Genomic DNA, 52,429 nt, shown 5'->3' with positions numbered 1-52,429 from the left:
TACAAACGCCCAGAACTTAAACAAAAGCAAAGCAGCCCGAGACTCCCCGGGCTGCTTATTTCTATTGAGCGTGGCTTTTCTCGGACGCTATTTTCCCGAGCGCTACTGCACCCGAGCGCTACTACTGAGCGCTACTTCTCTTTAGCGCTTAAGTACCGCAGTGCCACCCGCGTCGACTGCTCAGCAGCCCCACGCAACACCGGGTCCACGTCTGTGTAAATCTCATCGACCAACTGGTCCACCGAAGCATCCTCCCCCAGCTTCTTGCGGGCCTCACGGATCTGGTCAAGGCGGTGGTGGCGTCGATCAAGGTATTTCTCGGCAAACGGCTCCAAATCCGGGTGATCCGGCCCATGCGCGGGCAACAACGGAACACCAGCGCCACGCTTCTTCAGCATCTCCAACGTCGTCAAGTATTGACCCAAGTCACCATCGGTCTCGGAGATCATGGTCGTGTGCTTGCCGGCGATGGTATCGCCCGTCAAAATCGCCTCAGGCTTCGTATCGCCCGAACCATCGTCGGCCCGAGCAGCGTCGGCACTCGGGTAAAGGAAGAAACACACCGAGTCCGCAGTGTGGCCAGGGGTGGCAACAACTTTCACGGCCGGAGTGACGCCCTCGACGGTGATGACCTCACCGTCCTCGAGCGGATCCCCCATCTTGCAGAAACGCTTATCGACAGACCGGACAGGCGCCCCCGTAATCTGCGATAACCGGTTAGCCCCATCAGCATGATCGGGATGCCGGTGAGTCAAAAGAATCATCGCGATTTCCGACGCATGATGGTTAAGAACATTCAGGTGGCCTTCATCCTGAGGGCCCGGATCCACAACGATCGACCGCGGATCACCATCAGCTCTAATGACCCAACTATTGGTGCCCTCTAGCGAGCCATAGCTGGGATTGGGACATAAAACAACGCCCGCGTTGGGGGTAACGGGACGCAACTGGCTATACGCAGGATGCTCCATGCATGTCAGTGTACGTCCTCGCGCGGTCTGTCAAAATCTCATCGGGCCAGAGACGACCGAAAAAGTGCCGAAACGGGGGCAATTCCAAGCATGACTTAGCACACGTTCGGCAAAACCCCGGAGTACGAGCCGCTTTCTTCCGGCTTTCGTCGCGGAGTTATTCCGCGCCGGTGTTACGTCGCGCGATAACTTCGACTTCGACGGGCGCGTCCAAGGGCAGGTCCGAAACCCCCACCGCGGAGCGCGCGTGGGCCGTGCCGAAAACGTCGCCGAAAAGATCCGACGCACCATTAATCACCCCAGGTTGGCCACCGAATCCGGGTGCCGACGCCACAAAGCCCGTGACTTTCACGATCGACACCGAATCAATGTCAACGAGGGAATTGATGGCAGCCAAAGCGTTAAGTGCCGCCTGGCGGGCGTAGCCGGCCGCGTCCTCCGCGGACACGCCAGCGCCAACTTTGCCCGTCGCCGGGAGTTCACCGTTCCTGAAGGGGAGTTGGCCCGATACGTAAATCATGTCCCCCGAGATCACGGCCGGTGCGTAGGAGGCGACCGGTGCAGCCACCTCCGGGAGTTCGATCCCGAGGTCAGCGAGGTTCTTGCGGGGGCTCTGAGTGGACTGTCCGCTGGTCGTCATAAAACTAGTCTTCCTTCGGGCGCTTCATGTAGGCAATGTGCTGCTCGCCTGTGGGGCCGGGCATAACTGCCACCAGCTCCCAACCGTCGGCCCCCCATGTGTCCAAAATCTGCTTCGTCGCGTGCGTCAACAGCGGAACTGTTGAATATTCCCAGGTTGTCATGAACCTAGCCTAACAAGAATCAGCAGCACCGGGCTCATTCAGCTGTGCTGGGCTTAATCACCATCGCCGGCTCAATCAACCGTGCGGACGGGATGGCCTGTTACGACCGGCCGGCATACCCCGCGTAAAAGTCCGCCCAGCTTTCCACTTCGGGGTGCTCCCGCAACAATGCCCGACGCTGCCGCTCGGTCATGCCACCCCACACGCCGAACTCCACGCGGTTATCCAAGGCGTCGGCACGGCACTGCAAAACGACGGGGCAATGTCTGCAAATCGCTGCGGCCTGTCGCTGCTTCGACCCCTTGACAAACAACTCCTCAGGATCAATGTCACGGCACTTGGCGTGAGTGATCCACTGGCCACGCTCCGTGAACGACGACGGATCAGTAAGCGAATCCACCTTCTGCTGGATTCGTCCGTCCTTGGTTGTGGCCAACGATGTATCAGCCGGTCGGGTCAGCGATGCAGTCATTGTGCACTCCTCTCCGTGGTCACGTTTGCATGGTCGCGAAGCTGTGAGCGTCACCCTGGTATGTCGAGATACCGTGTTTTTGTGGATATTCACCCTGCTTAGCTGACTGTAAGTCTATTCACACGCCAAACAAACTGTCGACTACATCACATTTCGGGGGTAGTCGCACTAACTACTTAACGGAAGAGTAAGTTTTTATCCATCTGCGTTTTCCCAGAGCAGGTGCCCATAATCGGTGAGACTCACTTCACAAGGCCAATCACTGGGTAGGGTGTAAGCGTGAACCGACGATCTGATGCTCCGGCACCTAGCCTGATCCTTTGCGGCGCCATCTTCCTCGCCACCGTGCTGGTGGCGCTCAGCGCGCTGCCCGTCGCCCTGGCAGCCGGAGCCACGATCAACCGTGGCCACAACGCCATGGACTCCAATTACCACGACATCGCCAGCGCCAAGTTTCCGCAGGTCTCCTCCATGACCGACCGGGACGGCAACCCCCTGGCCACGTTCTACACGCAGCGCAGAGAAGAAGTCGCGTCGGATCAGATCTCGGAACCGATGAAGAAAGCGATCGTCGCCATCGAAGACCGACGGTTCTACGACCATCATGGCGTTGACCTGCGCGGAACAGCACGAGCAGTCGTCGCGAACATTACTCATGGCGGGGTCGCCCAGGGTGCGTCCACCCTGGACCAGCAATACGTCAAGAACTACCTCATGCTGGTCAAGGCCAAGACCGACGACGAACGCACTGCCGCCAACGAGGACACCGTCGCGCGCAAACTCCGCGAGATGAAACTCGCGTCCGAGCTGGATAAAAACCTCTCCAAGGACGAGATTCTGACCAGGTATTTGAACCTCGTGGAATTCGGCAACGGCGCGTACGGCGTGCAAACTGCCGCGCAGACGTATTTCCACGTCGACGCCAAAGACCTCACCGTGCCACAGGCCGCGCTGCTGGCGGGGATGGTTCAATCCACGTCGGCCTATAACCCTTTCACGCACCCCGACGCCGCGCTGCAGCGCCGCAACACGGTCATTAACGCCATGACCAGCACGGGGGCGCTGTCCACTGCCGACGCCGACGCGGCGAAGAACACGCCGTTGGGTGTCATCGATAAGCCCGAAGCCCCCACCAACGGATGTATCGGGGCCGACGAGGCCGGCTTCTTCTGCGATTATGCGCTGCGGTACCTGGACTCGCACGGAATCTCGAAGGATGACTTCATTTCGGGTGGATACACGCTGACCACCACGCTCGACCCGAAAGCGTTGAATTCCGTCAACACCTCGCTCGAACAATATGCCCCCGCCACTACCCCCGGGGTTGCCGGAGCGATGAACCTGATCAAACCCGACGGCCACGAAGTGCTCGCGATGGGGGCCTCACGGCACTACGGGCTCGACGCCAGCAATGCACAATCCGTCCTGCCACTAGCATCGCACCCTGTCGGGAACGGAGCTGGTTCCATCTTCAAAGTGTTCGCTGCAGCCGCGGGGCTGGAAAAGGGGATGGGGATCGACACGGTGATGGACGTGCCATCGCGAATCGAGGTCTCCGACATGGGCCACGGTGGCGCGCCGGGTTGCCCCACCGACAAATACTGCGTGGAGAATGTCGGCGCGTATCCGTCGAAAATGACGCTCAAGCAGGCGCTTGCCGAGTCACCGAACACGCCGTTTATTGAGCTTGAAAAGCGACTGGGCGTGGGCACTGTTGTTGATACAGCTGTCAAGATGGGGCTACGCAGCTTGGCTGACAAACCCGGGAATAACGACGGCGACAACGGCGGCAACGACGACAACAAGGACGAGAAATCCCAGGCCGACACGATTAAAGAGACCAACCAGGGGTCGTTCGTGCTCGGCCCCGTCGCCGTCGATCCCCTCGAACTGAGCAACGTGGCGGCAACCATCGCAAACGGCGGAACGTGGTGCGAGCCCAACCCCATCCTGAAGGTGACCGATCACGACGGCAAAGATGTCCCCGTCACGCCGCCGAAGTGCGAACAAGCCATCCCCACCGACGTTGCGAACGCACTGGCCAACGGCCTATCCGATGACGTCAGCACCGGCACGGCCCACGAAGCCGCCGAGCTGACCGGGTGGGACGGCACCCTGGCCTCAAAGACTGGTACCACGGAGACCAACCAATCGGCCGCATTCATGGGGCTCACCAGCGGACTTGCCGGAGCCGTGTACATTTTCAACGACGGCAGCACCAGCTCACCGCTCTGCACCGGCCCCCTGCGTCAATGCCCCGATGGCAACCTCTTCGGCGGCAAGGAGCCCGCTGATATCTACCTCAGCGCGGCCAAACCTCTTATCGACGCCTACGGCGGGCACACACTTCCGCCCATGAACCCCTCCTACCAGGCAGGAACCAACCCCGAGGCGGTCGGCTACTCACGCGCGGTGCTCCCCCAACCCACTAACTCGGGCTCGACGGGAGGCACCGGCGGAGGTGCCACCGGTGGTGGTGGCAGTACCGGCGGCGGGGGCGGAGTGCCTGCTCCAGCGCCCGCGCCCGCACTGCCCGACATCCCCGGCATGATTAACGACTTCCTGCACACCTATGTCCCACCCCAGCTGCAGGGATTCCTCCCGTAGCGACGAGGCCGGCGCGTGGAGAAGTGGCCGACGCGTGGAACGGTGGCCCGGCGGGCACCGGCCGTAGCGCGCTACCCCTGAAGCCGCGAGCGAACAGCCGTCGATAAGCGTTTACCGTCGGCAGTGCCCTTGGCCTCTGCGGTGGCAGCCTTCATGATCTGGCCCATAGCCTTCATGGAAACCTCCCCACCGTCGGCTTCATGCTGCTTGATTACCCGATCTACCAGCGCATTCAGTTCCTCATCCGAGAGCTGCTTCGGCTGGTAGCGCTCCAGAACGGCAATCTCGGCGCGCTCAGAGTCCGCGAGTTCATCGCGACCCGCCTTCGCGTACACATCAGCGGACTCATGCCGCTTCTTAATTTCACGAGCAATTACGCGGAGAATGTCCTGGTCCGACGCCTCATGCGCCTTCCCCGACGTTTCCTCCTCCTGAATGGCGGCCAACAACATGCGCAATGTGCTGGTCGTTTCCTTGTCGCGGTTCTTCATCGACTGCTTGAGATCCTCGCGGATCGTTGCTTTCATACCCATGCCCTTGAGGATAGCGCCCGCCCGGACACTGACCAGCCGAATCGGAAAAGCGTCCCGCCACCTTTACCATGGGCGTGTGAGTATTTTTCCCCGGTCCATTGGCAAGAAAATTGCGGCCACCGCGGGTGCTGCGGGAGCTGCAGGGGCCGCTGCTGCGCTGCTCGGTGCCAGCCGGTTCCTCCTCGCCGTCACAACCATCCCCATGCTGGACAAGGGCACTTTTCGGGGACGTCGTAACGAATTCCGCATTCTGCACATCTCGGACCTCCACATGCTGCCCCACCAGCAGCTCAAGCAGCTGTGGGTCAGTGAGCTCGCCGAACTAGAGCCGGACCTCGTTGTCAACACCGGAGATAACCTGGGCGATCCGAAAGCCGTGCCGGCCGTCGTTCAAACTCTTTCTCCTCTCTTGACGACGCCGGGTCTGTTCTGTTTTGGCACCAACGATTATTGGGCACCGACGGCCCCCAACCCGCTGCGCTACCTCACGGGGAAGAAGCAGAAGCACAGCGACCAGAGCATGCCGTGGAAGAATCTGCGCGCGGTGTTCAAGGAGCACGGATGGGAAGATTGCACACATCAGCGGCATGATTTCGCCGTCGACGGGTTCCGGCTTGCGGTTGCCGGGGTCGACGACCCGCACGGCGATTTGGATGACTATTCGCTGATCGCTGGGGAGCCGAATAAGGACGCGGACCTGTCCATCGGGTTGACGCATTCGCCCGAGCCGCGGGTGCTGGACGCGTTCGCCAAGGACGGGTACCAGCTGATCCTGGCTGGTCACACGCATGGTGGGCAGTTGTGCCTGCCGGGTGGGAAGCCCATCGTGACGAACTCCGGGATCGACCGCGAACATGCGTCCGGCGTTTCCGAGTGGAAGGACTCCATCCTCAACGTTTCGCCCGGCCTGGGAACGTCCAAGTTTGCGCCGGTGCGGACATTCTGTCCCCCGACGGCACAGCTGCTGCGCATCGTCGAAAAGGGTGGTGGTGGAGCCGACGACCTCCCCGAGCCCACTGTCGACGAGATTGAAGTGGGAGACGGCTTCATCGAGCGAGAAATTGTGGTGAAGGGACTGTAGGCAGCGCGGCTGCGTAGTGATTTGGCAGTACGAAAGAGCGTGCGCTAGCCTTAGTCGAGTTGCACCGGGGTATGGCGCAGCTTGGTAGCGCGCTTCGTTCGGGACGAAGAGGCCGTGGGTTCAAATCCCGCTACCCCGACAAATAAATGACCTCCGCCACTTTCGTTAAGAAAGCAGCGGAGGTTTTGCTGTATGCACTGGGAGTTCTGGCCGGGGGTTGCCGCGTGCGCGTGTTACCGCGTCAACTACTCAGCAGCGTCCTTGGTCAGCATGACGTCATAGTTTCGCACGACGGAATTCATCGAACCGTGCGGTGGCCTCTTCGCCTCTTCTTCCTTGCTGGATTCGCGCTCGCGCCATCCGTGGTCTTCACGGAACTTGCGGGAATTGCGCCATCCCAGGAAGGCCTCCTGGTCGCGCCACCGAGTGATCACGATCCAACGATCGTCGGCAGGTTCAGTCGGCTTGCACAGCTCGAAACCTTCGAACCCATCGAACGTGTCCAAGGACTGCATGTTCTGCGAAAAGCGGGAAACAACTTCATCCGCGCGATCTGACGTAATGGTCAGCTGGTTGGTAACTACGATGCTCATGGACTCATATTAAGCATTGGCTGGCTTATAAATAAAGCGACAGAACGTCGCAAGCCAATATATCCAGCCTAACTTACCCCTTAAATAACAGGTGAGACTGTCGCAAAAACGACGCAGGTAGAGAAAGCGCTGTTCAGATGGGTGAAATTCGCGGGCGCTTAGGCAGTCAACAAACCGAGGCACCCCCATGGCTGTCGTCGATGACGAGGCAGAGATAGACCACCGAGCACAACAAGGTCACATCCCAGAAGATGGCATCCCAGCAACGGGAGAAGAACCGAAGCTACGAATAAAACTCAATCAGTACGTCGACCGGTGACGTTTTCCACCTACGGTTTGGTTAGTCCGATTTCTTTTTCCATAGGTAATAACCCTGGACACACACCACGAATACAAGCGAGAAAACCGCAATAATTTCTCCCACCGTTTCGTGCCCTGTTCTCATCGAGATGATGATAGCTAGAAAAAGCAGGCCCGTGACGTATCCAATCTTGTTCATTGCCACCCTAGCGAAGGATAGGAAATAGGTAGACGAAAACGATTGTAAACGTTAAATAACTCCGTTTACGTTAACTAGATGTGAATAATCGGAAAGCCACATAAACAACGAGCGATATAACAATCACGAGAGCACGAGCAAATAAGCGAAATGCGACCGGAGGCCCTCGTCGGGAATTCTCGACACCCGTCTACATGCCAATCCACGTTTTCTCCACAAACCTCCCCGCCGTCGCCAAGTTTGAGTAACTTAGATCACATGAATACTCGCACTGCAGCCCTCCTCGTCAAACGCGTTCTTCGCTCGCCACGCCTCTTCGCCGCCGCCATGAGCGCGTACCCACCTCTTCTTGCTGCAGGAGTGAGAATCCGGGGCATCCCCGACGATTGGTCGTCGGCACACCTCGTACTCAAGGTCAACCGGCTCAACAGCAATGCGCACGGGGCAGCATTCGGCGGATCGCTGTTCTCCATGACCGATGCCATGTTCGGCATGCTCGTTATGCAGCGCCTCGGGCGGGAGTACGAAGCCTGGACGCGCACCGGTACGTTCCAATACATCAACCCCGGCCGCAATAACGCCCACGCCACGGTCCGGGTCACGGACGCGATGGTCGAGCAGATCAAACACGAAATCGCATCTGAGGGCTTCTGCAACATCCCGTACACCACGGTCATTACTAACGACGACGGCTCTACGGTCGGCATTGGCCAGCAAGAACTCCACTGTCGGCTGCGCAAGAGTAAAGAAGCGCAACGCTCCCACCGCGAGCAGGAGCGTGGAGGTTCCTCCCCTCGTGTGGTCAACCGTCGCATTGAGCCCCACGAAGCTCGCGGAATCACACTTCTTTCATTAGCGACGGCGGTCGCGTGGCGTGCTTTCGGCCCGGCGTCATCCTCCGCCAAGCACGATGACACCACGGCATCAAACAACGCCGCCACCCTAACCACTCTCCTCAGCGCAGCCCGACGAATCCCCGACCCGGAGGACCGCGCGCGGTTCGTCGTCAAGAAAGTACTAGAGGAAAACGCACTCACGCGTCAGGACATACAAGAGATGGGAATTCCATCCCGGCTCATTCCCAACGAATAGAACCGCGGCTACTCTGACCACGCGACCACGCCCCAACACCGTTAACCGCTCTGCACCTGCGTCGTTACACTGGAAACTATGAGTAGCGCACATTATCCGAACGTGTACCGAGCTGCAGATGACCGCTACGAACCCGAGGCACACTCCCCCATGCCTTACAACCGCTGCGGGGATAGCGGCCTGAAACTTCCCGCGATCACACTGGGATTGTGGCACAACTTTGGTGGGGATCGCCCGCTGGAAACGCAACGCGCAATCCTCCGTCGTGCGTTCGACCGCGGCATCACCCACTTCGACCTGGCCAACAACTACGGGCCGCCACTCGGATCCGCGGAATCCAACTTCGGCCGCATTTTTGCCCAGGATTTCCGCCCGTATCGCGAAGAAATGGTGATTAGCTCCAAAGCCGGCTGGTATATGAATAGCAGCCCATGCGGCTTCGGGGGCAGCAGAAAGTACCTGGTAGGAACCCTGGATGCGTCATTGAAGCGGATGGGCCTGGACTATGTGGACATCTTCTACCACCACCGTCCCGACCCTGACACGCCGCTGGAAGAGACGATGAGCACGCTCGACCACATCGCACGGTCGGGACGCGCGCTCTACGTCGGCATCAGCTCATACTCGCCCGAACTCACGCGGCAAGCACAGAGCATCGCCCGCGACCTGGGCACACCACTCACCATCATGCAGCCGAGTTACTCCATTTTTAACCGGTGGATCGAAGGCCCCGACGGCCCCACCGACCCATCCGTATCCCCCGCCGCGAAGACATCGCTGCTGAAAACATGCGCGGAGAACGGCATGGGAGTTATTGCGTTCTCTGTACTGGCTCAAGGCCTGCTGACCAGCAAATACCTCAACGGTATCCCGGAGAATTCACGCCTGGGCAACCACAAGATGAACTCCACATTCCTTAACGACGACACTCTAGAAGGCATCCGCGCCCTCAACGCCATCGCCGAAGAACGTGGCCAATCGCTGGCACAAATGGCAATCGCCTGGGCACTTCGACGGCCAGAGGTGACGTCGGCACTGATCGGGGCCAGCTCGGTGGAGCAACTCGACGACAGCCTCGGCGCGCTGGACAACCTGTCATTTACCGACGAGGAGCTGCGCACGATTGACCGCTACGCGGTTGACCGAAATATCAACCAGTGGCAAGTAACGACGGACTCCCGTGACTAACTCCGAGCACGACACTAAGGGCGGCGACGGGAACGGCGACGTGAGTGGCCGCGATACAAGTAACGACGCGGCCCCGGTGGCGAGCGGCCGCCCCCTCACCCGGCGCGAACGCATCATCAGGTGGGCAACCGGGTATCACAGTCTCGAATGGTGGAACGAAGCCAAAGAACGCCCCTCGATGTCGATGGTTCCGCTGACCATTACAGCCGTGATGGTGGGGTTCGGCACCGGCATCATTGCGTCCTACTTCCGCGTATGCCTCGAGCACGCGGAAGCGTGGCGGACCACGGTTTTCGGGTGGTCACAAGGCCACGGGATCATCGGCGTGATCGTCGCCATTGTTGCTCCCGCGGTTTTGGCCATAGTCGGAGCTGCGATGGTTCGCCACCTGGAACCGGTGGCGGAGGGGTCGGGAATTCCCCGCGTCGAGGCCATCGTGAAGGGCAACGCCAACCCCACCCACATGCGCCTGTTGCCCATCAAGTTCGTCGGCGGGCTGATGTCCATCGGTGGCGGTTTGGCGCTGGGTCGCGAAGGCCCGTCGGTGCACCTGGGTGCGTCGGTGGCGACGATCCTGGGGCGGACGTACCGCAATAACCGCGCCGACCTGCGCTTATTGATCGCCGCCGGTGCAGCCGCCGGACTCACGACCGCGTTTTCCGCGCCACTGGCCGGTGCCGTGTTCGTGCTTGAAGAGCTGGTCAAGCGCTTCGAGGCGAGAATGACGGTGGCGGTTCTCTCGGCTTCCGGGGCGGCGTATTCCATGGCGCATGTGATCGTCGGGGATGACCACGTGTTCCCGCTACCCGAACCTGCCCCGCCGACGCTGGATAACGGCCCGTTTTTCCTGGTCGTGGGCCTGGTCGCTGGGTTCGCTGGGCTGCTGTACAACCGCACGCTCATGCGGACCCTGGCGGTGGTCGACGCGTCAACGTTCCCTGTGGAACTCCGCGCAGGCATGATCGGCGCGGCCATCGGTGTTGTCGATTATCTCGGTCCCAATCTGGTGGGTGGCGGAGACTCGTTGACGATGGATGCTCTGATGGGGCGGGGCACCGTCATGGTTCTCCTCGGCCTGCTGATCTTGCGTTTCATCATGGCGATCGGTTCGTATGTCGCGCTCACGCCGGGCGGTTTGTTCGCCCCCATGCTTGTGTTGGGCGCTGAGCTCGGGCTGATCGTTGGGCTTGTGTGCCACGCGCTGTTCCCGCAGGTCGCGCCGGATCCGTCGGCAATGGCCATCGTCGGGATGGCAGCACTATTTGCCGCGAGTGTAGGCGCGCCGGTGACCGGGCTCGTTCTGACCACCGAGATGACGGGTGCCGTTGTGCTCCTCCCGCCGCTTTTGGGTGCGTGTGCAGCCGCGATGTTCATTGCCGTGGTGTTTAAGTGCCGTCCTATTTACGACGCTTTGGGTCTGCGGTCGGCACGGAACGTTGCGAAGAACGCCGCCGCCATTGAGGAGCGGACGCAACGGGCGATGAAAGCGGAACATGAGCAGTAGCGGGCGAGTGGCTCGCTACTGATTAGCCCGACCTACTACTTACGCCGCACCATGATGCAACCGCTCGTGCCCGCTGTGGTCCTTCGCTTCCAATTGGAATGTGGTGTGCTTGATGGCCACCGGGAAGTGCTGCGCTGTGCAATCTTCCAGAGTGTGAAGAATCCGGTGGTGATCGGCCGCGGAAAGGCCACTATCCACCGCCACGTGCGCGGTCAACGCCACCACACCAGTACTGATCGTGTTGATGTGGAGGTCGTGACAATCCTTCACCCCATCGACACCGCAAATATGTTCGCGCACGTCATCGAGGTCGATTTCGTCGGGGGTGGCCTCCATCAGGATTCGGATCGCCGTGCGGAGAAGAGTGAACGCGCGCGGAACCATCAGCGCAACGATAAACAGGGACGCGATCGAGTCAGCGCGCACCCACCCCGTCGCTAATCCGATAATCGCGGCAAGAATGACAGCCAGTGAGCCCAAAGCGTCATTAACCACCTCAAGGAATGCGGCGCGCATATTGAGCGAACTTTCGCGCCCACCTGCCAAAATGATAATCGACGCGGCGTTGGCGACCAGGCCGATCGTTCCGATGATGAGCATGGGCAGGGGCTCCACGTCGGGCTGGTTAATGAGGTGGGATATGCCCTCTACCGCGACAACTCCGCAGATAATAATCAGCATGCCCGCCTGCAGTGCGGCGGCAAGCACCTCCGCCCGCGACCATCCCCAGGTGAAGCGGTTATTGCGCGGCCGCTGCGACAAATGCACGGCAATTAGGGCGATGACCAGGCCCGACGAGTCAACCAGCATGTGGCCGGCATCGGCGGCTAGGGCCAGCGACCCGGAGATCCACGCACCAATAAGCTCTGCGATCAGGATGGTTGCGGTGACCGCGAGGGCGGCAATCAGACGGCCCCGCGACGAGGCCCCATGATCGTGGGAGTGACCATGAGAGTGGCCGTGCCCGTGCTCGTGTTCGTGCGCCTCCACGTGGTCGTGTCCGTGGGACATGTTGTGAGCCATGATCGTCTCCAAAAAGTATTCGGGCACCAGAAGAGGTATTCAAGCAATAGTGAGCGTCATGACATGGCAGCCGTCATCGGCCATAGTGCTCGCCACCGCGGCCGTATCCACCGCGCGAGTTTGTTTTCAATAGCGCCGTCGTCGTTTTCAATAATTCTGACACTAACACCCACTCACCTGATACGACAAGGCTTTTTCCTAAACTAATCTCAGCTCACACCCCCACATCATCACCATACCGATGTCACGGTATTTTCATTAAGCAACCGCAACCACCCACTCACACACCAACCCACCCCGACATTCCCCACTACAAGGCCAATTCCGGCAGCGTGGAATTCTGACCTGCAACTGATACCCTGGGAAACTGTTTATTGTCTGTTTATGTCCACTTAAACCCACAGGTGTTGATGCTTCGTGGAGCTTGTCGCGATCCCCTTGTTCGTGGTGCTCGCCCTCATCCTGGTTCCCCTGTTTGTTCGGTTACTTGATCGCAACGCAGGGTGGCCCCTAGCCCTTATTTTCATCGCGTCCGCCATCCCGCTCCTCCGGAAGTTGCCCGACATTATCGACGGCAATCCCTGGACCTGGAAGGTCACATGGATTAAGGACTTCCTACCTAACGGCGCCGACGTGGCCTTCTCACTCCGCGCCGACGCCCTATCCACCTTCTTCGCCCTGCTCGCGTTGGGCATCGGTGCAGCCGTGTTCATCTATTCGACACGGTATTTACACGGTGGCCGCGGGTCCATGAGCTTCTACCTGCTCATGACAGCTTTCATGGCCGCCGTCGTCACCCTTGTTCTTGCCGACGACGTCATCCTGATGTTCATCTCGTGGGAGCTTGTTTCACTGGCGTCGTTCTTCCTGATCGCGCGGTCTGGCCCCGACGGCGAGCTGGGATCAATGCGCACGATCATTCTGACGTTCTTTGGTGGGCTTACGCTGCTGACCAGTTTGGGTATTAGCGCTGGTGTGACGGGTACGACCAGCCTGTCGGGGATTATTCATTCGCCGGAGTGGGCTCATCACCCCGCGTTGCTCTCCGTCATCGCCGTGTTGATTGCGACGTCGGCGTGCACGAAGTCGGCGCAGTTCCCCTTCCACTTCTGGCTCCCCGAGGCGATGGCGGCAGATACTCCGGTGTCCGCCTTCCTCCACGCGGCAGCCGTCGTGAAAGCGGGAATTTACCTGCTCTTGCGTTTCTCCGCGCTCTTCCATGACGACGCGTGGTGGCGCTGTCTGCTCATCATCGTCGGCATGTTCACCGCGATTATGGCGGCGCTGTTTGCTCTGCAGAAGAACGATCTGAAGAAGCTGACCGCGTACTCGACGGTGTCTCAGCTGGGCTGGATTGTGTGCACCATTGGTATTGGTACTCCGCTGGCCATGGCCGCCGCGGTGGTGCACACGCTGGCGCACGCGTTGTTCAAGTCCAGCTTATTCATGCTGATCGGCGTGGTGGACCACCAAAACGGGACGCGCGATATTCGCCGGTTGGGACCGATCTGGCGAGTCATGCCGTGGACATTCAGCATGGCACTCATCGCCGCGACGTCCATGGCCGCGGTGCCGCCGCTGTTCGGCTTCATCTCCAAAGAAGGCATGTTGGACGCCATGATGGAAGGCGAACTAGCCACCCCGGCCACCGCCTTCCTGCTCATCTGCGCTGCTGTGGGCGCGATCCTGACCTTCGCCTACTCCTACCGCTACATTTTCGGCGGTTTCGTCGACGGAACACGCGACGTCAGCGACGTCCACGAGGCACCGCTGTCCTTGTGGCTCCCCGCGGCGATCCCCGGTTTCCTGTCCCTGCCGCTCGGTTTTGTCCCCGGCTTCATGAATTCCTTCGTGGACGCCGCAGCGGATTCCGCACTGAGCACGCACCACGCGACCCACACTCACCTCGCCCTGTTCCACGGCATCAACGTGCCGCTGATGATCAGCGTCGTGGTCATCGTCGTCGGTGTCACTTGTGTCGTGTTCCGCAAGGCCATTGCGCGGGTTCTCGTCGGCAAGGAACTGTCCCCCTTTACTGGAGCGCACGTGCTCCAAGGTGTCATTACCGGTGGTTCCCGCTGGGGCAAGCTGGGCGGTTCCATGGCGGATTCGGTTTCGCCGACGCGCCACCTGGCCCTCCCGTTCTTGGCGGTCATTACTCTCGCGGGTTCCGTGGCTATCGGGGCGCTGTTTAACGGTGGCGCCATCGATGGCGTCGATATGGGCTCCCGGGTGGGTGGAATTGACCGCCCGCTGGATTACGTTGCCCTGGTCACGGTCATTATTGGCGTGGCCATCGCGGTCATGGCACGACGTCGTTTGTCGGCTGTGATTGCGGTCAGTGCTGCCGGTGTCGGTGTTACTTTGCAGATTCTGACTCTGGGCAGCCCCGATGTGGCGCTCACCCAGATTTTGGTTGAGTTGCTGACGACCGTGGTCCTCATGCTGGTCATCCGGCTGCAACCGCGCGACTTCACGGAGCGGTCCGCACGTCGTGATCGCTGGGCTGGAACGATCGCAGTTCTTATGGGATTGACGACGACGGTCGGCGTGATCGCGCTGGTCGGCTACCACGGAAAACCGTTGATTTCGCAGTGGTACCTCACCAATGGGCCGACGATTTCGCACGGTAATAACGTCGTGAACACCATCCTTGTGGAGTTCCGTGCTTTCGATACCATGGGCGAGCTTTCCGTGCTCGGCATGTGCGGTGTGGCGATCGCCGCGGTGGTCCTCTCCGTGCCGCGTGTGCGCGATGACATCCGCGGATCCTTGGCCGCCATCCCACGCCCGGAGTTGAACTCGTTACCGATGAGGTGGATGGCGAAGCTTCTTATCCCCGTCCTGATCCTGATCAGCGCGGCGGTATTCTGGCGCGGCCACAACCACCCCGGCGGCGGGTTCATCGCAGCCCTGATCGGCGGCGGTGCGCTGATGTTCTACTACCTGTCGCGTCCGGCAGATAAGGCGCCGACCAACAACCGGCTCCCCTACATCCTGGTGGGATCGGGTATTTCCTTGGCGGTCCTGGCAGGTCTGGCTGGTTACCTCGGCCACGGCTCCGGTGAGGAAGGCGGGCACGGTTCCCGCGGTTCCTTCCTCCAGCCGCTCAATGCCCACGTTGGTGGCAAGCTCTTGACGACGGCCCAAATTTTCGACGCTGGCGTTTACCTGGCCGTTCTCGGTTTGGTGGCCATTGCGCTCCTGCAGTTGGGCGGGTCCATCCGGCCCGGCGCGGAAGCACCGTTAGGGCCTGTGCGTGCGCATGGTGGCTTCTCCCCCGTCGGCTCTAATGAGCCTGATTATGCGCCGTCGACCGCGGGTACCGACCGCGACACCGTGTCTGAATCGACATCCGATAGTGGCGGCGATACATCCGGCCGGAAACCCGTCGACACCGTGGAGGTGGAAGAATGATTATCGCAATAACGATTGGTGTGCTGACCGCCGGCGGTGTGTTCCTGGTTCTGCAACGAGGAATGGTCCGGCTGATCCTCGGGATGACGCTCATTGGCCACGCCACCAACTTGACTCTGCTGGCTGCCGGCATTGGAGCGTGGCGGTCGGAGCCCATTATGAGTGGCACGAACCCGCAGGACGCAGCCGATCCCCTGCCGCAGGCTTTCGTGCTGACGGCGATTGTTATTTCGATGGCCACCACCGCGTTCATGCTGGCCTTGGCCGCGTTGGGCCGCTCCGATGACACGCTGAGCGACCCGGTCAAGGAATTCCCCGATTTGTTCGCGGCGTTTAAGGACTCGGTGTGGAGCACGGAGGAAAAGTCCGTGCCCGCTAAGAAGAAGGTGGCACAGGACCAGGCGAAAGGCTCGCAGGACGAGGAGCAAGATGCTCCTACCGACGACGCCTATGTTTTGCCTGATCACGTCACCCATGAGGTGACAGCGCTGCAGACGATGGGCCGTAGTGCGCGTCGGATTTCCACGGACTCGAACCAGTATCAGCGACGCCAACAGCGCGAGGAGGGCATCGAATAGATGGCAACGTCAACTATCGCGGCGCTGCTGCCGCTTTTCCTTGCCGGGCCTCTGGCGGCCGCGGCTCTTGCCGCCATGTTGCCGTGGAAAATAGCACGCATCGCCTTGGCTTTCGTGGTGCCGGTCGTCGGTTTTTCCGCGGGCCTGAGCCTCATGATCTACCACTGGAATCACCCCGCGATCGCCGAGAATGTGGGCGGTTACGCTGCGGGGATCGCGATTCCGTTCGCGTCGGATTCGTTCTCGTCGCTCATGATCACGATGACCTCGATTGTGTGCCTGGTCTCCGTGTGGTTTGCGACGGCTGTCGGAGAGATGAACGCGCGCTTCTACCCCGCCCTGGTGTGCATGCTGATGGGCGGCGTGTATGGCGCGATGAGCACGGCGGATCTGTTCAACCTGTTCGTGTGCATTGAGGTCATGCTTCTGCCGTCGTACGCGTTGCTTGCTATGACGGGTACGTTGCAGCGTCTCCGTTCTGGCCGCTTATTTGTGCTGGTGAACTTGATTACATCGGCTGTGCTGGTCATTGGTGTCACGCTGACCTACGCGACGGCGGGGACGTCGAACTTGCCGGCCCTGGCCAGTGCGGCTCGGGGCAACGGGCCCGTGGTGGTGACGGGCGGTCTGATTCTTTTGGCGCTGGCTATTAAAGCTGGCCTGTTCCCCGTACATACCTGGTTGCCTCGCACCTATCCGAACACGTCACCGGCTGTTATGGCATTGTTCTCTGGTCTGCACACCAAGGTGGCGTTCTATGCGATCTTCCGCATTTATGCTGTCATGTTTGGCCTGGATGACCGCTGGTCGTGGCTCATTCTGGTGATTTGCGTGGCGGCCATGCTTGTTGGTTCGTGGGCTGGCTTGGGTGAGCGGACGATGCGTTCGGTTCTGGCCTACCAGATGGTCAACGGTATGCCATTTATGCTCGTTGGCCTGGCATTTGTCGGACACGATCCCCGACGGATGCTGGCCGCGGGCGTGTTCTACGCGGTTCACCACATGACGGTGATTGCGTCGCTGGCCCTCTCCATCGGCTCGATCGAGGAGACGTACGGAACTGGCCGTTTGCAGCGCCTGTCCGGCTTGATGCGTCGTGACCCGTTGGTTGCGGCCGTGTTCGTCGCCGGCGCTTTGTCGATCGTCGGTTTGCCGCCGTTCTCCGGCGTGATCGGTAAATTGGGTGTTGTGATGGCTGTGGCCAGCGACTACTCGGTGAAGTCGTGGATTGTGTTGGCGGCCATCGTCATCGCCGGCATGGGCGCGCTGCTCTCTATGCTCCGGCTGTGGCGCGAGGTGTTCTGGGGCAAACCCATGAACCCGCAGTACGTTGACCGCCAACTGGCTGTCCCGGTGCGGTTCATTTTGCCGTCCGCGGTGATGGCCCTCATGTCAGCCGGGCTGCTGGTGGGCGCTGGACCCGCCATTTCGGCGACGAACCACGCGGCGGATTCGCTGCTCAACGTCAAGGCCTACCAGAGCGCCGTTCTTGGCGACGACGCGGTGGGCGTCGCGAACACCGGTGGCGCTGGCCTGACCGGTGATTCCCATGATCCGGCCGAGGTTCCCGAGGACAAGATTGTTCATCACGATGATGAGGGCGAGCACGCGGCCGGAGACGACCACGCCACTGACCACAACGCGGCGGGCACTGGCCACCACGCCGATTCACATCAGCGTCAAGCGTCGGCGATGATTGCAGGTACCACAGGAGGGCAAGAATGAAAACAGTTCGTCTAACTCTGCATGCCCTGCGGTACGGTGCGTGGCTGATTGAGCAGGTGTTATTGGCAACGTGGTCCATCATTGTGGATGCCAACAAGCGCCGGTCGGAGATCGATCCGATCATCGTGGCGTACCCGTTGCGTGTGCAAACAGACCGCGAGGTCGGCCTCTTTACGACGTCGATCACCATGACGCCGGGGACGTTATCGCTGGGGCTCCTCGAGGTGGGCGATGCCCTGCCTCAGGACGTGTCCGATTACCCCGGACCGCATGAGCCGATGCCGGCCGAAGATGCTCCTGATGGACGGATTCTCCTGGTTCATGCTGCGTTTGGTAGCGATCCGGAGTCCATCATGCAGGAGCTGGCAGAGATGGAACAGCGGCTTGCCCCGCAGGTGTGCCAGCGCACGCACCCGCGGTGCGCTAATGGTTACACCAGTAAGTTGTATTACTCGGATGATGCGCCCAACGGTGGCCCCGGGCCGAAGTCCTTCACTAAGCCCGGCGGGCCGAGCATTCCCCCTGGTTATGCCGGTGGGGATACGGATGCTACCGGGTTCTCTGTTGAGTCCATTGTTCCGGAGTCCGCCGAGCCGTCGCGTCGGAACGCTTCACAGGAGGAGAGCTAACTATGACATTCGTCTTAATTCTTGTGAGCGCGGTCATCATTGCCTCCTTGTTAGCGGCATTATTGCTGATGGCACGGTGTGATGACTTGTCCCGCACAGTGTTGTCCGACGTTATTTTCTTCGGCGCGGTCGGACTGTTCCTGGTGTACTCACTGGGGAACCGAACAACCATCACCTACGAGGTCGCCGTCTTCGCCGGGGTGCTGAGCGTCCTGAGCTCAGTTGCCAACTCGCGCATCATGGTGGGAGGCCAACGATGATCGTCAACATCATTATTTCCGTACTGATCGTGATCGCCGCCATCGCCTTCATCGACGAGGTCATCGAAATGTGGCGGGCGCCCGATGCCCTCACCCGCGTCAACCTCACCGGCCCCATCACAGGCGTCGGAGTCCCCCTGCTCATCATTGCGAACATGATTCGTTCTATTGCCGACGGCAACGAATGGTACGTCGTGCTAGTGAAGTCCGTGATCGCAATCGTCGCGTGCCTGATGGTCGCGTCGGTGGGATCGTTCGTGATGGGACGTTCCGTCCACGCCGAACAAATCCGGCGCGGACAGAGCGCGACCATGGGCAAAGGCGCAGGCTACACGGGCAAAGCCACAACGACGACGGGAACTCCTCTGGACGGCCAGGCCGGCGGAGACAAAGACTAAGCGGGGGTTGAGCATCGAAATCGGGGGGCATACGTCTTAGTCAAAGCCAAACAGCACTTTTCCCAATTGCAAACGTCAAACACCTAGTTCTAGCCCTTAAGGTCGGACCTAAGGAAACTGAGCTCACCGCGTAGACTTAATTGACTGACTTATCAACGATTGAACCCAGGTTAACGGAAAGAAGTGTTGACACTGCTAGTAGGCCAGACATTGAGGTAGAGCGGTGTCCCCTCTTCAGTCGACCCTAAACACGGCACAAAGATTTCCCCTCAACGCACGTATTTCATTCCTGCACCCTATCGATTCTAGAAGCAGTGAAACGGGCACCACACAGGGTGAAAACCATCCCAGCCATCAACAAAAACGCCGCAGCGGTGAAACTCAAGTCGGTTGAATCACTAAATGCGATAGCGATGACCGCAGGACCCATTATTTGCCCTAAGCTGTACCACGTCGTCAATGAAGCGGCTGCAACTGGACTCCCTGTTTTGATCCCCGCTTCGATAGTGAGCATGGTCGCCCCCATGAAAGTAGCACCAAACAAAGCCGCTGCGATAAACAAGAGAGTTGGCCCAGAGCTGAAGACAGCCACTACAGCACCAGCAACCTGTAGTGTGTAACATCCCGCAAGAGCTTTGAAGTTTCCCAACCGGTTCGCTACAAAAGACCAAAACAACGGAGATGGGGCAGTAGCAACGCCCGCCAACAACCACGTCGAAGCAGCAGCTGTTTGCCCAAAAACTGGCTGTGCCAAGACGACAAGGTACGTGCCGATGATGATATAACCCGCACCTTGGAAAAGGTATCCAGCCGATAACCACCATAATGGTCTAACCAAAGACTTCTGTCGTCGGTCATTTTGTCGATGAATTGAAGGAGAACCTGAGCTAGCTTCGTGTATTGGCCAATTCCATGCGACTAGCGAAAGTACTGCGCTAACTCCTGCGCAGATAAGCCAGAGTGCTTGCCATGACATAGCACTCCCACCCACGAGCACAATGCCACCGGAAAAGAGGATCCCCAGCCCAACTCCGGCATAAACTATTCCACCATCATGAGCCCTGCGTTTGACCACAGGAATATTCTGCGTAACGGAAACGAAAACTAAAGCTGAGCTGATACCAGCTAAAAAGCGGATCACTACTTGCCACCACGGTGAACCTGAGGAGGCAACCGCTGCCAAGAGTGCTGTCGTTAACACGAGCGCCCACCTGTACAACTTTTTCGAAACCGATACCCATCCCCGAGAGGCAGCTAAAGAGCCCACAAAATAACCGGCATAGTTGGAGGTAGCGATCCAGGCACTGGCCTGCCCCGTCCAGCTCAGAGAAGCTACCATCAAAGGCAAAATAGGAGTGTAAAAGAACCTTCCCAAGCCCATGGCTACCGCTAAGCCGGCAGCACCACGCGTCACAAGGGGAGGTAACTTCGCAGAAAAAGCATTCGTTCGGTCATTTTCAACCACAGCGAATTGGGCGTCGTTTTTAGGTTTCCCCACTAGTTTCCTCTTCCGCGATACTTTGGGCTATTTTTGCACCCTCTACTGCCGCCAAGATCAGCCCGAAGCCTTTCGGAGTTCGTTACATCACCGCGGGGCTCCGGGGTAAATGCCCTCCTACCAAGGGCACCGGAGACAAGGGTCATTTCTAGAGAATCATGGATAAAATCCTTATCTGATTAGGACTACAATGTGACTCACGCTACATGGTGTTTCGAGACTCCGATGGAGAATCCAAAAAAGAAAACCGTTAACCGCTATCGCTCCCCACATTTGGGACAGCCTCACACCGCCCTCGGGATGCGATAAGAGAAGAAAAAGAGTGGCCTAGGTGCATGAAGCGCTCAGGCCCACCGACGAGATTCTTACAGTGGTTCCGCCGATTGATCCCGACTCCCCCAAAGCGAAGAGGCCGATGACGAGTCGGAAGAAACCGGCACTCCCTCCCTGGAGGCTTCTTTAACCAGGTCCTTAGTTCCCCCGCATCCAACGAACCGAAAGTTCAACGCTGGCTGAGCGCGGGAAAACCACGTGCTCTATCAACAAACGCACGTTAAGAGCCATAGTTCTACATCCACAGCGTCTGGCGTCTAACTGTCTAATGGTCTATCGGTACGGTGTTCATTTACTTCGGAGCTGTCAGACTATTCCTGCTTTAATCACCGGGAAGCCAAACAACAACACTGGACAAGCCGCTTCCGCTACAGCCGTCGTAAATCGACCGTCGTCTGGACTTCTGCACACCAAGAAAACACCTACCCCACCCCTGGACCTCATTTCTTTTTGATATCATCCCCCAACAAAGGGGGATATTTCGCCCTTAAAAGTTTCGATTATATTTCGGTTACTGAAGTATCTCAGAACCATTACTCCCGTTGGCCACGGACACGGAAACCACTTTCTACCCAGGTAGTCAGCCCTCGAGGACACCACTACCAACTTCAGAGAAAGGACTATCCGTGCCAGCCAACGTCACGTCCGATTCCATCGATCGCGACAACACAAGGCACTGAAAGAACAAGTATCACAGGATCGGAGAACTGAGATCGGTTGAATCTCATAACGAGATACGCCCTCCACACGGACCCCGCACTACAGGCTTCTAATCAACTACGTACAACCACCGCATAGAGTCGCTTGGCGGTACAGGCGCTCAACACAAAACACCCCAGTGGGGGCTGACATTCGGCCCCCACTGGGGATTACTGCGGAGGTAGAGGGATTTGAACCCCCGGTCCGTGTTAGGGACGCTCGCTTTCAAGGCGAGTGCATTCGGCCGCTCTGCCATACCTCCAGGCGGTTATGTGTGCTGTATGTCAGCTCCCCATCGTCGATAACCGTCGTAAAACGGCACGAGATGGCGAAGCGCTTTCAGCACAACGTGACCATGCTAGCCCATCTGCACCGGCAACACCAAGCTCGGGAAAGGCTCCTTCCCGGCGCGATACGCGTCGGAATAGCGTGCCAAACCAGCGAGGCCAGACCGAGGCCAAACTGGGCCACTACGACCGGACCACACTGCGCGGCCACGAATCCTCTTTGCACCTACTGGCCACACTGCGCGGGTGCGAACTCTTTCTGGTGCGCTTTCACCACGGCAGCAAGGTCATTCAAAGCAGATTGCCCCGTCTCATACGTTCCATCCGAGGGGTGGGCTGCTAGGGCGACGGCTATTCGGCCCGTCGGGCCGTCGAAAAACCCAATCTGCCTGACCAGATAGGCACCATCTTCGTCTGGCCCCCATCCACCTTTGAAGTGGGCGCCGGGGATCGTGCCCAGACCCCAGCGCTGGTCGGGGTTAATCTGACCCATTTGGTCGATGACATATTCCGAGCCCGGCACGCAGGGAAGGTTCGCCGCAAACAGGGCGGAGTCCTCCACGGGCCACTGGGTTTGGCCAAAGCCCGAATAGTGGGGGCGAATCGCATCGATCTGCACCTTCGTATTGGGGTTGCCGCCGTCAGCTAAAACCTGGTGGACCGCTTGCCCAGAGGCTTCTCCGCCGCCCAAGGATCGCCATAAAGCGTCGGCGGCGACGTTGTCGGACGAACGGATAGCGTCCCGAACATTCGCTTGGATGTCGTCGGAATTGTTATTGCGGAGGGCAGCAATAGCCAGCGGCACCTTGATGGACGACCACGCGGGGTATGGATCGACGTGCCCGAAACGTCGGACTTGCTCGCCATCAGAGACAGCCAACTCCGCCATTCCTCCGTATTTCTTAATGACTTGATCAACCGCTTGTTGCATGGGCGCGTCGGCTTTACCCGATAACTCCGGGGTGCCCGCCTCCGTATTCTCGATGGACGGGTGAGGGCCGGGCACGCTGGGCGCCAGCGTATCGGCATTTTCTGGCACGGATGATGGTGTGGAATCGGCTCGATCCTGGTTGCCGATTGTGCAGGATGACAGCATCAAACCCGACGTGACCAGCCCGGCGACACACATGCGAAACCGGCGACGACGGTGCGAGCGTGAAGCATCGGTTCCAGGTAAGTTGCCCATCATTGAATGTAAACCCTTTCGTCGTCCGGACCCTCACAGGTAACAAAGCCACCATTATCGCGGCAGTTCATGACGATATTTCGCCCACTGACTGGGCTTTTGACGTCCACCGTCATGTTTGTAGTCAGCGTTTTGACGTATTGCTGGGCGAAGACCCTCCGCGCTGCCACCGCAAACGCCGCGGGTGTGCTGTCCGACCCGGTGTACGCCAGGTTAAACTGCCCGGCCTCGTCATCCTGGATGGCGGCCGCGTTGGCGGGGATAGCATCGTCGGGAAGCGGAGCTGTTGTCGGCCGGTTCTTAATGGTGGACAGCCGGACCTCCTGATCACCCTTCGGTTCGCCATCGCCCTGTTGGTGTGTGGAACCGCCTTGTTTGTTCCCATCGCCACCACCGCCGGTCTCGTCGCCATTCTGGTCATTCGCAGTATTCGACGCTGTGTGGTGGCTATGCGAGGACCCGGGGGTCCTTAAAACGCCTGATTGCCATGCGGCGAACGTTCCGCCAAACAGCGCGCCGGCGACAACGCCCACACCGATGGACACCGCAGCAACTGAGTGCCAACGCCGTTTCGACGGGCCCACGGGGACGGACGATTTGGATGGTCTCGAGCCAGAGGGCCGACGAGAGACGTGGGAATCGGAGGTGTCGGGTTTGTGGGGCGCGGGTTTTGGCGGTGTGGGTTGTGCCGGTGTCTCCGGTTTTGTCGGGCTGGGTGGGGTTGGTGCCCGTTTGTCCAGTTCCGTTGTGGAGGCCGGACTCTTCGACGACGCTGAACGGGCCCGTTCCGGAATGTAGCGCTGCGGTGTCCCTGATTCCTCAGGAGACAATGTGTGGGGAGCGGACTTGTCCTGCGCCGTATGTCTGCCACCAGCGTCCGCGTCCTTTTTGCCGCTGGTTGTCGTGGTGGGAGACGTGTCGAAAGAAGCACTGGGAGCCTCAGCGCCCTGCTTGCCGCGGGCCAGAAGTTCCGCAACGGTGACCTGTCTGCCACCGCGTGACGTGCTCTGATGCGCGGAATACCGTCGGCTATTTTTCTTTGCTTCGCCCTGGTCAGCGTCATTCTGTGACGCGGAATCCGCCTGCTCGATGTGGTTGGTGAACCGCCGTTGGCTAGATTCGTCACGAGCAGAGCGTGCGTGCTTGTTCGCATGTCTGCCCATGAGTCACCTGTACCCTACGCGGTCGTCACCTTTCCCGAAAGCTTTATTATGCGCAATCTATAGCAATTTATACAATGCAGACGCGCATTAGCATTCCAAACAAGCCTATACCCAGGGGAAGTGTGCATCGCAATGCATACGCTCCACGCGCATGCTCTTAGCGCGGACTCTCAACGCGTCCAGCCGTCGGCATCGCCACCAACGATAATGACGATGTTTTAGGAAATAATGACGATCGCATTCCTGCCACCGTCACACCGCACATACTGGCCATTATCAACACAATTCATGTCGTAGGTGCGGTGAAGATCCGGACTATACACATCTCTTAGCGAGGCATTCAGTTCGCCCGTCGAAAGATAATTCCGTACAAATGCATCCCGAACATTCCTTGCAAAAGGCAACGTTGTGACTCCACCCATCACATACACATTGTTTAAATTCCCAGCTGGTTCATTGTTTGCTGCTGCTTGATTTGCGGGTTCAACTCCCGACGGCAAATTGGGGTATTGAGGGCGTCCCGACGAATCGTCTCTTCCGTTACTCGTGTCTCCGCCCGACGTTTGGCCGTCGTTACTATTGCTGTCGTTCTGACCCCCAGTGGTGTTTTTGCCCTGATTGCCGGGATTCTGAGCATTGCCATTATCTTGTCCAGCCTCGCGCGATTGGGAGGAGCTGGCCTCATTTTTCGAAGTAGCGAACCAACCCTGTTCCCGTCCGACGAAGAACAGGCCCACCACGACCACGAGCGCCACCACCGCGGTGATAAGCGTTAAGACTTTTCCGATCGGAAATCCGGACGTCCCCGAACCCGCCCCAACCGTCGCGGAACCGGCACGGGGTCCATACGCAGCACTACCTGGATACTGCTGCTGGTCGTATTTTTGCTGGCCATATTGCTGGCCCTGGGGATATTGCTGTCCGTACTGTTGGCCTTGCCCGTATTGCGTCGAATATTGATTCGGCTGCTGGTACTGGCCCTGCTGCGAAGCGCCATACCCCTGCGCGAAACCCTGCCCATATTCTTGGGCGCCATTCTGGGTCTGCCCATACTGTCCTTGCTGAGCAGCGGATGCCCCCGGCGGGGATGGCTGAGACTCCGTCGTTTCGGTCACGTCATAATTCGCATCCTTGGGTGCTGAAGTGCCACTACCCGACTGTTGGGAGTTGCCATCTGGTTGATAGCCGTATTTCGGCGGGACACCTCCGTTGGAGTGATCCCCGACATCACCCCACGCCTCGCTGCCCCCATCTGACGTGTGCGAATACCCGAAACCGTCCGAATCAGACGTCGACTTATCGTTATTCCAGTTATCCGAGGAGCGAGGCATGGCTTTCCTTCTGCTCATCGCTGCACTGGTTGCCGGAAACAACACAGCGAGCTCTTAGCACGACTTACCTATAGCGTATCGAAATATGCGCCTGCGCACGACGAACCCACGCCTCTACACTCGACGTCATGAAGGCAATTATTCAACAAGACACCGCTGACCCCACCTCGTTGGAGTGGACCGACACCGACGACCCCACCCCCGGCCCCGGAGAAGCGCTCGTCCGTATCCACGCCGCCGGCGTCAACCGTGGCGATGTTCTCCAAGCAGCAGGACATTACCCACCGCCGCCCGGCGCATCAGACATCATCGGGCTCGAAGCTGCGGGAACGATCGAAGCATTCGGCCCTCCCCTGGAGTCAGGCTCGACGTCGGCACGCGAATCCGATGAGCAAGCTAGCGAGCAGTCCGAAACACAACCTGCCAAGCAATGGAGCGTCGGCGATGAATGTGGGATGCTCCTCGCTGGCGGGGGATATGCGGAACGTGTTGCCGTACCCATTACCCAGCTCTTTCCTGTGCCGCGCGGATGGTCGCTCACCGATACGGCGGGCGTGATTGAGGTTGCCGCGACGGTGTGGTCGAACTTGGGGATAGTCGCTGACATGCAGAAAGGCCAGACCGTGCTGATCCACGGCGGGTCGGGCGGCATCGGCACGTTCGCCATTCAGCTGGCTCACGCGATGGGGCTGACCGTCGCCACCACCGCGGGCAACGCCGACAACCTGGAGCTATGCCGTTCGCTGGGCGCGGATATCCTCATCAATTACAGGGACGACGACTTCGTCGCGGTGATGAAAGAGCACGGCGGTGCCGACATCATCCTGGATATCATGGGCGCAAAATACCTGGATAGCAACGTGAAAGCGTTGGGTGAGAAAGGCCACCTTGTCATCATCGGCATGCAGGGCGGCGTGAAGGGCGAGCTGAACATCGGGCGGCTGCTGTCCAAGAGAGGATCGATCACGGCGACGAATGTGCGCGGCCGCTCCCTCGACGACAAAGCCGCCGTCGTAGCCGACACGATTAAACACGTCTGGCCTCTTTTGGAGGATGGAACCGTGTCCGCGCAGGTGACGAAAACACTTCCTATTGCCGACGCGGCCGAGGCTCACCGGCTGCTGAAATCCCGTGAGATCACCGGGAAAATCGTGCTGACCGTGGAATAGGGCCCCGACAGCTGGGCGTGGGCCCGCGGCCTGGAATCGCGCCCCCGACCAGCCCTGATCAGCGGAGAACCGAGACCGACCTCAACAGATGGTCGACGTCGTGGGCAGTGTTGTACGGCGCCAACCCAACTGTCAAGGCCCCGCCGGACTCCGTGACCCCCATGGCGTCGAAGAGCGAATCGCTGTCCGCGACGCCCACGATCACTCCGTTGTCGGCCAGGCGCGCCTGAGCCGCCTCCGCCGACATCCCGGGAATGATGAAACTAATGCGCGGCACGCGTTCAACATGCGAGGACTCGTCGTCGAACCCGATGACATAGACGCCCAAGTCCTTCAATCCGTAAACCAAATGCGCTGCGAGAGCCGTGAGATAGGTGTCGATCTTCGGCATGGTCGACTGCAACCGTCGACGACGCGTACCCGTCGCGGAATCGTCGAGACCAGCCCAGTGATCAACGAGCGCCGCCACGGAACCACACAGTGCCGCCTGTGGGGGATCCCACTCCACCACACCGGCACCGGCATGGCGGCCACGCCCCTGACCGGCCGAAACACCCAGCGCGGACGAGGAGACGGACGAGGCAGAACTCCATCCTCGACGCCGTGGCGGACGCAGACGATCAAACATCGCCTCATCGCGGAACACCAGTGCACCGAGCTCAGGCCCGCCCAGCGGAGCCAAATCCAGCGCCACCACGTCGGCACCCCACGACTGAATCTCCACGTGTCGGTAGGGCAGCACATCGGTGGCGTCGACAATGGTCCAGGCTCGCGGTGAAATGCGGTGCACCGAGCTGGAAATAGCCTCCACATCGGTGACCACCCCCACCAACGCATGGGCAGCGGGCAAGGCCACGATCGCCGTCGACGGGGATACCAGTGACGTAAACTGCCAGGCAGGAAGGGCACCCGACGCGAGATCGGCCTCTGCCCACTTCACCGTCGCCCCATACAAATGCGCGGAGCGCACCCACGGGTCAATCGCGGCATCCGCATTGTTCCGAGCCAGCACGACCTCGGTGCCGATGCCGACGCGGTGGCTCAGGCAGTCCGCCAAGTTACGGAGCAGGGCCGCGCGGGACGGGCCAAGGACCACCTGGCTTGCCCGGGCCCCGACCAGATCGGCAACAGCCCGGCGCGCCGAGGCCACATAGCTATCGCCGATCGGCGCGCCCGACTTCTGACTCTGAGAATGGCTACCCGACGTTGCTTCAACCGCCGTACGCAAATGGGCGTTCCTGAACGAATACGTCGCCGCTGTGTTCACTCGCTCCGGAATCTGCGCCTGTTCCTGCGCGTTTAAGTACACCCAGCCCTCGCCTAACCAAACATAGAGTCCACGCGCGTGGGCGACGTCGAACATGGCACACCTTTCCTTAGACGAACTGGGGACACGGTTCATGCAGGTTTCTACCGCTATTCGCTTGTTATTGCGACGCGTCATGATCACTGACCCACCGCACACAATAACGGTTTAGTAGCTCCAGCGTAATCTACCCGTCGCTGCTGACACGATGAACATCAGCAAGGCACACCACTGGGATTAATAACTGGTTGTCCCATCACACAGGTAGGGTACGGATTATGGCTGACATAGAACCAACTGAGGGCACGGCCGCGAACAACGCCGGCGCGGGTTCCGATGAAGCCGGGGGAATTGCGCTTCACCGAGCCCCTCAGGCCGACATCGATCGGATGATTAAAGAGCCCACCAGCTCTATACCGCCTTCGCAGTCGCAGACCCTCCGAGCAGCATGGGTCGACCTTGTACGCGGCTTCCAGTCGTACGAGCTGTGGCTATCGCTGGGGATGCAAGACATCAAACAGCGCTACCGTCGCTCAGTCCTTGGCCCACTGTGGATCACGATCGCCACTGGTGTCATGGCCCTGGCGCTCGGATTGCTCTATTCGCTGCTGTTTAACATTCCGCTGCATGATTTCCTCCCGCACGTGACCGTCGGTCTCATCATCTGGGGTTTTATCTCCGGGTGCGTGATCGAGGGGGCACAAACATTCATCGCGAATGAGGGGTTAATTAAGCAGCTACCAGCGTCGTTATCGGTTCACGTCTACCGGTTAGTGTGGCGACAGTTCCTCTTCTTGCTGCACAACCTCGTGATCTATGTCCTGCTGATGATCATTTTCCCGCGCCCGCTGGGCTGGGATTGGTTCCTCTCCATCCCCGCGCTGGCACTAATCGTCATTAATGGCGTGTGGGTCGGAATGTTCTTCGGGATTATCTCAACCCGCTTCCGTGATATTGCGCCGCTTCTCGAATCGCTTATTCAGCTGGCGTTTTATGTCACGCCGATCGTGTGGACAATGCAAACATTGCGCGATCGTGGCGGTGCCGCCGGTGAGCGCGCCCGCATTGCCGAGCTCAACCCCCTCATGCACTACCTCGAAATCGTCCGGGGCCCGCTCACTGGTGTTCCGGTCATGTGGTACAGCTGGGTGATCGTCGGTCTGTGTACCATCGTTGGCCTGCTCATCACGACGATTGCGATGCGGCAATGGCGTGGCCGCGTGAGCTACTGGGTGTAAACGCGATGTCCGATACACGCACAGTTGCCTCCGCGGTACACACAACGGATCATGGGGACAGGAGAAGCCACAATCATGGTCAGTATTGATACCTACAATGCGTGCGTCGATTTCCCCATTTTCGACGCCAAATCACGCTCGCTGAAGAAAGCGTTCCTCGGAGCTGCCGGCGGAGCCATCGGCCGGAACGCCGATAACGTCGTCGTTGTGGAGGCGCTGAAGAACGTCAACCTTCACCTTCAGGATGGCGACCGGGTGGGACTCGTCGGCCATAATGGTGCAGGTAAGTCCACGCTGCTTCGTCTGCTGTCGGGAATATACGAACCCACCCGCGGGTCTGCGGAGGTTCGCGGGCGCGTGGCCCCGGTGTTTGATCTGGGAGTCGGCATGGACCCGGAGATCTCCGGCTACGAAAACATCATTATCCGCGGCCTGTTCCTGGGGCAGACGCGCAAGAAAATGCAGGCCAAGATGGATGAGATCGCCGAGTTCACCGAGCTGGGCGACTACCTCGACATGCCGCTGCGCACCTATTCCACCGGTATGCGCGTGCGCCTCGCACTCGGGGTTGTGACGTCCATCGAGCCAGAAATTCTTCTTCTCGACGAGGGCATCGGCGCTGTTGATGCCGCGTTCATGGCGAAGGCGCGTGACCGGCTCCGCGAAATGGTGGAACGATCCGGAATTTTGGTGTTCGCCTCCCACTCGGACGAATTCCTGGCGCAATTGTGCACGTCCGCGTTGTGGGTGGACCACGGGGAAATACGCCAAGCTGGGCAGGTGGACGATATCGTCGAACAATACGAAGGGCCCGAAGCCGCTGAACAGGTGCGTCACGTGATGCGCGATATGGCGATTGAGCACGCGCAGAAGAACGGCAGCGTGCCGGCGTCCAGCACGGGTGCGCCCAGTTCCGCAGGCTCTTAGCGGGTTATTTGGTGGATTATTGTGCAGCCTGTCCTTGCCCACGCGGGCATGTGCGATACTAACCGCATGTCTCTTTCTTCGTCGGACCGCATTGCCGCTGTCATCGTGACGCATAAACGCCGTGACCTGCTGGCTAACTCGCTGCACATTGTCGCAAGCCAAACCCTGGCACCGGAGTGGGTTGTCGTGGTGGATAACGGCAATGAGCCCGAAGTCAAAGACCTCGTAGAGAGCGTCTGCGCCGACAGCCCGACCTCGCCGACGCCCGTCTACCTCCCCTCGCAGCACAACCTCGGCGGAGCTGGCGGTTTCGCCTACGGATTCTTGACCGCACTCGCCCTCGGTGCCGACGCCATCTTCTGTGCCGACGACGACGGCCGGCCGGAAAACACCGAGGTCCTGGCCACATTAATGCGCGTTGCGGAAAAACACGGGCTTGAGGAAGTCAGCCCCGTGGTTGCAGGGATTGAAAACCCCGACCAGCTGGCATTCCCGGTTCGCCTGCCCGGCACCGTCGAATGGAAACGGAAGCGAAGCGAGCTGGAGGGTACCGAGAACGGCACCTTCATCCCCGGCATCGCGTCGCTGTTTAACGGCGCGTTGTTCAGCGCGAATGCCGTCGACCAGTTGGGAGTACCCGATCTTCGGCTGTTTATCCGTGGTGACGAAGTTGAATACAACCGTCGGCTCAACCGGTCCGGCCTGCCTTATGGGACGACGCTGGAGGCTGCCTACCTGCACCCGACGGGGGCGGACGAATTCAAACCCATTTTCTTCGGGAAACTGCACACGCAGTATCCCGATAACGAGAACAAGCGGTATTTCACGTACCGCAACCGGGGTTACCTTATGAACCAGCCCGGCATGAGGAAACTCATACCCCAGGAATATGCGCGTTTCGCCTGGTTCTTCCTTATTCAGCGGAAAGATCCCAAAGGTTTTGCCTCCTGGTTGAAGCTTCATCGCCAGGGACGTCATGAGCGCTTTACTCGCCCTTAGCGCAGAGGGCGGGGGTGCATAGCCCCCTCTTCATTCTTTAAGCATTGTCTGACCTACCTTGTCCGAGTACATTAACCATGCACGGACAGAAAAGGAACGTCATGCTTATTGCGAATCTCCTGCTTGCTCTCCGAGAAGGCTTTGAGGCAACCCTTATAGTGGGAATCCTTTTCGCCTACCTTAAAAAAGCTGGTCGGCAAGATGTCTACCCCAAACTATGGCTAGGTATCGGACTGGCAGCCCTCGTCCCCCTCTCATTCGGTGCCATCCTGACGTGGGGGCCGAAGACACTCACCTTCCAGGCACAAGAGATCATCGGCGGAGGACTCTCCCTCGTCGCCGTGGCCCTTGTGACCTGGATGATTTTTTGGATGGGGAAGAACTCCCGCCAGATGAAAGGTGAACTCGAGGGCTCCATGGCGAAAACCCTGGGCGAGCACGAATCCGGCTGGGGCGTCGTATGGATCGCCGTCCTCGCCGTGGGCCGCGAAGGCATGGAAACCGCGCTGTTCATCTGGGCCACCGTGAGGTCGTCGATCGAAAACAACGTGGCGGCCACCACGACGGGCGTCGTGCTTGGGCTGATTATTGCCATCATTCTCGGGTGGGCTGTGTACAAAGGTGCAGCTCGCATCAACATGCGCATGTTCTTCGCCGCCACCGGCATTTTCCTCATTTTCGTCGCCGCTGGTATTTGCTCCTACGGCATCGGAGACCTCCAAGAAGCCGGAGTCATTCCTGGTGTCATGAACCACGCGTGGAATGTTTCCCACCTGCTCCCCGAAAACACGTCCCCGCTGTACTGGGTTTATGTGGTGGGACAAGCGATGTTCCAAATCAACGTGCAGCCCACTGTCGGCCAAGTCATTGCCTGGTGGATGTACCTAGTGCCTGTCCTCGTGTTGTTCATTCTGCAGATCAGGGGCAAGGTTTTCGCTCCTTCAGCTCCTTCAACCCCGGCGCGGTCTGCAGCATCTGCCACTGGCAAATAGTCCTGTTCCCCCGTTCACCCATTCCCCCGTCCCTCGAGAGAAAGCCATCATGACATCTCACTCGCGCTCCCCACGCATCATCGCCGCGACCATCGCATCCGTCGCCACCGCTCTCACGCTCGGCGCATGCACCGACAATCCCCAGAACTCGTCCAGCGATGACAACACCAAAGCCGACCAGACCATCCAGGTCACCATCACCGACGATTCGTGCGAACTGTCCACGTCAGAAGTCCCGTCGGGCGTCGTCAAGTTTGAAATCACTAATAACGGCACAAAGCCCAATGAGCTCGAGATTCTGGCCGAAAACAAACTGCAGATTGAATCAGAGCAAGAAAATATTGGCCCCGGAACCACCGCAAACCTGACGACCGCGTTGAAGCAGGGGTCGTATCACACGGCGTGCAAGCCGAACATGGTTGGTGATTTTGTTGGGCTCAAGGATCTCACCGTCACCAAGGGCAAAGAAGTCACACTGACTGACGACGAAAAAGAGGCTGAAGACCGGGCGATCACGAACTACACCGCGTATGTGAAGGACCAGGTCGGGCAGCTGCTCACCGGGACGCAGGCGTTTACCGAGGCCTACACCAGCGGGGATACCGAGAGGGCCAAGCAGCTGTTCCCGCTCGCCCGCGCGAATTATGAGCGCATCGAACCCACTGCGGAGTCCTTCGGCATTAAAGAAGCGGGCGACCTCGATATCGCCCTCGATGCCCGCATCCAAGATCTTGCCGCGGACGCTGGCAAAGATGTCACTGATAAAGATGTGCTCAAGAAGTGGACCGGCTGGCACCGCATTGAGGCTGACCTATGGGGCGGGGATGACTTCCGCTTCGCCAATGACGAGGACCGGAAGAAGGCCGCTGACCAGCTCAATGAGGACACGAAGAAGCTGTATGACCTTGTCTACGGCAACCTTGAGGGAACCGAAGGAAAGTTCAAACTGGACCTTTCCGATGTCGTTGATGGCGCATCCAGCTTGATGGAGGAAGTGGCGACCTCGAAGATCGTCGGGGAAGAGGACACGTTCTCGCACACCGACCTCTACGATTTCAAGGCGAATGTTGAGGGTGCCACGATCGCCTACGGCAACGTCGCTGACCTGGTGAAGAAGAAGGACGCGGATCTGGACAAGAAGATCACCCGCGCCTTCGACAAGGTCAATAAGCTTATCGACGATCAGAAGACCGGCGAGGTCACTGGCCTGGGCGACGAATTCGATGGCGACCCGACCTACAAGCCGTATGACGAGATCGCGACCGTTCAGAAGGACGCCGGCGAGGCGCCCAAGGAGTCGGATTACACCGACACACAGCGCGACTTCTCTGATGCGATCAACGGATTGTCTGAGCCATTGTCGCAGGTTGCGGGCACGATTCTGCACTAGCAGACGAGCGGGCGCGCCTGAGCGGGTGCTGCTCAGCGGGCGCATGTGAACGGGCGCGCATACCCCTGACAAGGGTTATAGGCACACGATGAGGAGGAAATGGTGTCACCCCACAAGGACAACCCTGACCGGAGTTCGAGTCGAGATGGTCGCGAGGAATCGGATCGCGGTGTCGGCGGACAAGGCCGCGGTGATATCCGACCGGATAGTTCGGCACATGAGCCAACCAGTTCGACCGATGCGACGAGTGCGTCGGGCACGCCGGGCACCGAGGAACAGGGCCGAACGCGGGGTATTTCACGACGCCGACTCTTTACTACTGCCGGTTTCGCTGGCCTCGCCGGGATCGCCGGCGCGGGCATCGGCGGTGTGGCCGTCCATGCTGCGGAAAACAAGGACAAATCCGACCCGACTTCGCTCGTCTACCCGTTCCGCGGCGAGCACCAGCAGGGAATAACAACGCCTGCGCAAGACAACATGTACACCGCCACGTTCGACATCACGACGGACGACGTCGACGACCTCAAGGACATGCTGACCTCGTGGACGTCAGCGTCGGAGCAAATGTGCGCGGGGGAGCTGATTGGTGGCGAACCGAACGCCAACCCCAAGGCCGTCCCGAGAGACACTGGCGAGGCGTGGAATTACCCCGTCGGCGGTTTGACCATTACTTTCGGCTTCGGGAAGGGGCTTTTTGTCGACGGCGACGGTAAGGATCGCTTTGGCTTGAAGGCGAAGATGCCGGACGTCATCGAAGAAGGGATGCCCAAGTTCGCCAATGAGGCGCTGCGGTCTGAGCAGAGCGATGGCGATCTTTTGGTGCAGGTATGCTCCAATGACGCGCAGGTGTGCGTGCATGCGATCCGGAATCTGACGCGGATCGGTTTCGGCACTGTGCGGCTGCGGTGGGGACAAATCGGGTACGGGCGGACGTCGTCGACCAGTACCGATCAGGACACTCCCCGAAACTTGTTTGGGTTTAAAGACGGCACCCAGAACATCAAGAGCGACGAAACCGATGCGCTGGATAAAGATGTGTGGGTGACGGATGGGTGGATGGCCGGCGGCAGTTACTTCGTCGCCCGAAAAATTCATATGTATCTCGAGGTGTGGGATCGCGTTATTTTGGAGGAACAAGAGGATGTGATCGGGCGTGATAAGCGCTACGGTGCTCCCTTGTCCGTTGATGATCCCTCCGATGATCACGAGTTTGATGACGTTGATTACACTGCCCGGCGCGGCGGAAAGCTGGCTGTACCAGCGGATTCGCATGTGGCTGTCGTTGCCCCGGAACACAATAAGGGCCATCGAATGCTTCGGCGTGGGTACAACTACACCGATGGGAATGATTCCTTGGGCCGACTGAACGCCGGGTTATTCTTTATTGCGTATTCGAAGGATCCGCGCGAGGGGTTCTATCCGATCCTGAAGAAGATGACGGAAAAAGACGCTATGACTGAGTACCTCCAGCATCAAGCATCTGCCTTGTTTGCTGTCCCCGGTGGGATTAGAGAGGGAGACTCTATGGTCGGCCAGCGGTTATTCGAATAATCCACGCCACGGACTATGACTTCACTAACCGCGCGATGGCTTGTGACGCCTCGTGGAGTTTTTGTTCGGCTTCATCGCCTCCAGCTTGGGCAGCATTGAGCACGCAGTGATTGAGGTGGTCGTCGAGCAACCCCAATCCCACGGCTTGCAAAGCCTTTGTCAGCGCACTGATCTGCGTCAGAATGTCAACACAATATTTTTCATCCTCGATCATCTTGGTGATGCCGCGGGCTTGTCCCTCAATCCGCTTCATCCGGTGAAGGTACCGCTCTTTTTCCGAAATATAGCCATGGGAGGCGTGGGTGTCGTGACACGCATGGCATAACTCCTGCTCAGCCGTACTATCCACGGTAGTTGGTGTGGTCATTTCACCCATTCCTCCTCATCAGTGCGAGTACACATGCTCGTATTACGGCGGACGTCGCCGCCCCTACCAGCGTGGATACCGACGTCCCTATTAACGTTGGTAAATCCACGTAGCCGGAGGCTGTTGCCCACCACAAAGACGCTAGAAAACGCCATCGCCGCTCCCGCGATCATGGGGTTGAGAAGCCCAAGGGCTGCTATCGGAATAGCGGCGACGTTGTATGCGAAAGCCCAAAACAGGTTTGTCCTAATAGTCGCCAGCGTTGCGCGGGAAAGACGCACTGCATCAACGGCACTAGTGAGGTCTCCCCGGACCAGTGTGATGTCGGCCGCTTCGATGGCGACGTCTGTACCGGTTCCCATGGCAAGGCCAAGGTCTGCTTGAGCTAACGCCGGGGCATCATTAACGCCGTCGCCCACCATGGCCACGGTTTTCCCTTGGCCCTGAAGATCACGGATGACCTGCACTTTGTCGGCGGGAAGAACGTCGGCTTTGACGTCGTCTATTCCTACTTCTTTGGCAATGCGCTGGGCAACTACCTTATTGTCACCTGTCAGCAGGACGGGGTTGAGCCCAAGTCCTTTCAGCTGGCTTATCGCCGAGGCACTGGCGGGTTTCACCGTGTCAGCAACAACCAAAATCCCTCGGGCTTCGCCATCCCAAGCAATAGCGACTGCTGTTTTCCCAGCATGCTCCACATTATTCTTCACGCGCCGGAGTTCATCATCTAACGAGACTCCGGCGTCATTGAGCAGAGATTCCTTCCCGACATACACGTCGTGATTGTCGACGGTTGCGTGTACCCCGAGGCCCTCATGGTTCCGGAAATTTGTGACCGTGTGCGCCCCAAGATCTTGAGCGTTCGCTGCCTGCGCTATGGCTTGCGCAATGGGGTGTTCTGATGACAACTCCACTGCTCCGGCGATGGCCAGGACTTCATCGCGGGATGAGGTAGCAGCAGCATGAACACTAGTTAGCGCCATGGTGCCTGTCGTTACCGTGCCTGTTTTATCCAGCACGATTGTGTCGATGGTCCGCGTGGATTCTAAAACTTCTGGCCCCTTGATCAGCACGCCCATCTGTGCGCCACGACCAGTGCCAACTAACAGTGCTGTTGGTGTGGCAAGACCCAAGGCGCAGGGGCACGCTACAACAAGAATCGCGACCGCGGCTGTCATGGCGGCGGAGAATCCATGTCCTAATGCAAGCCAGACAACCAGTGTCAATAACGCGATGCCAATGACAGCAGGGACAAAAACACCGGAAATACGATCGGCCAAGCGCTGAACCTGAGCCTTTCCAGTTTGAGCGTCTTCGACCATGCGTGCCATCTGGGCGAGCTGGGTATCTGCACCGACCCGGGTTGCCTGAACGACTAACCGACCACTGGTGTTGACAGTTGCTCCAGTCACGTGGTCCCCGGGGCCGACTTCTGCAGGGACAGATTCACCCGTCAGCATGGATTCGTCGATAGCTGAGGATCCACTGACAATTGCGCCATCGGTGGCAATCTTTTGGCCAGGCCGAACGATAAAGGTATTTCCCACCTCGAGTTGTTCAACAGGAATGCGTTTTTCTTGGCCGCCGTCGAGAAGGGTGACTTCTTTGGCCCCCATATCTAACAGCGCGCGAAGAGCAGCTCCGGATTCTCGTTTGGACTTTTTCTCGAAGTAGCGTCCTGCCAGGATAAATAGCGTGACACCCGCGGCAACCTCTAAGTAAATATTGGCTGACGCGTCGGTGTGTGATGCCATCATGGTGAACGTATGTTTAAGCCGTGGGTTACCAGCGTGTCCAAAAAAGAGGGCGTATAAGGACCATGCAAATGCCACCAGTGTGCCCATTGAAATGAGCGTATCCATGGTGGTTGTACCGTGTTTAAGGTTCGTCCAGGCTGCCTTATGAAAGGGAAGCGCGCCCCACACAACAACGGGAGACACCAATGTCAGGGACAGCCACTGCCAGTTGCGGAACTGCAGCGCCGGGATCATCGCCATGGCGATAACGGGGATAGCCAACCATGCGGAGACAACAAGGCGTTGCCGGAACCGTGCTGTCTCCCTCTCGATAGGGCTTGTGCCCTGCTTAAAGCCACCACTACGGCTGCGCTGGGTCTGACTTTTCGCAGCACTGCTGGTGGTGCTATCCCCGGAGGCTGGGGTATGTGGTTCGCTGAGAGTGGCCGAGTATCCTGCTTTTTCCACTGTCTGGATGAGGTCGTCAGTAGATACTGACGACGGCACCGCCACTTTGGCTTTTTCGGTTGCTAAATTAACCGTGGCTTGCACTCCGTCGAGTTTGTTGAGCTTGCGCTCTACCCGGTTAGCACACGACGCACAGGTCATTCCACCGATATTGAGCTCAATGGTTGAGGCTTCAGATGTAGCCACACCGTCGGTGGCAGTCTGTGTCATGGATTCAGGGCTCGTCGCCGCTGTGTGTGGCACTTCTCTCGCTTCCCTTTATCTCAGCGGGCTGGTTTACAGGCGGGTACCTGTGTAACCCGCTTCCTCTACGGCCTCAAGAACCTTCATATCTTTGATGTCGTCATCTGAGCTGACGGTCAACATTCCCGTCTCCTGGCTGACCTCATCAACATGGATACCGGGGATTTCGCTGACTTCGTCACGGACTGCGCGTTCGCAATGGCTGCAGGTCATGCCCGAAATCTTGTACTTGTGGGTGCTCATGGTGATCTCCTTGTCGTCGCTGTTGTTGAGGGCGTCCGCGTGTATACAGTCCGCGCGAATGCACGTGTCCGAGTCAGGGGCTCGAAATTCCGCGTTACCGAAAACACACAGGCGATCACATACCCTCCGGGGGTATCTGATACCCCTAACGCTATACCCCCCTTAGGTATTCCGCAACGATTTGGCTTTCACGCCACGCTGACTGCGACATGCCATCACCAGGTTTTACATATGGGTGTCTATCCATCACGTCACGTCCCACTCTTCGTATTAGCGACGCGTGTCAGAGGTTTCTGCAACAATGGGCCACATACCGTCCATATTCCAAGTGCCAAGGAGGACGAAGAGAGTTATGACTATCGAGTATTCACATACCGCACGGATCCCTTTCCCCCGTCGCGACGTCGTGGAGTATTACGAATCCGCCGGAGGCGCTGCGCGTTTATGCCCTGATTTTTCAACAACGTTGACGTCGGGCCCCAGCAAAGGCCTAGCGGAGGGCTCCGAGACTGAGTTAGAAATGGGCTTACCATGGTTAGAGGGCCTGGCACCGGTGTCGACGACAATAAAATGGAAGGCACGCCACACTACATACACGCAAGGCGAGTCATTTACGGACACAATGGTGCAGGGGCCCCTCGATTCATGGGAGCATACCCACACGTTTTCGGACGATAAGTTTTCCGATTCCAATGGTGGTTCCTCATTAGTCCAGGATCAGGTAACAGCCGAACTTCCGGGCAAAACGTCGGCCCTGGGTAAGAATTGGCTGGTTAAGAAGAAAATTGATAAGGAACTGGAGCGGACGTTTGATTTTCGTACCCGCCAGACTGTTGCCGATTTGGCTTTTAAACAACAATTACGTGATGTAGGCAGCAAGGAGGGGGCTGCTGATCCCACAATATCTCATACCTTCGTCATTGCGGGCGAAACCGGATTGGTAGGGCAAGCAATTTCGGCTCTTCTCCGTTCACTTGGCCACACTGTCATCGCCTTAACCCGCAGTTCTCGCACGGCACACGTTCCCGGTGTTACATATAAGCGCTGGGATCCCAGCAACGGCGCGCTTGACCCATCTCTTTTGAAAGGTGCAACGGCTGTCATCAACTTGGCGGGAACGTCGATTATGGGGCGTTTTACTGATGACCATAAGAAATCAATTCTTAACTCACGCCTCGACGCCACCACGACTCTTGTCGAGGCGATGAAAAAGGCCGCGCCGGAGGGTGGGCCAACGACACTTATTAATGCCTCGGCCAGCGGGTATTACGGTGCCGACGCGGGTGCGGTAACGGAAGAGTCGCCAGCGGGCGATGATTTCCTTGCCGACGTATGCCAGCGTTGGGAGGACGCAGCGCTACAGGCAGAAGAGGCTGGTATTCGGGTGGCGCTCATCCGGACTGGCCTGGTGTTATCCGCCCGTGGAGGCCTTCTGGGCGCCCAGCTCCCGCTGTACCTCATGGGTGGAGGCGGCCCGCTGAATGGCGGTGAGATGTGGCAGCCGTGGATTGGTATCGATGATCTTGCCCAGATCTATATTTGGTCTGCGTTTAACCCGGAGGTATCAGGGCCGGTTAATGCCGCTGCTCCCAACCCGGTAAAGCAAAAAGAGTTTGCCTCCACACTGGCGAAGGTTCTTCGTCGCCCGTCGATTGTTCCAACGCCCCGACTTGGCCCGGATGCCCTGATGGGTAAGGAGGGTGCGGATCAGCTCGCTCTCTCGTCGGTCAAGATGGAGCCCGAGGGGTTGGAGAAGAACGGGTACACGTTCCGTTTCACTGATTTAGAGGAGGCATTGCGCCACACGCTGGGGAAATGGGGTAAGGCCCGCCGGCCGGCCCCGTGAGCGGCCCCCTAGTTGGTTTTGAAAATGACCCACCGCTGGACAACGAAGTTCACGGCGGTGGCCACCCCCTGACCAATGACATAACCAACGGTACCGGCGATGAATGCGCTGGCCTCGGCGTTAAGCAAGAGGTGGTTCACGGACACCGCAAGTCCCCATTGGACGGCGAACATCAGCGCGTAAAGAGACATCGTTTGTAGGAACTTCTTTGCTGACGCTTCGGCCTCGAAGGTCCAGCGACGGTTGATGACGTAGGCCGTGATGGTGCCGAAGATGAAGCCGATTGCCTTAGCAAGAGGGTACGACTGCCCCAGAGCATGCTGGATAATCATGGTTAGGCCGTAGTCAACTACAGCGGAAATTCCGCCTGCGATCACGAATTTATAGAGGTGAGTGAGTACGCTCGCTCCCTGCGGAGCCGGTGCATCGACGCCCGCGGCGCCGGATGTTACAGCGTCGTGTGGCGCTGGGGCGTCTGTGGCTGTGGCACCGCTTTCCGTCGCCGCATCAACGTCGTCCATCGCGGCACTCTCGGCAGCTAAAGCCCCCGATAGGTTAGGTGTCAGCAGCTCCGGCTCGGCGTGATCATCGGTTGGGTGGTCAGACTTGGTTTCACTCACGCCCTGGCAGCTTACTCTTCAACGCGCTGCACAGTCCTCCCCCGGCTCATGTCCGTTGCACGCCGACTCGTCGCCGCTATGACTAATCCGCCCCGTTGTACCTAGTCCGCCCTCCGATACCTAGTCCGCGCGGATGATCGCTCGGCACAATTCAAGCCGTTCCAGCGAGGACAATCGTTGATCCCCCGTGAGTCCTATGCGCTCAAAGGCCTGCAAAGTTTCGCTGGCCAGATGGTCAATTTCGGGGAGTTTCAGTTCCGAACCGTCGTCGGCTACCCACCCGATTGCTTCCATCATCGTTTCGATAATGTCCGCTCGCAGGGGACCTTCAACCAGAGCCGCTTGGGCCATGATTTCAGCAACCGCCGCATCGCGGCCGGCCGGGTCCTTTTCCTTCGGGAGGCATCGGCATAGCGCCAGCGTGTCCGCGTCCACATTCGTTTCTCGGCCTAAGTCCAAAGCCTGGAGCAGCGGAATGAAATCAAAGATGCCACTTCGTTCGATGGCCGAACGGATGATGGGTTTCGTCGCGTGCAAAATGTGCTGCGTTGTCGCTGCACCAGTTAGCTCTGCATTGATGCTGTCTAAATCGGCATGCTCGTCTCCGCCGACACACAACGCGTCGGGAGTCCCGTGATCGCGTAGATAGCACTCGGCTACGTCGATATGAAAGTGCAGGTCATCGTAGTCATCAATATTCTTATCGACGCTCCCCTCGCCGGAGTTAGCATCCTCACTGCTCCCCTCGTCGGCGTTCGCGTCACCGATGCTCGCTTCGCCGACGTTCGTGCCTCCAGTATTCGCGTCCACGCCCGCCGGTTGGTGCCGGGTCACATCCAGCGTGTCGCCGGGGGCGTTGAGCAGCTCGTACAGCGACTGGTCACCAACGAAAGACTCGCGTTCTCCCTCTGCCCCGTCACCCCCATGAACCGTCCATTCCGCGTCACCATCACACCCGAAGCACGTGTCCAGCACAGTGAAGAAATCTGCGACGTGAAGAGCGTCGTTGATCCCGATAATCCGGTACTGAGGGCCATCGCCACCGCTCTGGTGGACAGAGAGCACCAGGCTGGCGGCTTCCCGCGCGACGGGCTCGTTGCCATCGAGGACGGGTTCGCTTTGGCTCTGGGGAAATTGGCTGCTGTCACCGCTGCGCGCGCGATGCGCATAATCGCTCAGTTCGATGACGTTGTCATCGTCGCGGGCGGTGTTTGTGCTCATAAAGCCCAGGGTAGACACAAATCCCGGGGCTGGTGCGCCAATTGTTCCCTACTTTGGGTTTGAGGAACCGTCTGTTAGCGCTCAGTTGTGCGTGTGACCAGGGGAATAGGCTGCGGCTTTTTACCGCCGAAGTGCTGCAAATAATCGGTGGCTTTGGCCCGGCGCTGGGCATCGATGCCGTTCCACGTGTCCACTAGCCGTCGTATTCCTTCCGCCCACGCCCAGCACTCTTTAGCCAGCGGGTTATCGACGCCCAACGCGTCTGCGGCATCATAAGCAGGTTCCACGTCTCCGACGTCGGGATACGCTTGCCCCTTCAACGTGCTTTTGCCGTCCGCTTTCCGCCGCGTATTTTCGTCCTTCAAGGCCTCTTTATATGAGGTTACGGCTTCCTTGATCGCTGCGACGGTGTCATCAACATTGACGACGCTCCACGTTGCGCTCCCCCCGTCGGACGCCCCACTTCCTTCGTCATCGTCACCAATGGCATCATCAATGGCGGCGAGTGCCTTTCTGCCGCTATCGGTCGGCACCACAGGGTGACCGTCGATAAGCATGGGAAGAACGGATTGATCAAGTTCCGCTCCTGCCCAGGATAAGTTATTCGTTTCACCAGGCTGGATGCTTGTTTCCCCCGTGCCGACGATCCACGCGCCAACGAACTGACCTGTTTTAGCTAGCGGATCGGTGTCGATATGCCACACTGCGGTGGGCCCTTCACCGGCTACCACTGCAATGACGGGGTAGTTGCCGTCAGATTCAGCAGACGTCATGTGGTCCTCTTTCTTGCCTCTTCGTGCGTTACATACCGCGAGGCGTTGCATGCCGCGAGTTGTTGTGCGTACCACTTTAAGACGTTCGCCGGCCCTTTACGTTCGCCTGCCAAATAAAACGAAGATCGAGAACGCCATCTTCACCGCGTTTTTGCCGCTTGACCCTTGACCCCCGACTTAGCTCTCCTCGCTACGGAGTAACCCCAGTCATCGGCGCTCTCTGTATGGTGGAGGGTCAACGGCTGGGGTTAATGGAGTTGAGACTACAGCTCCTCGAACAGGTATGCAGGCTGACGTTACATTCTCCAGCGAAAACCTATGCTCGCGCCCTCAATGCGTTCAATCTGGCGTCGAGTTTGGCGGTGCGCTTATCCTCGTTGAAGCTCAACGCAAAACAGACAACGCTGACAAGGACTCCGTACACCGTCCACGGCCGTGACTCAGTGATATGTGCACGGATGAACGCCAGCGCTTTTCTCCTAATGAAGCGGGAAAAATATAACGATCCCACGAAGAGGGCCACCACGGCGCTGACAGCCAAACCCAATCGTGCCCAGCCCCACGGGCTTGGGGCTCTATTTTCATCATTTTTCGACGGGGTGGCCTGCGATGATGCGCTTTCCGGCGATGAAGTTCCCAACCCCTCGGCGGTTTCCAACCTCGTGGCATCCGACACGGCGGCCTCAGGTGATGTGAATTTCCCTGAACTGGATGATTCGTTTGCCGCAGCCTCAGGAAAGCTATTATCCGCGTCTGCCGAATCTTCCGGCGACTCTGCCGTTATCCATATCACCGCGAACGCGGACCCTAGCACCCCTACCTTCGTCGCCACCCGGCGCGGCTTCGAACCGATGCCACCAGAGGCGTACCAGCCGCCGATCAGAGAAGATACCAAAACCCGTTCGACAAAGCGGGAAGCACCTCGTTTGTCCGGAGGTAGTGAGTCAATACGGTCTTTCGCTTCACTGAGACGTCGTGTGACTCCGTGGGGAAACTGGTCTCTCCTGCTTAGGTGCATGGCATCCAGGGTAACAATGCTTTACTCATTGCCCGTTTACTTTGACCTAGGGATAGAACTATGCAGTTATCCGATCACCGATCAGCGTCTATAACAAGAAGGTTGCCCAACGCGCCCCGCAGAGTCGACCGCAACTGATTGACAGTCAGAGCACCATGAGGCGTGACGGTATCAAGTGTAAGACCACCGATAAGCGCTGAGATTTGCCGTGCCACCGCACTAGGGCCCGGCACGCCTAAACACGCTAAAGCGTCGGTAATAACGTCGTGCAAATCGCTCGCCATTTGTGCAGCAGATGATGCAAAGACTGGTTGCGTCCGGGAAGCTCGGATGAATTCGAGCACGACGATAGCTTCTTCCTTTCGTGGTTCATCAAGAGGAAGAACCTGTTCCAGGAGATTCTGTAAAGCATTTAAGGCTTCTTCGCCCGTCAGTCCTCTCAATTGCTCGACTGGATGTTGTGCAAGGCGTCGGCCCATGCGGTTTCCGGCTTCCTGGGCTGCTGCGGCGAGTAAATCCTCGTGGCCATTAAAAAAGTGGCGCACTGACCCAATATTGAGTTCTGCTTCTACCGCCACTTTTCTTAGGGTTAGGCCCTCGAGGCCCTCAGCGACAATCATCCGAAAAGCAGCCTCGATAACAATATGACGACGTTCTTCCGCGTCTATACGTGCAGGCATATCTTGATCCTCATCTTGCTTTTACGTATTCGCCTCCCAAACGGGGTGGTCAGACTCGTACGCCCGTCCATCCTCGGCGAACACCAAGAACCGGTCAAAGTCACGAGCAAACCAACGGTCATGAGTCACCACAAGAATTGTGCCCGAAAATGTTCCGAGAGCTCGTTGGAGAACCTCTGCTGACTCCAAGTCAAGGTTGTCTGTTGGCTCATCGAGAAGCAGCATCGTCGCCCCGCTGAGCTCAAGTAACAGTATCTGAAAACGAGCTTGTTGTCCCCCTGATAGGGACTCAAAGTTTTGCTCGGCTGCGCGAGCCAATTCGTAACGAGCCAGCACTCGGGAGGCCTCTTCCCTCGGCAGACCCTGCCTGTGTTCGTTTCCACGATGCAGTATGGAAAGAAGGGTGCGGCCACGAAAGTCGGGGCGTCCGCGTGTTTGAGCAAACCATCCTGGTCGAACGCGAGCACCCAAACGTGCATCGCCATGATGAGAAACCGGCTCGATATTCATCTCAGCGACCGGCTGATGCTCGGGAGCTGGGTTACTACCACCAGCAGCCAATAAGCGGAGAAAATGCGACTTTCCAGAGCCATTAGCCCCTAGTACAGCAATGCGGTCGCCATACCACGCTTGAAAGTCAAAGGGCTCGACGAGTTCCGTGAGCTCGAGTTGCTCACAAACCAGGGCCTTCTTCCCAGTCCTCCCCCCACGTAAACGCATGGAAAGCTCCTGTTCCCGCAATTGCGCTTCGGGTGGGCCATCGTGCTCGAACCGAGCCAACCGTGTTTGGGCAGCTCGGTACCGAGAGGTCATATCTGAGTTATAGGCCGCCTTCTGCTTGTACATGTGGACGAGCGCACGCAATTTTTCATGCTCGTCGTCCCATCGCCGGCGCAGCTCGTCGAGCCGATCAAATCGTTGCTCTCGTGCCTTCTGATACCCACCAAAACCACCCGGATGAACCCAGGATGTATTACCCGCGCTCCCCAACTCGAGAGTGACGATACTGGTAGCCGTATTCGCGAGGAGTTCCCGGTCATGGCTGATATAAAGTACTTTTTTTGCATTCAGATAGTTGCGATTCAAGCCATTGTTTACCAGGAACGTCAAGAAAATTGTCGGGCTCGTCGAGCAGGAGGATCTCGTCAGGGCCACGGAGCAGTGCATTAAGTACGAGGCGTTTCCGCTCGCCACCCGATAACGTTGATACCGGACGGTGTCGGCACTGTTCGAATGACATTCCTAGAGATTCTGTCGTACACACATCCCATAGCACCTCCAGGTCGTAACCTCCCTTCTCGCCCCAATCATTAAGTGCCGACGCATACTCCATTTGCGGTTTTGTCTCAGATGTAGCGGACGCTGCTCGTTCAGCGCGATGCAGTCGCTCAGCTGTTTCACGTAATTGCGGAGGGGCCACGGATAGTAGTAGGCCCTCTACTGTCCCAGAATCAACGAACTGGCGCATTATTCCCACTGAACCACTCCGGACAACGCTACCTTTCTGGGGGACGATCTCCCCCAGAACGATCTTGAACAATGTGGTCTTGCCTGCGCCGTTTGCCCCAATCAGTGCCACTCGTTCATGGGAACTAACACGGAAGGAGACATCACGAAGCAAAGGCCTACCGTCAGCAAGCGTATAGCTGACTGACTGTAGTTCGAGGTAGCTCATAACACCGGATAATATCACAGCTGTGATAAATAAGCTGGACCCTGGCACAGGTCAGAGCTCTGGCCACGGCAACCTCCCAATGTCAGGCTTCGAACGTATCTAAATTAGTTAACTTTCTCACCCGAGCCCAAACGCACACCAATCGTCGGGGGGGACCTAGCTCTCTATAAATCCCGCTTATGATGCTTAATTCCCAACAACAGTTACTCCAACAAGTGGCATGGAGGGGAATAAATCCTTCCTTAAAGAGGCTTTCCTTTTTTCAACGCTCGAATTTTGAATTGAACCCTACTAAGCGCATGGTTGTCGAAATGCCCCCAGACCCGATGACACTCGGGTCTGAACGGGGGAAAACGGTTTTTCTACCCAGCTAATGATAAGAGCCCTGCTACATAGGTATATCTATCGTTCTCAACCCATCGTATAGAGATGCATACACCTAGAACACTCAGTGGCCGGAGAGCTAATAACCCGAATCTGCCACCTCGTTCGCAAAAGGCTCGAGAAGAGTTCAGCGGAATTCGGGCAACTAGGTAGTAAACAAAACAGGTAACAAAAGCCGGACTTAGCGGCACAACGCTGTGCGATCATCCAATCACCGACTAGTCTTCTTTAACAAGTAGGTTGCTTCACGTGCCCCGCAGAGTCACCTGCAAGTGATAGATACTAACCTCATGAGGTGTGAAAGTATGGGGCGTAAGCCCACCAATAAGCACCGATGACTGCCATACCAACCGCCCTAGTCTTCGGCACTTGTCAACACACTAATGTGCCAGTATTGACGTCGTGCAAGCGTGGTGTACTAACCCCGGGGAATCTGGCTTTAGTAGACCTAGCAAGTAACCACTAATAATCAGGCGGAGCAACCCCTCGGTCGATCCACGGATCGATGTCCTATGGCGGGCCACCTTGGTACCCTCAAACCCCGTAATTGTTGCTAGCCGGTGCTAAAATTATCGGACGAAATAAGAAAGATGGTAGTTTGTGTCATTTGGCTAATTACTCCCGAAAAATTCTAAGCCACACGAATATATGCTGCCTGCCTCAACCTTCGATAGGTGACCGCCTGATTGGTTTTTAGTTTAAAGATGACAGGATTCAAAGAATTTTTCCCGAACTTTAAATGGATCCTAGTTGCCATTTCTTCTTTTTTGACTACGCTTCGATCACTTCGGGTTTTATTCTTTTGATTGTTTATTCTCGACGTATCACGTCCGATCGTCGAGGTCATTATATACCACTCTGACGCATGAGAATTCCTGGCTCTAAGTTCGTACAGAAGTAGAAGAACGGAGTGAGCTATGCCGCCTTCAATTTAGTAGAAAATTTTGACAGCAAATACTCGTACCCTATCATGGTTCCTTATTACTTTTATTTCCGAAAATCAGGATTCATCCTGGCCCAAATATGGCGACGAATAATACAGACATGAATGGCACAGTGCTCGCTTGGGATAGCGCTTTACGTTGACCTTCATCTATCGCGAGTAGGATTAGTCCTTGATTAACCAGAAATCCAACTGTCATCGCCAAAATCCATTTGGATAGAAAACTATCTCGGAACACAGTGCCGAAGAGAATGTGTTGTCCCGGCTAGTTTCTACTTTTTCTCCGAACCACCACCCGCGGGCCTTTTGATCACACCACCGAACAATGCTCGGACCGAGGGCTACACTAATGCCCAGGTAGATGCCAGCGAGCTGGTGGGCTAATGCCACAGGTTTCCCAGATCTTAGCTCAATGATAACGACCATAATCAACAAAAAGTCAACTACAGGGCCGCCAATAAGAAGCCACTTGCCAGTGACAGGTCTCTGGAGCCAGTAGCGAGCTACCATTCCCGCTACAATAAGGGCCCAAAATAGCGCTTCGGCTAAGATAATCAGCATTATATTTTTCCGTTACCCTCGGCCAAGATAGTTTTGCCCGATATTACAGACCAATCAGAAAATTACAGTTTTATGGACAACCTCTAGGCTTCTTTAGCCAGGAAGAATTTACACGCCACCACGTGCGCCGGACCGCTCTACCACGATGCGGACGTTAACGGCCCACATTATCTTTACTTTTTTAGCCTCCGACGAAAATAGGTAGATATAGACGTCTGATTAGAGATGTTGTCATAAAAGGTGATGCTTGGCGGGGCCTCAAACCGGGTAAAGCAAGAACAACCGAGTACTCTTCATCGTCTTCTCTGGCGGTTCCAGCAGACATCTTCTTTTTTGGACAAGGTAGAAACCAAGACCAACTACCGTATGCTTATGCGCAGCCCGCAGGTAGGGCTTACTCACCGGCATGCGTCAACCGCTCTGTTCGAGGGAGGTGTCATATTAAGTCTCCTCCCCTTCCATTTCCGTCTAAGCCATCGGTCATGTGATGCGATGACAACCGCACCCGGATAGTCAACGATACTTGCCTCGATTTCTGTGACAAGAGTGAGCGACAAGTGATTTGTCGGTTCATCAAGCAGAAGCAGATCAGGTGGATCTGCAAGGATCGTTGCCAAAGCCAGCCTCCTCTGCTGGCCAACACTCAACGCTTCGACTCGCCGTCCCTCATCTTTTGGGGCAAGAAGGCCGAACATACTCAGCGGCGCTTGCTTTGCTTGGCGTCTTCCTACGATGTCCCTATAAGCTTCCTGCACGGTTCTTTCCGAGCCCCGATTAACGGGATCAGGAATGAGCACCTCCTGCGTCAGGAGTACTGTACGTATTCCCCTGATACGTCGAATGCTACCTGAACTGGGGGTAAGCCGACCAGCCAGAATATTCAGTAGTGTGGACTTTCCCGAGCCATTACATCCAGTGATCAGCCATTTATCACGAGCACCGATTGTGAGTGAGACTGGCCCGAGCCGGGCGTCAAGGCCGATATCTGTGGCGATCACCAACGATTCATGATTGCGAGCGATTGGGCTATGAGATGGAGTGACTGCATCCAGTCCACTAAAAGTCAATCGGGACGGCGGCTTACGAATTTGCCGCTTCTCCAGTTCTTCGAGCCGAGATTGAAAGCTATTGACTCGTCGTGCTACTACTTTCGCGTTACGGTCGGAGTAAAACTTTTTCGCTGAACGTGCTTCTGAGCGCGGTTTTCGTCCTACATGTCCCACCACCGAGTTCTCGCGCATATACACACGAAGGCGCTTCAGTTCAGCTTGCTCGTCGCGGTACTGACGGTCCCAACGCATTCTGGTGTTTAGGCGATTAGCGAGATAGTCGGTATATGCTCCTGTATAGCGGGTCAGACCGGCCCCGGTGCCGGCTCCACCATCTGAAAGCTGAGCCTTTAACGCAGCTGGAATCGGAGTCGGATCCATATCAATCAGACTGGTCGCAGTTTCGTCGAGAAAGGCACGGTCGTGGCTCGACATTAGTACAGGGCCACGCCACTCAAGCAAGTACGTTTGCAAATACTCGGTAGCTGTGTCATCAAGGTGATTTGTCGGTTCATCCAACAGGAGCACATCGGGTTGAGACAAAAGGAGCCAGGCCAAGCTAAGACGGGCGCACTGTCCACCAGAGAGGTGTTTAGCAATCCGGTCGCGCGGAACAGATGCAAGCCCGAGCCCGTCTAGTATTCTCTCGATCCGCGCAGAAAGATCCCATACTTCGAGGTGCTCTGCTGTTTCAAGGGCTGATGTATACGCAGCAGCAGCGGCCTGACTTTCCGTGGCTTCGGACATTGCCTCGGCAGCGTGATCCAGTGCAACCGCGGCGCGACGGACCGGGGCCACCGCAGTCTCAATGACCTCTTTTACAGTTGCGGATAACGAGAAGGGTGGCTCCTGGTGAAGCAGACCAACACGAGGGAGGGAGACCCCCGGCATGTAAACATGGATGTTCCCGGCGTCAGGTTCAAGAAGCCCCGCAATAACCCGCAACAGCGTAGATTTTCCTGAGCCATTCTCCCCGATCAAGCCGACACGTTCTCCACCAGAAACTGTCAGAGAAACGTCCGTAAGTACGCGATGGTCAGCAAAGGAGAAAGAAACGCCGTCCACGCAAATCTGCGCGGAGGCAATCGAAGGAAGGTGAGTTGTAGCCAAGAAAAGTCCTAAATAATTGGGACGGGCATAACCTGCCGGGCACCAGCCACAGACACAGGCACGACACAACTCACTTGATCATGCCTCCGGATACTAACAGGCAACTATTCTAAGGTCTAGACCCACCCCCAACCGATGTCCCAAACCATGCTTTTTCAACACCGTACATTGAATTCAATCGTTAATGACGTTCATGTCAAAGCTGGTGGCATTGACATAGTTCCGCTAGTTGAATAAGTCGTTTCCGCGTGCTCCTCGGGCTTTACAGATCACTGAAGCTTGAACTATTTTCGGGGTACTCGGTTTTTACGCCATAGCTTGCTAGGGTATGTTTACTTCGTTGTATCCGAGACGTTTGCGCCCAGCTCGTTACCAATAAAAGTAACTTTCACGGCGAAACCATGACCGCAACTACGAGGTCGTCTACCATAGGTCCATGGCAGAGAACGTGGTTGAAAGGCATCTCGCGGTAATACTTTTCGACGGATTCGAGTTGCTTGACACGTTCGGCCCTATAGAGCTCTTCAGCGCAATCCCCGATGTAAAAATTGAACTGGTCGCTCAGCGGAGTGGCCCCGTCCGAAGCGCTCAAGGCGTTGAGGTAATTGCGAAATTAGAGTACGACGAGCTTAACGATCCCGATATCATTTTGGTCCCCGGAGGTATGGGAACACGGACGTTGGCTCACGACAAATCGTTCTTGTCTTGGCTAACGGATATTGGAAACCGATCGAAGGTAGTGGCATCAGTGTGTACGGGGTCGGCATTGTTCGCCGCGGCTGGTCTCCTCGAAAGCCATCGAGCGACGAGCAACAAACTAGCTTTTGAATGGGCATCCTCATTTGGCGACGATATTTCTTGGGAGTATCAAGCGCGGTGGGTACACGACGGCTGCCGATGGACATCCTCGGGTGTTGCAGCCGGCATAGATATGGCCGCCGCGCTGATTGGACACTTGTTTGGGCAAAAAGTTCAAGCGGAAGTAACCAAGCGGGTTGAATACCAACCACAGACCAATAGCACCGTCGATCCGTTCGCACGCTTCCAGGGCCCGCGCTAAGTAACCGCTACTCAATTCGACCAAAGCGATGACGCCCGAAAAGACCCCAGCGCAGCGTCGATAATGAAATTTCGGTCACAGCAACGCTGACATTTCAGCGTCACCCCGTACACTAGGGGGCATGTTCGGACGAAAATCAGCGGCTGACAAAGCTGCGGCCGCCACCTACGAAGCTGCGGAACGCACCACAGTCCCGCTGGATGTGCCCATGACGCGGATGATGGCTGAAGAGCTACCGATCTTGGATAGTTCGTCCCGGCAACGGGTCAATGACCTGCTCAGGGAATATGACGAGCCGCTCATTACCAGCGTGGACATGTTGCCCGAAGAGATACGCGACATTATGAACCTCTACTAAACCCGTTATCCCGGTGTCGGTTCCCATCAAATCGATACTCGCCTATCGCCGTGACAGGCGTAAAACTATGGCGTGGAACTATACGGGTGGTAGCGCGGGAGGCTTTGGCTTCGACGAAGGCTCTCACACTCGTATGGTCGCGCACAACCAATCTGACGTACCAAGGAGAAAGAGTTAGAAGTGAGCTCAACCACGACAGATCAACTACCGCTAGAACACCGTCGTCTCACAGGGTGGGGGCGCACTCAGCCGGCTTCTAGTGAAGTCCTGTCCACACCTGACCTGGACCTAATTGCCCGCGCAGTGCGGGAGGTTGCCGAGCAGAATGAAGACAAGCCCGACTACCTCAAGCGCGGCGTGATCGCTCGTGGTCTGGGCCGTTCCTACGGTGACCCGGCCCAAAACAGCGGTGGTCTTGTCGTCGACATGGCTGCGCTCAATGAAATCCACTCCATCGACCCGGACACTGCTATTGCCGATGTCGATGGTGGCATCACTCTCGATCAACTCATGAAAGCCGCCCTTCCCTACGGGTTATGGGTTCCGGTGCTCCCCGGTACCCGGCAAGTCACCATCGGCGGTGCGATCGGCCCAGATATTCACGGGAAAAACCACCACTCCGCCGGTTCCTT

45 protein-coding genes, 2 tRNA genes and 1 pseudogene (1 of these 48 running past the window's edge) are annotated in these 52,429 nt (G+C 57.8%); 24 read left to right on the top strand and 24 right to left on the bottom strand.

What is annotated here, in order from left to right:
* Positions 1 to 131 precede the first annotated feature (131 nt).
* From ACWORE_RS09595 to ACWORE_RS09580, 4 genes are all read right to left on the bottom strand, one after another.
* A complete protein-coding gene (locus ACWORE_RS09595; protein WP_296138993.1) occupies positions 132 to 971 on the bottom strand; it encodes an MBL fold metallo-hydrolase in 840 nt (279 codons plus the stop codon).
* 157 nt (positions 972 to 1,128) lie between these two features.
* A complete protein-coding gene (locus tag ACWORE_RS09590; RefSeq protein ID WP_406605329.1) occupies positions 1,129 to 1,611 on the bottom strand; it encodes a RidA family protein in 483 nt (160 codons plus the stop codon).
* Between the two features lie 4 nt (positions 1,612 to 1,615).
* Positions 1,616 to 1,774 (bottom strand): DUF4177 domain-containing protein, encoded by a 159-nt coding sequence (locus ACWORE_RS09585; protein ID WP_012732603.1) that lies wholly within the window; start codon positions 1,772 to 1,774, stop codon positions 1,616 to 1,618.
* A gap of 100 nt (positions 1,775 to 1,874) precedes the next feature.
* Positions 1,875 to 2,246: a WhiB family transcriptional regulator gene (locus ACWORE_RS09580; protein ID WP_012732604.1), complete on the bottom strand. Its 372-nt coding sequence runs from the start codon at positions 2,244 to 2,246 to the stop codon at positions 1,875 to 1,877.
* A gap of 279 nt (positions 2,247 to 2,525) precedes the next feature.
* Between ACWORE_RS09580 and ACWORE_RS09575 the strand changes: the two genes are divergently transcribed.
* Complete coding sequence (locus ACWORE_RS09575) at positions 2,526 to 4,853, top strand: transglycosylase domain-containing protein (protein WP_448235143.1); 2,328 nt, start codon at positions 2,526 to 2,528, stop codon at positions 4,851 to 4,853.
* Between the two features lie 71 nt (positions 4,854 to 4,924).
* Here the strand turns inward: ACWORE_RS09575 and ACWORE_RS09570 are convergent, their stop codons facing one another.
* Entirely contained in the window at positions 4,925 to 5,386 is a 462-nt protein-coding gene (locus ACWORE_RS09570) for a GatB/YqeY domain-containing protein (protein WP_455303653.1), read from the bottom strand.
* Between the two features lie 76 nt (positions 5,387 to 5,462).
* On the opposite strand from ACWORE_RS09570, the gene ACWORE_RS09565 reads away from it, so the two are divergent.
* Both ACWORE_RS09565 and ACWORE_RS09560 read left to right on the top strand, forming a co-directional pair.
* The gene (locus ACWORE_RS09565) at positions 5,463 to 6,467 is read left to right on the top strand and encodes a metallophosphoesterase (RefSeq protein WP_455303652.1); all 1,005 of its coding nucleotides are present in this window, start codon (positions 5,463 to 5,465) and stop codon (positions 6,465 to 6,467) included.
* Positions 6,468 to 6,532: 65 nt separating this feature from the next.
* Positions 6,533 to 6,606, top strand: a tRNA-Pro gene (locus tag ACWORE_RS09560).
* A gap of 106 nt (positions 6,607 to 6,712) precedes the next feature.
* On the opposite strand, the gene ACWORE_RS09555 is transcribed toward ACWORE_RS09560, so the two are convergent.
* Entirely contained in the window at positions 6,713 to 7,060 is a 348-nt protein-coding gene (locus ACWORE_RS09555; protein ID WP_012732608.1) for an antibiotic biosynthesis monooxygenase family protein, read from the bottom strand.
* A 187-nt stretch (positions 7,061 to 7,247) separates the two neighbouring features.
* Here ACWORE_RS09555 and ACWORE_RS09550 point away from each other — a divergent pair, with 187 nt between their 5' ends.
* A complete protein-coding gene (locus tag ACWORE_RS09550) occupies positions 7,248 to 7,379 on the top strand; it encodes a hypothetical protein (protein WP_406605326.1) in 132 nt (43 codons plus the stop codon).
* A 21-nt stretch (positions 7,380 to 7,400) separates the two neighbouring features.
* Here the strand turns inward: ACWORE_RS09550 and ACWORE_RS09545 are convergent, their stop codons facing one another.
* Positions 7,401 to 7,565, bottom strand: a complete 165-nt coding sequence (locus tag ACWORE_RS09545) for a hypothetical protein (protein WP_406605325.1) — start codon at positions 7,563 to 7,565, stop codon at positions 7,401 to 7,403.
* A gap of 252 nt (positions 7,566 to 7,817) precedes the next feature.
* Between ACWORE_RS09545 and ACWORE_RS09540 the strand changes: the two genes are divergently transcribed.
* From ACWORE_RS09540 to clcA, 3 genes are all read left to right on the top strand, one after another.
* Positions 7,818 to 8,651 (top strand): DUF4442 domain-containing protein, encoded by an 834-nt coding sequence (locus tag ACWORE_RS09540; RefSeq protein WP_455303651.1) that lies wholly within the window; start codon positions 7,818 to 7,820, stop codon positions 8,649 to 8,651.
* Between the two features lie 78 nt (positions 8,652 to 8,729).
* Positions 8,730 to 9,839, top strand: a complete 1,110-nt coding sequence (locus ACWORE_RS09535) for an aldo/keto reductase (protein WP_455303650.1) — start codon at positions 8,730 to 8,732, stop codon at positions 9,837 to 9,839.
* Complete coding sequence (gene clcA, locus ACWORE_RS09530; protein ID WP_455303649.1) at positions 9,832 to 11,343, top strand: H(+)/Cl(-) exchange transporter ClcA; 1,512 nt, start codon at positions 9,832 to 9,834, stop codon at positions 11,341 to 11,343. Before ACWORE_RS09535 ends, clcA begins: the two co-directional genes overlap by 8 nt.
* Positions 11,344 to 11,382: 39 nt before the next feature.
* On the opposite strand, the gene ACWORE_RS09525 is transcribed toward clcA, so the two are convergent.
* A complete protein-coding gene (locus ACWORE_RS09525) occupies positions 11,383 to 12,366 on the bottom strand; it encodes a cation diffusion facilitator family transporter (RefSeq protein ID WP_455303648.1) in 984 nt (327 codons plus the stop codon).
* Between the two features lie 417 nt (positions 12,367 to 12,783).
* On the opposite strand from ACWORE_RS09525, the gene ACWORE_RS09520 reads away from it, so the two are divergent.
* Genes ACWORE_RS09520 through ACWORE_RS09495 form a run of 6 tightly spaced genes read left to right on the top strand, consistent with a single transcriptional unit; the run spans position 12,784 to position 19,373 of the window.
* Positions 12,784 to 15,783: a DUF4040 family protein gene (locus ACWORE_RS09520; RefSeq protein ID WP_455303647.1), complete on the top strand. Its 3,000-nt coding sequence runs from the start codon at positions 12,784 to 12,786 to the stop codon at positions 15,781 to 15,783.
* A complete protein-coding gene (locus ACWORE_RS09515; RefSeq protein ID WP_406605319.1) occupies positions 15,780 to 16,361 on the top strand; it encodes a cation:proton antiporter subunit C in 582 nt (193 codons plus the stop codon). Before ACWORE_RS09520 ends, ACWORE_RS09515 begins: the two co-directional genes overlap by 4 nt.
* Complete coding sequence (locus ACWORE_RS09510) at positions 16,362 to 18,086, top strand: monovalent cation/H+ antiporter subunit D family protein (protein WP_455303646.1); 1,725 nt, start codon at positions 16,362 to 16,364, stop codon at positions 18,084 to 18,086.
* Positions 18,083 to 18,715, top strand: coding sequence for a Na+/H+ antiporter subunit E (locus ACWORE_RS09505; RefSeq protein WP_296138959.1), 633 nt, complete (start codon positions 18,083 to 18,085; stop codon positions 18,713 to 18,715). Before ACWORE_RS09510 ends, ACWORE_RS09505 begins: the two co-directional genes overlap by 4 nt.
* Positions 18,716 to 18,717: 2 nt before the next feature.
* Positions 18,718 to 18,975, top strand: coding sequence for a cation:proton antiporter (locus ACWORE_RS09500; protein ID WP_296138957.1), 258 nt, complete (start codon positions 18,718 to 18,720; stop codon positions 18,973 to 18,975).
* Positions 18,972 to 19,373 carry a monovalent cation/H(+) antiporter subunit G gene (locus ACWORE_RS09495; RefSeq protein ID WP_296138955.1) on the top strand — a complete coding sequence of 134 codons (402 nt, stop codon included), beginning with the start codon at positions 18,972 to 18,974 and terminating at the stop codon, positions 19,371 to 19,373. Before ACWORE_RS09500 ends, ACWORE_RS09495 begins: the two co-directional genes overlap by 4 nt.
* Positions 19,374 to 19,656: 283 nt before the next feature.
* Here ACWORE_RS09495 and ACWORE_RS09490 read toward each other — a convergent pair whose 3' ends face one another.
* From ACWORE_RS09490 to ACWORE_RS09470, 5 genes are all read right to left on the bottom strand, one after another.
* Positions 19,657 to 20,871 (bottom strand): YbfB/YjiJ family MFS transporter, encoded by a 1,215-nt coding sequence (locus tag ACWORE_RS09490; protein WP_455303645.1) that lies wholly within the window; start codon positions 20,869 to 20,871, stop codon positions 19,657 to 19,659.
* Positions 20,872 to 22,079: 1,208 nt separating this feature from the next.
* Positions 22,080 to 22,165 (bottom strand) — tRNA-Ser (locus ACWORE_RS09485).
* Positions 22,166 to 22,416: 251 nt separating this feature from the next.
* The gene (locus ACWORE_RS09480) at positions 22,417 to 23,379 is read right to left on the bottom strand and encodes a hypothetical protein (RefSeq protein WP_455303644.1); all 963 of its coding nucleotides are present in this window, start codon (positions 23,377 to 23,379) and stop codon (positions 22,417 to 22,419) included.
* On the bottom strand, positions 23,376 to 24,539 hold the full coding sequence (locus tag ACWORE_RS09475; RefSeq protein WP_455303643.1) for a hypothetical protein: 1,164 nt from the start codon (positions 24,537 to 24,539) through the stop codon (positions 23,376 to 23,378). Before ACWORE_RS09475 ends, ACWORE_RS09480 begins: the two co-directional genes overlap by 4 nt.
* 218 nt (positions 24,540 to 24,757) lie before the next feature.
* The gene (locus ACWORE_RS09470) at positions 24,758 to 25,870 is read right to left on the bottom strand and encodes a hypothetical protein (RefSeq protein WP_455303642.1); all 1,113 of its coding nucleotides are present in this window, start codon (positions 25,868 to 25,870) and stop codon (positions 24,758 to 24,760) included.
* Positions 25,871 to 25,998: 128 nt separating this feature from the next.
* On the opposite strand from ACWORE_RS09470, the gene ACWORE_RS09465 reads away from it, so the two are divergent.
* Positions 25,999 to 27,039: an NAD(P)H-quinone oxidoreductase gene (locus ACWORE_RS09465; RefSeq protein WP_406605313.1), complete on the top strand. Its 1,041-nt coding sequence runs from the start codon at positions 25,999 to 26,001 to the stop codon at positions 27,037 to 27,039.
* A gap of 58 nt (positions 27,040 to 27,097) precedes the next feature.
* Here ACWORE_RS09465 and ACWORE_RS09460 read toward each other — a convergent pair whose 3' ends face one another.
* Entirely contained in the window at positions 27,098 to 28,402 is a 1,305-nt protein-coding gene (locus tag ACWORE_RS09460) for an aminotransferase class V-fold PLP-dependent enzyme (RefSeq protein ID WP_296138942.1), read from the bottom strand.
* A 332-nt stretch (positions 28,403 to 28,734) separates the two neighbouring features.
* On the opposite strand from ACWORE_RS09460, the gene wzm reads away from it, so the two are divergent.
* From wzm to efeB, 6 genes are all read left to right on the top strand, one after another.
* Entirely contained in the window at positions 28,735 to 29,583 is an 849-nt protein-coding gene (gene wzm / locus ACWORE_RS09455) for a galactan export ABC transporter permease subunit Wzm/RfbD (RefSeq protein WP_406606139.1), read from the top strand.
* 75 nt (positions 29,584 to 29,658) lie between these two features.
* Entirely contained in the window at positions 29,659 to 30,510 is an 852-nt protein-coding gene (wzt, locus tag ACWORE_RS09450; RefSeq protein ID WP_296139020.1) for a galactan export ABC transporter ATP-binding subunit Wzt/RfbE, read from the top strand.
* 66 nt (positions 30,511 to 30,576) lie between these two features.
* On the top strand, positions 30,577 to 31,509 hold the full coding sequence (gene glfT1, locus ACWORE_RS09445) for a galactofuranosyltransferase GlfT1 (RefSeq protein WP_296138940.1): 933 nt from the start codon (positions 30,577 to 30,579) through the stop codon (positions 31,507 to 31,509).
* Between the two features lie 101 nt (positions 31,510 to 31,610).
* Positions 31,611 to 32,501: an iron uptake transporter permease EfeU gene (gene efeU / locus ACWORE_RS09440; protein WP_455303641.1), complete on the top strand. Its 891-nt coding sequence runs from the start codon at positions 31,611 to 31,613 to the stop codon at positions 32,499 to 32,501.
* Between the two features lie 49 nt (positions 32,502 to 32,550).
* Positions 32,551 to 33,891: an iron uptake system protein EfeO gene (gene efeO / locus ACWORE_RS09435; RefSeq protein ID WP_455303640.1), complete on the top strand. Its 1,341-nt coding sequence runs from the start codon at positions 32,551 to 32,553 to the stop codon at positions 33,889 to 33,891.
* Positions 33,892 to 33,990: 99 nt separating this feature from the next.
* Positions 33,991 to 35,442, top strand: coding sequence for an iron uptake transporter deferrochelatase/peroxidase subunit (efeB, locus tag ACWORE_RS09430; RefSeq protein WP_406605308.1), 1,452 nt, complete (start codon positions 33,991 to 33,993; stop codon positions 35,440 to 35,442).
* Between the two features lie 13 nt (positions 35,443 to 35,455).
* Here the strand turns inward: efeB and ACWORE_RS09425 are convergent, their stop codons facing one another.
* The 3 genes from ACWORE_RS09425 to ACWORE_RS09415 all read right to left on the bottom strand — a co-directional run bounded on the left by ACWORE_RS09425 (position 35,456) and on the right by ACWORE_RS09415 (position 38,499).
* Positions 35,456 to 35,809 carry a metal-sensitive transcriptional regulator gene (locus tag ACWORE_RS09425; RefSeq protein ID WP_455303639.1) on the bottom strand — a complete coding sequence of 118 codons (354 nt, stop codon included), beginning with the start codon at positions 35,807 to 35,809 and terminating at the stop codon, positions 35,456 to 35,458.
* On the bottom strand, positions 35,806 to 38,223 hold the full coding sequence (locus tag ACWORE_RS09420) for a heavy metal translocating P-type ATPase (RefSeq protein WP_455303638.1): 2,418 nt from the start codon (positions 38,221 to 38,223) through the stop codon (positions 35,806 to 35,808). Before ACWORE_RS09420 ends, ACWORE_RS09425 begins: the two co-directional genes overlap by 4 nt.
* Before the next feature lie 66 nt (positions 38,224 to 38,289).
* A complete protein-coding gene (locus ACWORE_RS09415; protein WP_455303637.1) occupies positions 38,290 to 38,499 on the bottom strand; it encodes a heavy-metal-associated domain-containing protein in 210 nt (69 codons plus the stop codon).
* A gap of 352 nt (positions 38,500 to 38,851) precedes the next feature.
* Between ACWORE_RS09415 and ACWORE_RS09410 the strand changes: the two genes are divergently transcribed.
* Entirely contained in the window at positions 38,852 to 40,345 is a 1,494-nt protein-coding gene (locus ACWORE_RS09410; protein WP_455303636.1) for a TIGR01777 family oxidoreductase, read from the top strand.
* An 8-nt stretch (positions 40,346 to 40,353) separates the two neighbouring features.
* On the opposite strand, the gene ACWORE_RS09405 is transcribed toward ACWORE_RS09410, so the two are convergent.
* The 7 genes and pseudogenes from ACWORE_RS09405 to ACWORE_RS09375 all read right to left on the bottom strand — a co-directional run bounded on the left by ACWORE_RS09405 (position 40,354) and on the right by ACWORE_RS09375 (position 50,379).
* A complete protein-coding gene (locus ACWORE_RS09405) occupies positions 40,354 to 40,965 on the bottom strand; it encodes a GtrA family protein (RefSeq protein WP_448235155.1) in 612 nt (203 codons plus the stop codon).
* A 120-nt stretch (positions 40,966 to 41,085) separates the two neighbouring features.
* A complete protein-coding gene (locus ACWORE_RS09400) occupies positions 41,086 to 42,186 on the bottom strand; it encodes a hypothetical protein (protein WP_455303635.1) in 1,101 nt (366 codons plus the stop codon).
* Between the two features lie 74 nt (positions 42,187 to 42,260).
* The gene (locus tag ACWORE_RS09395; protein ID WP_406605304.1) at positions 42,261 to 42,959 is read right to left on the bottom strand and encodes a hypothetical protein; all 699 of its coding nucleotides are present in this window, start codon (positions 42,957 to 42,959) and stop codon (positions 42,261 to 42,263) included.
* 316 nt (positions 42,960 to 43,275) lie between these two features.
* On the bottom strand, positions 43,276 to 43,977 hold the full coding sequence (locus ACWORE_RS09390; protein WP_406605303.1) for a hypothetical protein: 702 nt from the start codon (positions 43,975 to 43,977) through the stop codon (positions 43,276 to 43,278).
* A 74-nt stretch (positions 43,978 to 44,051) separates the two neighbouring features.
* Positions 44,052 to 44,657: a TetR/AcrR family transcriptional regulator gene (locus tag ACWORE_RS09385; RefSeq protein ID WP_406605302.1), complete on the bottom strand. Its 606-nt coding sequence runs from the start codon at positions 44,655 to 44,657 to the stop codon at positions 44,052 to 44,054.
* 21 nt (positions 44,658 to 44,678) lie between these two features.
* Positions 44,679 to 46,332, bottom strand: a pseudogene (locus ACWORE_RS09380) (ABC-F family ATP-binding cassette domain-containing protein).
* A gap of 2,286 nt (positions 46,333 to 48,618) precedes the next feature.
* On the bottom strand, positions 48,619 to 50,379 hold the full coding sequence (locus ACWORE_RS09375) for an ABC-F family ATP-binding cassette domain-containing protein (protein ID WP_455303634.1): 1,761 nt from the start codon (positions 50,377 to 50,379) through the stop codon (positions 48,619 to 48,621).
* Positions 50,380 to 50,815: 436 nt separating this feature from the next.
* Between ACWORE_RS09375 and ACWORE_RS09370 the strand changes: the two genes are divergently transcribed.
* From ACWORE_RS09370 to ACWORE_RS09360, 3 genes are all read left to right on the top strand, one after another.
* Positions 50,816 to 51,439, top strand: a complete 624-nt coding sequence (locus tag ACWORE_RS09370; RefSeq protein ID WP_455303633.1) for a DJ-1/PfpI family protein — start codon at positions 50,816 to 50,818, stop codon at positions 51,437 to 51,439.
* A 121-nt stretch (positions 51,440 to 51,560) separates the two neighbouring features.
* Positions 51,561 to 51,797, top strand: coding sequence for a hypothetical protein (locus tag ACWORE_RS09365; protein WP_455303632.1), 237 nt, complete (start codon positions 51,561 to 51,563; stop codon positions 51,795 to 51,797).
* A gap of 180 nt (positions 51,798 to 51,977) precedes the next feature.
* Positions 51,978 to 52,429: the 5' end (the start) of an FAD-binding protein gene (locus ACWORE_RS09360; RefSeq protein ID WP_455303631.1), read on the top strand. It continues 982 nt past the right edge of the window; only the first 452 of its 1,434 coding nucleotides appear in the window; it begins with the start codon at positions 51,978 to 51,980; its stop codon lies off the right edge, out of view.

Source organism: Corynebacterium sp. c7Ub_26 (genome assembly GCF_053760365.1).
The sequence above is the reverse complement of the archived record's forward strand: the minus strand, read 5'-3'. Positions and strand labels throughout refer to the sequence as shown.

Bases quoted from the DNA above. Each gene is read 5' to 3' on its own strand.
- wzt (WP_296139020.1), top strand. From the start codon at position 29,659: ATGGTCAGTATTGATACCTACAATGCGTGCGTCGATTTCCCCATTTTC.
- ACWORE_RS09425 (WP_455303639.1), bottom strand. From the start codon at position 35,809: ATGACCACACCAACTACCGTGGATAGTACGGCTGAGCAGGAGTTATGC.
- ACWORE_RS09500 (WP_296138957.1), top strand. From the start codon at position 18,718: ATGACATTCGTCTTAATTCTTGTGAGCGCGGTCATCATTGCCTCCTTG.
- ACWORE_RS09415 (WP_455303637.1), bottom strand. From the start codon at position 38,499: ATGAGCACCCACAAGTACAAGATTTCGGGCATGACCTGCAGCCATTGC.
- ACWORE_RS09470 (WP_455303642.1), bottom strand. From the start codon at position 25,870: ATGCCTCGCTCCTCGGATAACTGGAATAACGATAAGTCGACGTCTGAT.
- ACWORE_RS09540 (WP_455303651.1), top strand. From the start codon at position 7,818: ATGAATACTCGCACTGCAGCCCTCCTCGTCAAACGCGTTCTTCGCTCG.
- ACWORE_RS09460 (WP_296138942.1), bottom strand. From the start codon at position 28,402: ATGTTCGACGTCGCCCACGCGCGTGGACTCTATGTTTGGTTAGGCGAG.
- efeO (WP_455303640.1), top strand. From the start codon at position 32,551: ATGACATCTCACTCGCGCTCCCCACGCATCATCGCCGCGACCATCGCA.
- ACWORE_RS09385 (WP_406605302.1), bottom strand. From the start codon at position 44,657: ATGCCTGCACGTATAGACGCGGAAGAACGTCGTCATATTGTTATCGAG.
- ACWORE_RS09390 (WP_406605303.1), bottom strand. From the start codon at position 43,977: ATGCACCTAAGCAGGAGAGACCAGTTTCCCCACGGAGTCACACGACGT.
- ACWORE_RS09525 (WP_455303648.1), bottom strand. From the start codon at position 12,366: ATGGCTCACAACATGTCCCACGGACACGACCACGTGGAGGCGCACGAA.
- ACWORE_RS09465 (WP_406605313.1), top strand. From the start codon at position 25,999: ATGAAGGCAATTATTCAACAAGACACCGCTGACCCCACCTCGTTGGAG.
- glfT1 (WP_296138940.1), top strand. From the start codon at position 30,577: ATGTCTCTTTCTTCGTCGGACCGCATTGCCGCTGTCATCGTGACGCAT.
- ACWORE_RS09475 (WP_455303643.1), bottom strand. From the start codon at position 24,539: ATGGGCAGACATGCGAACAAGCACGCACGCTCTGCTCGTGACGAATCT.
- ACWORE_RS09480 (WP_455303644.1), bottom strand. From the start codon at position 23,379: ATGATGGGCAACTTACCTGGAACCGATGCTTCACGCTCGCACCGTCGT.
- ACWORE_RS09580 (WP_012732604.1), bottom strand. From the start codon at position 2,246: ATGACTGCATCGCTGACCCGACCGGCTGATACATCGTTGGCCACAACC.
- ACWORE_RS09550 (WP_406605326.1), top strand. From the start codon at position 7,248: ATGGCTGTCGTCGATGACGAGGCAGAGATAGACCACCGAGCACAACAA.
- ACWORE_RS09495 (WP_296138955.1), top strand. From the start codon at position 18,972: ATGATCGTCAACATCATTATTTCCGTACTGATCGTGATCGCCGCCATC.
- ACWORE_RS09515 (WP_406605319.1), top strand. From the start codon at position 15,780: ATGATTATCGCAATAACGATTGGTGTGCTGACCGCCGGCGGTGTGTTC.
- ACWORE_RS09510 (WP_455303646.1), top strand. From the start codon at position 16,362: ATGGCAACGTCAACTATCGCGGCGCTGCTGCCGCTTTTCCTTGCCGGG.
- efeU (WP_455303641.1), top strand. From the start codon at position 31,611: ATGCTTATTGCGAATCTCCTGCTTGCTCTCCGAGAAGGCTTTGAGGCA.
- ACWORE_RS09420 (WP_455303638.1), bottom strand. From the start codon at position 38,223: ATGACACAGACTGCCACCGACGGTGTGGCTACATCTGAAGCCTCAACC.
- ACWORE_RS09400 (WP_455303635.1), bottom strand. From the start codon at position 42,186: ATGAGCACAAACACCGCCCGCGACGATGACAACGTCATCGAACTGAGC.
- efeB (WP_406605308.1), top strand. From the start codon at position 33,991: ATGGTGTCACCCCACAAGGACAACCCTGACCGGAGTTCGAGTCGAGAT.
- wzm (WP_406606139.1), top strand. From the start codon at position 28,735: ATGATTAAAGAGCCCACCAGCTCTATACCGCCTTCGCAGTCGCAGACC.
- ACWORE_RS09585 (WP_012732603.1), bottom strand. From the start codon at position 1,774: ATGACAACCTGGGAATATTCAACAGTTCCGCTGTTGACGCACGCGACG.
- ACWORE_RS09570 (WP_455303653.1), bottom strand. From the start codon at position 5,386: ATGGGTATGAAAGCAACGATCCGCGAGGATCTCAAGCAGTCGATGAAG.
- ACWORE_RS09555 (WP_012732608.1), bottom strand. From the start codon at position 7,060: ATGAGCATCGTAGTTACCAACCAGCTGACCATTACGTCAGATCGCGCG.
- ACWORE_RS09590 (WP_406605329.1), bottom strand. From the start codon at position 1,611: ATGACGACCAGCGGACAGTCCACTCAGAGCCCCCGCAAGAACCTCGCT.
- ACWORE_RS09595 (WP_296138993.1), bottom strand. From the start codon at position 971: ATGGAGCATCCTGCGTATAGCCAGTTGCGTCCCGTTACCCCCAACGCG.
- ACWORE_RS09370 (WP_455303633.1), top strand. From the start codon at position 50,816: ATGGCAGAGAACGTGGTTGAAAGGCATCTCGCGGTAATACTTTTCGAC.
- ACWORE_RS09535 (WP_455303650.1), top strand. From the start codon at position 8,730: ATGAGTAGCGCACATTATCCGAACGTGTACCGAGCTGCAGATGACCGC.
- ACWORE_RS09410 (WP_455303636.1), top strand. From the start codon at position 38,852: ATGACTATCGAGTATTCACATACCGCACGGATCCCTTTCCCCCGTCGC.
- ACWORE_RS09505 (WP_296138959.1), top strand. From the start codon at position 18,083: ATGAAAACAGTTCGTCTAACTCTGCATGCCCTGCGGTACGGTGCGTGG.
- ACWORE_RS09365 (WP_455303632.1), top strand. From the start codon at position 51,561: ATGTTCGGACGAAAATCAGCGGCTGACAAAGCTGCGGCCGCCACCTAC.
- ACWORE_RS09395 (WP_406605304.1), bottom strand. From the start codon at position 42,959: ATGACGTCTGCTGAATCTGACGGCAACTACCCCGTCATTGCAGTGGTA.